The sequence below is a fragment of the Nostoc sp. UCD121 genome, from assembly GCF_014222285.1.
Classification (GTDB): Bacteria; Cyanobacteriota; Cyanobacteriia; order Cyanobacteriales; family Nostocaceae; genus Nostoc.
Map to the genome: position 1 here is coordinate 1 of NZ_JACKZS010000031.1, position 51617 is coordinate 51617.

General features: G+C 40.9%; 38 protein-coding genes and 2 pseudogenes. 19 read left to right on the plus strand and 21 right to left on the minus strand.

All coding sequences use genetic code 11. The features are described 5' to 3' along the window. Positions 1-371: 371 nt before the first annotated feature. Positions 372-773, plus strand: a complete 402-nt coding sequence (locus GNF10_RS09410) for a fasciclin domain-containing protein (RefSeq protein ID WP_012409083.1) — start codon at positions 372-374, stop codon at positions 771-773. A gap of 155 nt (positions 774-928) precedes the next feature. Here GNF10_RS09410 and sfsA read toward each other — a convergent pair whose 3' ends face one another. Then, positions 929-1654: a DNA/RNA nuclease SfsA gene (sfsA, locus tag GNF10_RS09415; protein WP_185582016.1), complete on the minus strand. Its 726-nt coding sequence runs from the start codon at positions 1652-1654 to the stop codon at positions 929-931. A 240-nt stretch (positions 1655-1894) separates the two neighbouring features. Here sfsA and GNF10_RS09420 point away from each other — a divergent pair, with 240 nt between their 5' ends. Next, the gene (locus GNF10_RS09420) at positions 1895-2563 is read left to right on the plus strand and encodes a 2OG-Fe dioxygenase family protein (protein WP_185582015.1); all 669 of its coding nucleotides are present in this window, start codon (positions 1895-1897) and stop codon (positions 2561-2563) included. A 637-nt stretch (positions 2564-3200) separates the two neighbouring features. Beyond that, positions 3201-4469: a tetratricopeptide repeat protein gene (locus tag GNF10_RS09425; protein ID WP_185585580.1), complete on the plus strand. Its 1269-nt coding sequence runs from the start codon at positions 3201-3203 to the stop codon at positions 4467-4469. A gap of 147 nt (positions 4470-4616) precedes the next feature. Here GNF10_RS09425 and GNF10_RS09430 read toward each other — a convergent pair whose 3' ends face one another. The 3 genes from GNF10_RS09430 to hemE form a co-directional block, all read right to left on the minus strand. After that, complete coding sequence (locus GNF10_RS09430; RefSeq protein ID WP_185585581.1) at positions 4617-6215, minus strand: B12-binding domain-containing radical SAM protein; 1599 nt, start codon at positions 6213-6215, stop codon at positions 4617-4619. 328 nt (positions 6216-6543) lie between these two features. Then, a complete protein-coding gene (locus GNF10_RS09435; RefSeq protein ID WP_185585582.1) occupies positions 6544-7500 on the minus strand; it encodes an NAD(P)-dependent oxidoreductase in 957 nt (318 codons plus the stop codon). A gap of 189 nt (positions 7501-7689) precedes the next feature. Next, positions 7690-8751 (minus strand): uroporphyrinogen decarboxylase, encoded by a 1062-nt coding sequence (gene hemE, locus GNF10_RS09440; protein WP_185585583.1) that lies wholly within the window; start codon positions 8749-8751, stop codon positions 7690-7692. A 221-nt stretch (positions 8752-8972) separates the two neighbouring features. Here hemE and GNF10_RS09445 point away from each other — a divergent pair, with 221 nt between their 5' ends. After that, on the plus strand, positions 8973-9692 hold the full coding sequence (locus tag GNF10_RS09445) for a hypothetical protein (RefSeq protein WP_185585584.1): 720 nt from the start codon (positions 8973-8975) through the stop codon (positions 9690-9692). 21 nt (positions 9693-9713) lie between these two features. Here GNF10_RS09445 and GNF10_RS09450 read toward each other — a convergent pair whose 3' ends face one another. The 3 genes from GNF10_RS09450 to GNF10_RS09460 form a co-directional block, all read right to left on the minus strand. Beyond that, on the minus strand, positions 9714-11033 hold the full coding sequence (locus tag GNF10_RS09450) for an ABC transporter substrate-binding protein (protein ID WP_185585585.1): 1320 nt from the start codon (positions 11031-11033) through the stop codon (positions 9714-9716). Between the two features lie 295 nt (positions 11034-11328). Further along, positions 11329-12768: a TylF/MycF/NovP-related O-methyltransferase gene (locus GNF10_RS09455; protein ID WP_185582070.1), complete on the minus strand. Its 1440-nt coding sequence runs from the start codon at positions 12766-12768 to the stop codon at positions 11329-11331. 109 nt (positions 12769-12877) lie between these two features. Next, positions 12878-13846 (minus strand): glycosyltransferase, encoded by a 969-nt coding sequence (locus tag GNF10_RS09460; RefSeq protein ID WP_185592040.1) that lies wholly within the window; start codon positions 13844-13846, stop codon positions 12878-12880. Between the two features lie 400 nt (positions 13847-14246). Here GNF10_RS09460 and GNF10_RS09465 point away from each other — a divergent pair, with 400 nt between their 5' ends. Further along, the gene (locus tag GNF10_RS09465; RefSeq protein ID WP_311774143.1) at positions 14247-15308 is read left to right on the plus strand and encodes a glycosyltransferase family 4 protein; all 1062 of its coding nucleotides are present in this window, start codon (positions 14247-14249) and stop codon (positions 15306-15308) included. A 57-nt stretch (positions 15309-15365) separates the two neighbouring features. Further along, on the plus strand, positions 15366-16076 hold the full coding sequence (locus GNF10_RS09470) for a class I SAM-dependent methyltransferase (RefSeq protein WP_185583303.1): 711 nt from the start codon (positions 15366-15368) through the stop codon (positions 16074-16076). Positions 16077-16122: 46 nt separating this feature from the next. Here the strand turns inward: GNF10_RS09470 and GNF10_RS09475 are convergent, their stop codons facing one another. The 3 genes from GNF10_RS09475 to GNF10_RS09485 form a co-directional block, all read right to left on the minus strand. Then, on the minus strand, positions 16123-17040 hold the full coding sequence (locus tag GNF10_RS09475; RefSeq protein ID WP_185583301.1) for an LD-carboxypeptidase: 918 nt from the start codon (positions 17038-17040) through the stop codon (positions 16123-16125). Positions 17041-17175: 135 nt separating this feature from the next. Beyond that, positions 17176-17718, minus strand: a complete 543-nt coding sequence (gene pgsA, locus GNF10_RS09480) for a CDP-diacylglycerol--glycerol-3-phosphate 3-phosphatidyltransferase (protein ID WP_185583299.1) — start codon at positions 17716-17718, stop codon at positions 17176-17178. A gap of 201 nt (positions 17719-17919) precedes the next feature. Continuing rightward, positions 17920-19050 (minus strand): response regulator transcription factor, encoded by a 1131-nt coding sequence (locus tag GNF10_RS09485; protein WP_185592038.1) that lies wholly within the window; start codon positions 19048-19050, stop codon positions 17920-17922. 316 nt (positions 19051-19366) lie between these two features. On the opposite strand from GNF10_RS09485, the gene GNF10_RS09490 reads away from it, so the two are divergent. Next, complete coding sequence (locus GNF10_RS09490; RefSeq protein ID WP_185583295.1) at positions 19367-21274, plus strand: calcium-binding protein; 1908 nt, start codon at positions 19367-19369, stop codon at positions 21272-21274. Between the two features lie 204 nt (positions 21275-21478). Then, the gene (locus GNF10_RS09495; protein ID WP_185583293.1) at positions 21479-22909 is read left to right on the plus strand and encodes an aspartate ammonia-lyase; all 1431 of its coding nucleotides are present in this window, start codon (positions 21479-21481) and stop codon (positions 22907-22909) included. Between the two features lie 180 nt (positions 22910-23089). On the opposite strand, the pseudogene GNF10_RS09500 reads toward GNF10_RS09495, so the two are convergent. After that, a pseudogene (locus GNF10_RS09500) lies at positions 23090-23296 on the minus strand (cation transporting ATPase C-terminal domain-containing protein); the annotation flags it as partial. 6 nt (positions 23297-23302) lie between these two features. Here GNF10_RS09500 and GNF10_RS09505 point away from each other — a divergent pair. From GNF10_RS09505 to GNF10_RS09530, 6 genes and pseudogenes are all read left to right on the plus strand, one after another. After that, a pseudogene (locus tag GNF10_RS09505) lies at positions 23303-24093 on the plus strand (ATP-binding protein); the annotation flags it as partial. A 166-nt stretch (positions 24094-24259) separates the two neighbouring features. Next, positions 24260-25231: a DUF362 domain-containing protein gene (locus GNF10_RS09510; protein ID WP_185583291.1), complete on the plus strand. Its 972-nt coding sequence runs from the start codon at positions 24260-24262 to the stop codon at positions 25229-25231. Between the two features lie 895 nt (positions 25232-26126). After that, positions 26127-26312 carry a hypothetical protein gene (locus GNF10_RS09515; RefSeq protein ID WP_185583289.1) on the plus strand — a complete coding sequence of 62 codons (186 nt, stop codon included), beginning with the start codon at positions 26127-26129 and terminating at the stop codon, positions 26310-26312. A 361-nt stretch (positions 26313-26673) separates the two neighbouring features. Then, entirely contained in the window at positions 26674-27186 is a 513-nt protein-coding gene (locus tag GNF10_RS09520; RefSeq protein ID WP_114084032.1) for an inorganic diphosphatase, read from the plus strand. Between the two features lie 136 nt (positions 27187-27322). Next, complete coding sequence (gene panD, locus GNF10_RS09525; protein WP_012409102.1) at positions 27323-27706, plus strand: aspartate 1-decarboxylase; 384 nt, start codon at positions 27323-27325, stop codon at positions 27704-27706. 11 nt (positions 27707-27717) lie between these two features. After that, complete coding sequence (locus GNF10_RS09530; RefSeq protein WP_185583287.1) at positions 27718-28620, plus strand: MBL fold metallo-hydrolase; 903 nt, start codon at positions 27718-27720, stop codon at positions 28618-28620. A gap of 173 nt (positions 28621-28793) precedes the next feature. On the opposite strand, the gene GNF10_RS09535 is transcribed toward GNF10_RS09530, so the two are convergent. From GNF10_RS09535 to GNF10_RS09550, 4 genes are all read right to left on the minus strand, one after another. After that, the gene (locus GNF10_RS09535; protein ID WP_179074818.1) at positions 28794-30011 is read right to left on the minus strand and encodes an HhoA/HhoB/HtrA family serine endopeptidase; all 1218 of its coding nucleotides are present in this window, start codon (positions 30009-30011) and stop codon (positions 28794-28796) included. Positions 30012-30326: 315 nt separating this feature from the next. Beyond that, positions 30327-31649 (minus strand): D-alanyl-D-alanine carboxypeptidase, encoded by a 1323-nt coding sequence (locus GNF10_RS09540; protein WP_185583285.1) that lies wholly within the window; start codon positions 31647-31649, stop codon positions 30327-30329. Positions 31650-32198: 549 nt separating this feature from the next. After that, entirely contained in the window at positions 32199-33269 is a 1071-nt protein-coding gene (locus GNF10_RS09545) for an LOG family protein (protein WP_185580076.1), read from the minus strand. Positions 33270-33719: 450 nt separating this feature from the next. Further along, entirely contained in the window at positions 33720-35486 is a 1767-nt protein-coding gene (locus GNF10_RS09550) for a pentapeptide repeat-containing protein (protein WP_185580073.1), read from the minus strand. Between the two features lie 532 nt (positions 35487-36018). Between GNF10_RS09550 and GNF10_RS09555 the strand changes: the two genes are divergently transcribed. Next, a complete protein-coding gene (locus tag GNF10_RS09555) occupies positions 36019-39015 on the plus strand; it encodes a zinc-dependent metalloprotease (RefSeq protein ID WP_185585878.1) in 2997 nt (998 codons plus the stop codon). A gap of 126 nt (positions 39016-39141) precedes the next feature. On the opposite strand, the gene GNF10_RS09560 is transcribed toward GNF10_RS09555, so the two are convergent. From GNF10_RS09560 to GNF10_RS09570, 3 genes are all read right to left on the minus strand, one after another. Further along, positions 39142-39876, minus strand: coding sequence for a DUF1995 family protein (locus GNF10_RS09560; RefSeq protein WP_185585883.1), 735 nt, complete (start codon positions 39874-39876; stop codon positions 39142-39144). A 486-nt stretch (positions 39877-40362) separates the two neighbouring features. Beyond that, positions 40363-40590 (minus strand): antitoxin, encoded by a 228-nt coding sequence (locus GNF10_RS09565; RefSeq protein WP_185585879.1) that lies wholly within the window; start codon positions 40588-40590, stop codon positions 40363-40365. A 278-nt stretch (positions 40591-40868) separates the two neighbouring features. Continuing rightward, positions 40869-42038, minus strand: a complete 1170-nt coding sequence (locus GNF10_RS09570) for a cysteine desulfurase family protein (RefSeq protein WP_185585880.1) — start codon at positions 42036-42038, stop codon at positions 40869-40871. A 217-nt stretch (positions 42039-42255) separates the two neighbouring features. Here GNF10_RS09570 and GNF10_RS09575 point away from each other — a divergent pair, with 217 nt between their 5' ends. Next, complete coding sequence (locus tag GNF10_RS09575; protein WP_185585881.1) at positions 42256-43887, plus strand: DUF655 domain-containing protein; 1632 nt, start codon at positions 42256-42258, stop codon at positions 43885-43887. A gap of 245 nt (positions 43888-44132) precedes the next feature. Here GNF10_RS09575 and GNF10_RS09580 read toward each other — a convergent pair whose 3' ends face one another. Continuing rightward, positions 44133-45218: a glycosyltransferase family 4 protein gene (locus GNF10_RS09580; RefSeq protein WP_185585882.1), complete on the minus strand. Its 1086-nt coding sequence runs from the start codon at positions 45216-45218 to the stop codon at positions 44133-44135. A gap of 860 nt (positions 45219-46078) precedes the next feature. On the opposite strand from GNF10_RS09580, the gene GNF10_RS09585 reads away from it, so the two are divergent. The 3 genes from GNF10_RS09585 (at position 46079) to GNF10_RS09595 (ending at position 49530) form a co-directional block, all read left to right on the plus strand. Continuing rightward, entirely contained in the window at positions 46079-46882 is an 804-nt protein-coding gene (locus GNF10_RS09585) for an ABC transporter permease (protein ID WP_185581990.1), read from the plus strand. A gap of 320 nt (positions 46883-47202) precedes the next feature. Then, a complete protein-coding gene (locus tag GNF10_RS09590) occupies positions 47203-49041 on the plus strand; it encodes a bifunctional serine/threonine-protein kinase/formylglycine-generating enzyme family protein (protein ID WP_185581862.1) in 1839 nt (612 codons plus the stop codon). 27 nt (positions 49042-49068) lie between these two features. Beyond that, a complete protein-coding gene (locus tag GNF10_RS09595; protein ID WP_185581863.1) occupies positions 49069-49530 on the plus strand; it encodes a hypothetical protein in 462 nt (153 codons plus the stop codon). A 265-nt stretch (positions 49531-49795) separates the two neighbouring features. On the opposite strand, the gene GNF10_RS09600 is transcribed toward GNF10_RS09595, so the two are convergent. Both GNF10_RS09600 and GNF10_RS09605 read right to left on the minus strand, forming a co-directional pair. Further along, positions 49796-49933 carry a hypothetical protein gene (locus GNF10_RS09600; protein ID WP_185581864.1) on the minus strand — a complete coding sequence of 46 codons (138 nt, stop codon included), beginning with the start codon at positions 49931-49933 and terminating at the stop codon, positions 49796-49798. Positions 49934-49972: 39 nt separating this feature from the next. Then, positions 49973-51520, minus strand: a complete 1548-nt coding sequence (locus GNF10_RS09605; protein ID WP_185607145.1) for an NAD(P)/FAD-dependent oxidoreductase — start codon at positions 51518-51520, stop codon at positions 49973-49975. Positions 51521-51617 lie beyond the last annotated feature (97 nt).

Consider the following 51617-nt stretch of genomic DNA (forward strand, 5'->3'; position numbering starts at 1 on the left):
ATAGATGAAAACAGAGCTTTAGACCGAACAATGATAATTCAAGGCTTTTGAGGATTTCTTATCCCGAACTCAGGTTAAATTAGTTGGTAAATTAGCTGGTGTACTAGTGCTGTACTAGCACTAGTGAAAAGTGATCGCTCCTGCCTCTGTATAAAAAAGTAGCCATCCCTGTGTTGGTTAACTACACATCCTAAAGTACTTGTAACTCATCCGCTCAGATAATATATACAATTCTCTATTTGTATAAAAGTATAGACAATTATTTATGCTATCAATAAAAATTTTTATTCGGCATACGTCTAATGATAGATAGATTTTATTAAGCTAATAGTTTAGATTTGTAACAAGTTACACAGAACTAGGTAAAGCACATGGCCAACATAATTGACACTGCTACTAATAACGGTTCTTTCAATACTCTAGTTGCAGCAATCCAAGCGGCTGGTCTGGTAGATACACTGAATGGCAATGGCCCATTCACCGTATTTGCACCCACTGATGAAGCGTTTAACAAGCTTCCAGCAGGTACAGTAGACGCACTACTTCAAGATATTCCTAAGCTGAAGAAAATCTTGACCTATCATGTAGTCTCAGGAAAGGTACTGGCTGCTGATGTAGCTAAACTGAAGACAGCTAAAACAGTTGAAGGTTCAGAAGTAAAAATTGACGCTTCTAATGGCGTAAAAATCAATGATGCAACAGTTGCAGCAGCAGATGTTGCTGCTGATAACGGTGTCATCCACGTAATTGACACAGTTTTGATTCCTGCATAAGCAAACTTCAGAATAGCGAATGCTATTTCTGGGGTGGCGACTACCTGTAGTCGTTTCTTTATTAAAATCTGGTTGAATGTTTTTTAGTAAACACCAACTACCAACAAATCCATCTAGATAGTATCTAGATGGATTTATTGTTTAATTAAGTGTAATTAAATTTTTAGTTTTGCTAAACCCAAATAACGGATACCTTCGGGAGAAATATCAAAACGGCAAGGTAGGACTTCTAAACCAAGAGCGATCGCATCACGCAATAATTTACCATAGACAGGATCTGTGCGATCGCCAGGGGAAAACTCTGTACAATCACCGCGATTAATGAAGTAAAGCATCACCGCACGAGTTAGAGGTAGTAACGCCATTAGTTCTCGCAAGTGCTTTTGTCCTCTTGTAGTTTCTGTGTCGGGAAATAAAGCTAGTCTCCCCTCAGACAAAGTTGTATTTTTCACTTCTAAATAAATCGAGCGTTCCTCATCACTCCCCGTCAAGAAGAAATCCACTCGACTTTTTTTATCTAGTCCATAAACTACCTCGCCCTTGATTTGGCTATACTCACCCAATTCTGGGAAAAGATATTTTGCCAAAGCTAGCTTTACCACCCGATTGGGCAAAAAAGTATTTATGCCTACCCAAGTTGGCTCATTGTCATGTACTTGAATTAGTTCTAAAGTGTAAGCCAATTTGCGGTTAAGATTATCACTTTTGGAAAGCTGTACAGCACTTTCGGGAGTTGATACACCAGTCATTGGCCCTGTATTAGGACAGTGTGCTGTCACTATTTCGCCAGAAGTAAGTTGAACGTCAGCAAAAAACCGCTTGTAACGCTTGAGTAAAATACCCGGATACAAAGGTGGGTAACGATAAAGCCAATCCATTATTATAAAACCTTGTTGCTGCTAGTAAATATACGTCGATTCCTTACCCAGCGAACTCTCAACAGCAAATATTTTCAGCAGCGACTTCACTATGCGACAGAAATCAAGCAACTTTACATATCATAGATTGTCAACTTTTGTAGTCAAATTGACAACATAGTAATAAAAAGTAGCATATACTAAGTATTATAAAGCTCCCATCAAAAATCCGGGAGATTTTCAATGTGCAAGGAGGTAAATCCTATGCAAAAATTGGGGACAGCAACGGAATTAGAATATGCTTTTCTGTTTACTCTAAGAAAAGTAAATTCAATCAATTTAGAAGATTTCAAGCAATTTTTTAGTAATATGCCTATTGATCCTTACATCAAAGGCAAATATCGTTCCAGAAGATTATCTCGGTTCACAGCTTCTGGAAATGAGTTAGTCAAATTACCTCATGGCTACTTTTTTCAAAGTAAAGAGCATAATCCATTAGTAGGCGATATAAAAAGAGAGTTTGCAGAATTAGATGATGCACTAATAGAACTTGATACTTTTAAAAATATTGTCTTGGCATTTAGTGATTCTTGTAAACTTCACCCTGAAGCTGAAATTGGAGTTCATCAAATTAGAATTAGTTGTTCACCAGATAATTTTAGTAATCCAGCACCTGAAGGTATCCATCAAGATGGTACTGATTTTATTGGGATCTTTTCAGTGCATAGAGATAATATTCAAGGTGGAGAAACACATTTATATACTGCCAAAAGACAAAAACCTGTGTTTAGTAAAGTTCTAAATCCAGGGGAACTTTTATTAGTCAATGACCACGAATTTTTCCACTTTGCCAATCCCATAAAGCCACAAACTGAAGCTCAAGGAAGTTGGGATGTTTTTGTACTAACTTCTCCTAGCTTACTTTCAGAATAATTCTAGTTAACTGTAAATATTTTACAATCTACAAGATATGGGGAATTGCATTTAGTCAGTTCCCCAGCTTTTTTATTTATGATTATAAATAATCGGGGTGAAATTGATTTCTGGAGCTATCAAACTAGAACTTAAATTTCAATTAATAAAACTGCAAATTTTTGTATTTATACTTATTTTTTAAAGAGAATCTGCAATTACTAGTTAAACTCAGCAGATTGCTTAATTTTGTGTTGCTATTGTAAAAAGATATAGCGATTCCCGACCTAGTGAGGTACGTTTTCAAAGCTACTAAACTTGGTAAACAAGATTTGGGTATATCTCACTAGACTAGGAAACGCCATAAATGAGCTATCTGTTGTGAGAATTATAATTTTCTTTAATATAAATTGTTATTAGACTAATCAAATTCTTAGCCGATATTTTTACTAAACCTAATTCCAAAAGCTGGAGGTTACAATATTTAATTGGTGATCCCGCCAATAAAATTTACCGTGTGTGTTCGTTTTAATTCACTGCAAATCCGAAATGAACCAAAGCCACGCTGAATACTTAGAATATTAAGAGTGAGTGGATAGGTTAGGCTACGAAGCAAGCTTGCTGGAATTCAACTAACTGAATCAACCAAACAAATGCTATGAATGACGAATTTTACAATAGAGGATTGGAAAAGGCTAGGCGAAAAGACTACGCCGGAGCAATCGAGGAATTTAGCCATGCTTTACAACTGACACCTTACTTTACCGAAGCTTACTTGCAAAGGGGTTTAGCATATTATGACTCAGGAGTAATCCTTAAGGCTGTTTCAGATTATACTGAAGCTCTGAAACTTAATCCTGAGAGTGTAGAGGCGTATTATTGTCGTGCATTGGCTAGGGTGGCGCTGAAAAACTTAGCGGGGGCGCTGGAAGATGTTGAACGTGCTATTCGTCTCAATCTCAATTATGCTGCGGCTTATAATCTGCGCGGAATGGTGCGGCGCAAACAGGGTTATATTCAAGATGCGATCGCTAATTTTAAAAAAGCTGCACAATTATATCTAGAACAACAAGATAAAGAAAACTGTCGTCTGTGTCTAGAACGAATTAAACAGCTACAACCCCAAGAATTACCTGTTGTACAACAATCGCATTCCGCAAATGCGCCGATTTTATCCACCAATGATTATTTCACGCAATTATTAGAAAAGGCTGAAAAAGGAGATACTCAAGAGGCACTGGCCGATTTAAACTGGGTATTGAAAGCCGATTCACAAGATGCCCAAGCTTACTGCTGTCGTGGGGTTGTGCGTTGTAAGATGGGAAATTATCGAGAAGCGATCGCAGATTTTAATCAAGCATTGCGACTCAATTTTCAAGATGCCATTGTTTATCGCAACCGAGGCAAAGCCCGTTCTATATTGGGAGATCATCAAGGTGCGATCGCGGATCTTAATCAAGCACTCCAGATGCAACCACAAGATCCTCTAGTTTATATTGCCAGAGGTAATGCCTATCGCACAACGGGCAACTATCTGGGTGCAATTCAAGATTACACCCAAGCGCTGCAAATAAATCCTGATGATGCTCAAGCTTACTACAATCGTGGCATTGCCTTTACTTGTTTAGAAGAAATTCAAAACGCCGTGGAAGATTATCAACGGGCGGCGAGTATTTTTTGTGAACAAGAAGACTGGGGAAATTATCAACAAGTTTTAAGTAGCCTAGAAAAAATCCAAAAATTTAGTCCCCAGTCAAAAAAGCAAAAGTATAACATGCTACATCAGCGACTTTTGGGCATGGTTGGGGGATATTGGGAAATTGCCGAAAGATTGATTCAGCAAAAACAGGATTATCATCCTGGAATGTCAGACGAATGGTATTTGCAAAGAGTGATTGATGATTTAGAACGCGATCGCGGTAGATAAAATATGAAGAAGGCAGGAGGAAAACTGGCCTCTACAATAACTATTTTCATTCATAAATGCCACTAGCTATAAACGTAAATTCACCCGTACAAGTGTACGGGTGAAGATGCGATCAATCACTTGCGATTGGCTTATCTGTTACCGTGTTTAACTAACTACCGCTTCAGCTTTTTCCTCTGCTTTTTCCTTCACTAGTACATAAGGCGTTTCTGCACCTTGTGCGAGATATTCAGCTAGCTGACTTTCAATTTGATCGCGCACAATTTGGCGATATTCTAGAAAATGCTCGTTGTGGGCGCAAGCAGAGATGTAATGCTCAATCACTCCAGGGTTACGCTTGAGAATGCTAAACAAATGGTGCCAGAACTTCCAACGGGTTTCCCGTTTGATTCCTTGTCGCCAAATTACAATCAACAACGCTTTGACAACTATCCACTCTGGCATTTTTGCTGGCGCTTTCCAACTCGGCAAACCCATCATTAAGAAACAGCGATAGGTGCGATCCAAGTAATTTACTGGGTCGTATAAAGTACAAAACGCTTCAACATATTCTCTAGCAAGTTCTTCTAACGGACGGGTGGGCAAGAAGTTCATCAATGTTGTCTGGTTGATGTTGCCATCTTGATTTTCCCGCAGCCGCCCTTCCTTTTTCAGACGATGCCAAAGCGCTGTATTAGGTAACGCTTGCAACATTGCAAAGGTAGTAGAGGGAATAGCTGCTTGTTCAGCAAAGCGGACAATGCGATCGCCTGCGCCTGCTTTTTCGCCATCAAAGCCGATAATAAACCCAGCCATTGGGCGCAATCCCGCTTTGATGATGGTTTCCACTGCCTCAGTTAGAGAACTGCGAGTATTTTGAAACTTCTTGGTCATTTGCAAACTATCCTCATCCGGCGTTTCGATTCCCAAAAACACCGCCGAGAAACCAGACTCAACCATTAACTCCAACATTTCTGCGTCTTGGGCTAAGTCAATTGAAGCTTCAGTGTCAAATCGGAAGGGATATTTGTGTTCTGCCATCCAGACTTTTAACTCTTTCAGCAACAATTTTACATTTCGTTTGTTGCCAATAAAGTTGTCATCCACCATGAACACACCCCGTCGCCAACCCAATTCATAGAGGCAATCTAACTCTGCTAACAATTGTGCCGGAGTTTTGGTACGTGGTTTGCGTCCGTAGAGAACAATAATGTCACAAAATTCGCACTGGAAGGGACACCCGCGCGAAAACTGCACCGACATCATGTCATAAGCATTCAATTCCAATAAATCAAAGCGGGGTATTGGTGTACTTGTGACATCAGGTTTTTCTGTGGCGCGGAAAGTGCCAGATGTATCTCCCCGTTGAACTGCCTCAATAAACATGGGCAGAGTGATTTCCCCTTCATCCAGAATCAGAAAATCTGCGCCAACATTTTCAACTTCGTGAGGTACAGAGGTGGGGTAGGGGCCACCAACTGCGACTAACTTGCCACGTTTTTTGGCTTCCTGGATTTGCTCAAGTAAATCTTGCTTCTGGACAATCATCGCAGAGAGAATTACTATATCTGCCCATGCCCACTCTTCTTCTGTTGCTTTGCGGATGTTGCGATCGACCAGCTTGAATTCCCACTCTTGGGGCAGAATCGCCGCTACTGTGACTAAACCCAGAGGTGGTAATAAAACTTTGCGGTCGACTAACTCTAAGATTTTTTCATAAGACCAAAAAGTTTTAGGAAATATTGGATACACTAACAAGATTCGCATGTAGTATCAATCCTCACACTTTGATTGTTATCCCACTCTAACGAAAATAAAGAGCTATTGACTTTTTATTAAAGTTGTTTTATCTTAGCACCGATATTTTTCCCTTTAATCGGCGGCTAGCGGCTAGAATTCTTGCAGCTAATCGGCAAAAAGAAAAGCATCTTGAAACAGGAATCACGAGATTTCTGGTTTCTCTAACTACGACTAGGCTACAAACTAAATTCATATCAGTCGGACTTAGGCTAATATGGTTCGGTTAAGGTAAGAGACGCGATTTATCGCCGTCTCTACAAATGACCGTTATCATTAGCAAATAATAGATATTTTCTCAATCAGCACGTTCAACGCCACTAATTTTTAAAACATCGCTCATGGTTGCACAATAATTTGGCAAACCAAAACTATTGGGGTTGATGAATTTTTCATAAGTAAAATGCCGATAGTTCATGCAAAATCTATCCCAAGCAGCCATCTGAATGCGGAATAGAACAATAATCAAATTAGCCAATGCTATAGATATAGGAATGCGAAAGTAAATCTTTTTGCCCAGATAAGCACAAACTTCTTCTACTGCTTGATTAGCAGTTAACGGTGCTTGACCCAAAACAAGCCGACGTGGTTGATCGTTTTCGGCAGGATGATCAATTAAATATTGCACTACAGTAGCAATATCTCGTCCGTGGATAAAGTGAAAACTGCCATCTGCTTCTAAAAAGCGAATTATATTAATATATTTTGTCACCTCTGGAATGCCAGATGTGACAGCAGAATAGGGTTTATTGGTATCACCGCCCAATACTACAGTCGGAAAAACTGTGGTAATTTTGGGTGCGATCGCTAATTTTTCTTTTTTATGTAAGCAGTCATATTTGGAACGGATGTAATCTGTCCCAATTTCCCCAGCTTCTTTTAATGGTTGATTGTGGCTATCTAAAACGCTAGCTGTCGAAAAATAAATTACCTGCTGGCAACGTTCTGGATCTAGCAGTTCCAGCAACTCTATAGTCTTGACGACATTAATATCAAATGTATTATCACCACCCCAAGCTGTGGCTGTGAGTACTGCTGTATCAATTGTGGATAGCAAATCGGCAAACTGGCGAATATTTTGCATATCACCTTGCAAAATGTTGATACCCGAACGCGCCTTAATATCAACTTGCAGTTTATTTGGGTTCCTGACTAGCAGATACAGTTCGTGATCTGTTTCCTTAATTAAGGCTTCTGTTAAATAATGACCTACACAACCACTTGCACCAGTCACTAAAATCCGTTTCTGGCTCATACTAAGATTTTAATAAGTTAGGAGTTAGGAGTTAAGAGTTAAGAATTAAGTTAAAAGTTCCGAATCAGGAGTTATTAATAAAGTTAGGAGTGAGGAGTTAAGAATACAAAAATAGCTCTGTACCTCACAACTGATAACTTCATAACTCATAACTCCTAACTCATAACTCATAACTCATAACTCATAACTCTAACTTTTAACTCCTGCAAGATTCAATTCCTTTGCGGTTTCAAAGAAGAAAGCGACATTTTCTTCGGGAGTTTCTGGTAAGACACCATGACCGAGATTGAGAATATGACCCCAATTGCCAGCTTTGCGAACGGTATCAAGAATGCGATCGCGGATAAACTGTTTAGAGCCGAATAGCACGCCTGGGTCAAGATTTCCTTGAACTTTAACTTGCTTGCCCAATCTTGCCCGTGCGTCTGCCATATCCACTGCCCAGTCTACACTGACAATATCAGCGCCAGATTGCCCCATTCTTTCCAACACACCCGCACTACCACTAACTAGCAAAATCAATGGTGTATCGGGGTGGGTTTGCTTGACTTGCTGGAAAACTCGCTGCTGATAAGGGAGAGCAAAGGTGTCATAATCTTGAGGACTCAATTGACCCGCCCAAGAATCAAACATTTGCACAACTTGAGCGCCACAGTCAATTTGGTAACGGGCATAAATGGCGATCGCATCTGCTAACTTAGATAACAGTTGATGCAAGATCGTCGGGTCTGAGAATGCCATGTTTTTGATGATGGAATAGGTTTTAGAACCTTTTCCTTCCACCGCATAAGCTGCTAACGTCCACGGCGCACCCACAAAACCTAACACCGTTGATTTATCTCCGACTTCAGAGCGCAACGATTGTAAGATTGTCTTGATAAATGGTAGAGCTGCTTCTGGTTCTAAGGGATGCAGAGCATCAATTTGCTCTTGAGTGCGGAGGGGTGAGTGAATGATTGGCCCTTTACCTTCGGCGATGTCCATGTCAATACCCAAACCAGGTAATGGGGTGACAATATCAGAAAATAAAATTACTCCATCTGGTTGGAAGGCTTTCCACGGTTGCAAAGAAACTTCAATTGCTACATCTGGAATTTCCGAGCGATCGCGAAACGAAGGATACTTATCTCTTAAGTCTCGATATGCTTTCATATATCGTCCTGCTTGTCGCATCATCCATACAGGGGGACGATCTACTACTTCACCACGAGCAGCGCGTAAGAGATGAGGAGTTGTTGAAGAAACACCCATTTATTACTTCATCCTAAGTCACAATTTTTATGCCACTGTTTAGCTTATCATTCAGGGATTACGCTTTATTAGCAAGTTGTCAGCAAAAGCCCTAGTCCCTTTACACCAAAGGGAAATCGGGTCGGAAATGGGATAAAACAAGAATTAACAAAGAAAGTGGAATATAAAAGAATTTCGTCACTCTTTTGTGTTGTCTCCACTCTCTACTCCCTTAATTTCCTATGCAAACTGACTCTAACAGTCCCGATGGTGTTGCATCTGCTAATAACGAGCCTAATCCAGGAAAGTTTTTGATTCCGCGATTGCAGCGACAGATGTTCTTTATTCAGTTTACCTTAATGACCCTCATCGGATGGGTTGTGGGTGGCGTTGCCAGTATCGCCTTAGAGAAAATTATTCTCCAAAGTTTTTCACCTAATGTTGCTATCCAACCACAAACATTAAGTATTTTGGTCAGAAGCCTCAGTAATGTTGTATTTGCTGTGATTTTTGCTGCTGACCAGAGCCTTGTCCTTTATCGATATTTACCGGGTTTGCAATGGCTATTTGCGACTAGCGTTGGTTGGCTGATTGCTAACGGCGTTTCTACAGCCTGGATTAACTACATTTCAACCCTTGCCTTATCATCGCCTGAAGAAACTTTTATTTTCGGATTTTTATCTGCGATCGCATATATAATTTCTGGTGTTTGGCTGGGGCTTTGCCAATGGCTGGTACTGAGACGATACACAGCAGGTATTTGGTGGTGGAATTTTCTACCCTCAATTTCTTTCTTATTAATTACTATTTTGGTTTGGTTGCTTTTTCTGGTGCAAAATCTGATTCCAGAGGCAAGCCGTAATATTATATTGTATTGGAGTGGACAAGGGCTTACGGCAGTCATACTGGGAGCCATACCAGCAATTGGTTTGTGTACATTAAAAAGAAATCCACATCGCTAAACTAGAGTTTTTTCAGGATTTTCATTTGTCATCCCAAACAAGTTCTAAACGTTCTTGTGCTGCCTTGAGTGCTTTTTCGGCAGACTCACCTAGTAATGTCGCCTCAATCGCTCGACCAAGACTGTCAGAAAGACGACTATATCCAGCAATAATTGGTCGAGGAAGTGATACAGATATCTGCTCCATAAACACTTTTAAGACTGGTTTTTTGCTAATAAATTCCTTAAAAGCTTCACTTTGACCAGTTTTGATATTAACTGGTAAAAAACCCGTTCCGACACTCCATTCTTTTTGAAAGTCTTCACTCAAAACATACTCCAAAAATTTGAGTGCTGCTTTCTCTCTTGCTGGCGTGGTCTTCATTAGATACAATATTCCCGTTGCTGTCACCGTAGCAGGTTCAATACTTCTGGGTATAGGGAACACTTGATAATCAACATTAGACTTCATGATGTAAGTCCAAGGCCCTGTGATTTGCATCGCAACCCGACCCGTGATAAAAGCATCCTCTTCATAACCACGTTCTGGAGGCGAAAGCATTACTGATCCATCTTTCATGAGGTTTTGCCAGAATTGCAAGGCACTAATAGCTGCCTGATTCGTTAAATTGGGACGGTTCTTTGTCACTACCTCGCCGCCAGCACTCAATAAAAAAGGAAACCAACTAAAGACAGTCCATTCTCCCTTTCCTAAAGGCAGCAACATCCCGTACTGTTCAGGTTTATTATCACCATTCCGGTCTATGGTTAATTTCTTGGCGACTTCCCTTAACTCTTCCCAAGTTTTAGGAATTTGCGTAATTCCGGCAGCTTGAAAAAGTTTAGGTCGGTAAAAAATCCCTAGATTGCTCGTGTAAAGTGGAATTGACCAAAGATGACCGTCTAATTTTAATTCCTCCAATAGGTTGGGGCTAATTTCCGACTTCAATGGCAATTTGTCTAGCCATTCTTCTAAAGGTCGAATTGCCCCTAGTTCCATAAACTGACCTGTCAATTGAGGATCGAATGACAAAATATCTGGAGGTGTATTGCCCACAACTGCTGTTAATATTTTTGGCAATTGGGGTTGACCTATGAAGATAGATTTTACTTGGATATCAGTATGAGTTTGATTAAATTTATTTACTAGCTTGTTAAACACATCCCGATTAGCAGGAGGATTTATTGATTGCCATAAGCTCAGATTAATTACTCTATTATTATTCTGTAATGTCCCCTGACAACCATATAAAAACATTAAAAATATACTCAGAATAATTCCTACCAGCGAAAGCCGCCAGGCAGAATTGGTCATCTGGCGGAAGGATTCTTGAATTTTGGATTTAAAAATAGTAAAGTTCATGCCAAGTAGTTAAGCAATTACATTATCTAAAGAGTAAAAAGTAAAATATAAAATCATTAAGCATAAACAATGAGTTAAGACTTAATAGATGAATTCATAAACTGGTAATAATGAGACTAAAAAGTCTGGTTGCAAATATTTATATACTTTAATCTATTTTTTTATGTGTTGAGTATCTATCAATTTGCTCGGATTTATCCAAATTGAATAAAATTAGGGAGATATTTAACAGACCAATACATAACTCAAAAATTAAGTGACATCCTTCTAAGAGTATTGGGCTGTTAAATATTATTTAACCCTTCTTAAACCACACCGCAGTGTAGTCAATTCGATGCAGGTTAAATTTCTCTCCTTTCAAACGCTCAAAGTCGTGTAAGGCTTTTTGGCAACCATCCCAATAGCCATAGTCATCCACCTGAATCATTCCATTAATAACAACGCTATCATAAAGTGTATTGAAGATATCCATTGTTGATTCATACCAGTCTCCATCAGCGTGCATAAAAGCAATATTGCCTATCTCTGATTTATATCGAGGCAATGTATTAGCAAACAAACCCTTAACAGGTACAACAATATCTTGGACTTTTAACAATTTACAAATCGCTTGTATATTTTCTTCAATTGGAGCTTTTAAAGTGCCAACTCCAAACCCAGTTTCATTTGCAGGTATTCCATTAGATATATCTATTTCCGTCGGTTCGGGCATTCCTTCAAAAGTATCACAGGCATAAAGTAGACGTGGGCGCAAACTGTATTGCTTAATTACGGATGCTAAAAGTGCTGCTGCTCCGCCCTTATAACTTCCACATTCAACAAAGTTCCCAGGAATATCTTCTAGACAAATTTTCTTTGCCAGAGAGTAGAGTGAAAATAAACGTGCTTCACCCAATAAAGTGTAGGGACGGATAGCAGTAATAATTTCCAGAAATTCATTTACTGAATCTGTTGATAATTCACTTACATAATAGTTTTTTAAATGCTCTGGTAAACTCCAATTAATATCTGGATCTGGTTGATGTTGCACTGGCTCAATATTTCCGCGCCAAGCAACCCCCATGATTTGCATAGTTTGATAAATCATTGTGTTCCACCCATTTTGCTTTAAGTAATCCAAGCCTTGGGCAACATCAGGAGCATTCAAATCGTGAAATAAAATTAAAGCATCTGCCTCTGCAAATTGTTCGCAGATCATTGCATCATTGAGCGGACATGGAGCTTCATGAGAACCATCAATGAAAAATAACGACCACTTACGCTGTGATTTTTCTGCTAATTCCTCTACTTTTTGAGGACTATAACCGCTCATTAAATTAACTTTGTCAAGAACACCCGCAGACTGCAAAGAATTAGTAACGCTTGCATACATATCTTCTTTTTCTAGCAGGGGATCAATTACATCTAATTCTACTCCTGCTAAAGCTAAGTGACAAGCAGACCAACCATACCAACAGCCAATTTCTAAAGCTTTTTTACCTCTAAATTTTAAGGCGGTATTATAAAGAATATGAGCTTCATCTCGGCAGAGAAATCCTACATACGTTTCTCTTTGATCTACATACCATTTATGAGGAATTTCGCCTCTTAAGTAAGGCCAATCAGAAACACTAGGATCTTCTACAATCATGTTTGTAAAGCATTTATCTGGCTTGATAATTTCAAACCCAACTGAAACATAATCTCCATCTGCTAACAATGTTCTGTCAATAAATTCTATCGTTTCTTTATTCATGATTCATTTTTCCTTAAATATCCTAATTTTTACTGCAAAATTCGCTGTTAACCCACGCCTATTGCTGTGATGTACTATTAAGCATACACAGTTACTTATTGATGGCTTACTAATAATCAAACTTGCTAAAATCGTCAATTATCTGAATATAATTTTTGATAATGTGACTAAAATCAAAGTTATTCCTGACATATTCTACAATTTCTTGGCGAAAAGATTTATTTTTCTCAATCAAATCAATAATTGTGTCACAAACAATTTTTTTATTTTCAACGGTAGCATTAGTTAATATATCATCTGGCAAAACTTTAATAAACTCTTTGGAGTGTAAGTTAGCGCTAGCAGATTCTGAAACAACGACGCATAAACCTGCCGCCATTGCTTCTAATACTACAAGCGGTGCAATTTCTCCATTACTAATTAAAACTAAACAACTATAATCGGTGAGATTATTATAAACTTGTTTTAAACTCCAAATACCTAAATGTTTCGTCGTGGTTCCTTCTTTAAAATTAGGGTCATCTAAAGGCCCAACAAAATCTAATCCTAACTTACCATCAATCATTTCTGCTAGCAATCTCTGCTGCTTTCTCGGTTGAATCCAACCCAAGCAAATAGCTTTATTATTTCCTTGTTCTTTAAAATTCAATTTTTGAGTATCAATACCGTTTATTTGCACTGATATATATCCAGAATAGCCTGCTTGAATAAAAATATTTTTTGTTGGATTAGAAAGGGCAATTATTCCAGGTGAATTTAGGCAATGTTTAAATCCTTCTTTAAAATCTTCTTCCCATTTATCTTGTTTAAGAAAATAGCCATTATGACAACTAAAACAGTATTTTTGTTTCAGGTTTTTATTGAACTTGCTAGCAAATTCATAGGCGTGTAAATGTACAAAATCATAATTTTCATTATTGATTTTATCTATAACTCCATTGACATCTTTATTATTAAAAATCTCTACTTGATGCCCAAGCTTATCTAAAAAATATTTATACTCTTGGATAAGAGTCAAAATAGAACTTGATAAGGGAGGTGCAGGAATATAGCCTCCAGCAACTAAGGCAATCTTCATGAAAATCCCTATTTTTTAGAAACGATTGCTCAAATATACTACATTTTTTATGGATATTTACAAGTATTAATAAGTCAAAACGTTATATATCTATTGTATAATAGAATACGTTGATTTCATTGCGATATAAATTTTATGGTAAACTCTACTGCGCCTTCTTTATTAAGTAGCTTTTTAGAAAATTCATTTGACTTCAAACACCATCTACAAAGTTTGTCAATTTTTAGAGGTTTTTCACCCTTACCTAATTACAACTCGCTGCTATCGTAAGCAGAGTTGAATTTAATTACATATTTTTTGGGTGTAGCCATAGCGAAACCCGCCAAACAAATTATTTAGGTGAAAAAATGATGTTTATGAAAATAGATTAACGATGGAAATGTACCATAAATTATTATTTATGTCTACTCCAATGGGCCCACTAGGTTCAGGATTGGGAGGCGGAGTAGAGTTGACCCTATCTAATATTGCTACAGAAATGCTGCGGCGAGGATATAAATTAGAAATTGTTGCACCACAAGGGTCTATCAGCAATTCATTACCGATTAGAGAAATTCCCGGTGAACTAATACAGATACCAGCGCAAAATCAGAGTCGTAGCGATCCAATTTTGCTGCATAAAAATTCTGTTTTAGCGAATATGTGGGATTATGCTCGTCAAGTCCAAAGTGATTATGATTTGATTGTTAATTTTGCTTATGATTGGTTGCCACTCTATTTAACGCCATTTTTTAATTGTCCGATCGCACATCTGATCAGTATGGGTTCTTTGACGGATGTAATGGATGAGATTATTGAACAAGTAGCAATCAATTTTCCTGCTAGTATTGGTGTTCATAGCCAAACACAGGCAGCTACTTTTACGTTTGCAGAGCGGTGTATTTGTCTGTTAAATGGCATGGATTTATCTATTTATCAATTTTGCCAGGAACCAACTCAGAGCTTGGCATGGGTAGGTAGGATAGCTCCTGAGAAAGGGCTAGAAGATGCGGTAGCAGCAGCAGAAATGACTGGCATTAAATTGAAAATATTCGGGTTAAAACAGGATGTAGCTTATTGGGAAAAAATTTGTCAAGAATACCCTAATGCTGCTATAGAATATGTAGGATTTTTACCAACGCTTGAGCTACAAAAGGAGCTAGGTAAATGTCAAGCACTTTTAGTAACTCCTCGTTGGATAGAAGCATTTGGAAATGTAGCAATAGAAGCGCTTGCTTGTGGAGTACCTTTAATTGCTTATCGTCGCGGTGGTTTAACAGAAATTGTCCAGGAAGGAAAAACTGGTTTTTTAGTAGAACCTGATAGTGTTCAAGGTTTAGTAGAAGCTATTAAGCATTTGGATAATATTGACCGCCAAACTTGTCGCCAGCAAGCAGAAACTCTATACTCTTTAGAAGCTATGGGCGATCGCACTGAAGAGTGGTTTAAAGAAATTCTGAGAAAAAAAATTCTGAAAAGCTGATATAGTACTAATCTTGTTCAATTTAGATATTACCGCTACGACTAACGGGATTTACCAATGCAGCCATCCAACATTGAAATTAATAAAGAATTCTGGAACAATTACGCCAAAACATGGGATAAATCTCAAGTTATTCTAGGTAATCAAAAAATTACAGATGATGAAAGAGATAATTACGTCAATTATTTAGGTGATGAATGGGCGACAGTAGAAGATGCAGTTAATATTGTTAGTGAGTATATTACACCATTTATTTCTCAAGACAGTACAGTTGCAGAAATAGGTGTTGGTGGTGGTAGAATTGCGGCAAAAGTGGTTAAAAACGTCAAAAAATTATACTGTTTCGACATAGCACAAGAAATGCTAGATAATGCTGAAGCAGCGCTTATGGAATATCCTCAAATAGAGTTTCATTTAATAAAAAATTCTCAATTTGAACCTGAATTTAACGAAAAATTTGATTTTGTATATTCATTCGATGTATTTGTACATTTAGATTTGCAAACAATTTGGAAATACTTAAACGGTATTTATAAAACTCTCAAGTCAGGTGGAAAAGCTTTTATTCATACCACTAATATAACTACACCAAATGGTTGGGCAAGGTTTGCTGCATACGATAATGACGAAGTATTGTATCAACCCACTTCACCAGAAGCAATTAAGTGGTTAATAGAAAAGGCGCAATTTAAAGTAATTAAAGAGTCCAGTCCAAATGGAAAGAACTTTTATTTGGATCGAGATTATTTAGTTGTAATACAGAAATAGATTAACCTTTGAGACTAATCTAGATGATGGAATATTTGCAAAAAACTTATGGCGCGTAGCTTGCCGCCGTAGGCATCGCTAATATTCCCGCATCCCCATTTAAAGTTACCTCTACACCCACTGGTAAAGCTGCATTGGGACTATCGTGACCAAAAGGTAAGTCAGAGACAATCGGAATACCTAAATCGCCCAAGCGATCGCGCAATACTTCTTCTACACTAAAGCTAGATATAGTTGGCGGCGCTTCACAGCGAGTAAAACCGCCTAAAGCTATACCGCAGACTTGAGACAAAGCACCGCTCAAACGCCATTGTGTCAGCATTCTATCGATGCGATAAGGTGCTTCTGTGACATCTTCTAACGCCAGTATTACACCATCCAAATGTGGCAGGATTGGTGTAGCTAAAAGGTTAGTAGCCACCGTGAGATTACCTGCTAGCAAAGTACCAGTCACCACGCCGCCACCCCACCCGCAACCTTTTAGAGGTGCGAGAGGACGACCTTCTACCGAATCGAATAATCGCTCAAGTGACCAATCTGGCTCATCTGCCAAAGTTGTCAGCACAGGAGCATGAACGCCGGAAATTCCTGCTATATAAAGGCTCCACAATAAAGCTGTGATATCAGAAAAGCCAATCAACCACTTGGGAAGGGCTGAATTTTGTTGCCAACTCCAATCTTCTAAAATGCGGGTGCTGCCAAAACCACCTCTAGAACAGAGAATACCGCGACAATCAGGATCTTGCCACGCTGCTGCTAATTGCTGACGGCGGGTTTCGTCCGTTCCTGCCAGATAACCCCATTTTTCATCTATCTGAGGACTGGTTTCTACTCGATAACCACGCGATCGCCAAATTTCTAAACCCCGTTCAAATGCCTCAAATTCTCGCAAAGCACCACTAGGGGCAATTACTCGTAGTAAGTCTCCGGGTTTTAGGGGCGGTGGTAAAATTTTGGCTGGCATGAAAATATTTAGGGGTGAGGAGAGACGCGATTCATCGCGTCTGTACAAGGGGTTAAGAATAAAGACTATACCTTAGAACTCCGATCAAATTTTATTGAAATCATTTTTGAAAGCGATCGCCACAGTGGTTTTATTTTATGTTCGCTTTGTATCTAACCGTGGATTTTCCTTCGCTGGATTTTGCGGTATCAGGTAAATACCCCCAGAGATTAAAGTTAGGGCAACAGAAATCCAAAAGGCAAGTAAAGAGGGAGTTCGCCACACTTCACTCAAAGGCGCAATCAAAAGTGCGATCGCAACTATTTGACTAACAGTTTTGAGTTTACCCCAAATATTCGCCCCGGTAATCGTCGTTTGATTCACCCGCCAACCAGCGATCGCTAATTCTCGCGCTAAAATCAAAAACACTCCCCAAGCGGGCACTTTTCCTAATTCAATAAAAACCAACAACGGCGCAAGTACCAGAAGTTTATCCACTAAGGGATCGAGAAATTTGCCCAATTCGCTAATTTGGTTGAGTTTCCGCGCCAAATAGCCGTCTAACCAATCAGTCAATGCAGCAACGAGAAAGATCGCCAAACATATCCACTGAGCTTGAGGTGTGGGATTATATAAACCGTAAAGCAGAAATGGTATCCCCAATAGGCGAGAGAAGGTAATCCAGTTAGGTAAAGTCATGATTTGGGTTGAGGAATTATCTAATAATTTTAACCAAGCAAATAATCACCCTAATGTCAAATGTAAATCACTGACTAAATCGGGTACTGGTAATATATCTTGTTCATTTTTTAAATATGATTGCTTGTTGCTGAGGCGGATACACTAAAATACCATATTTCTCAAATATTACGACACAAAAAACTACACTTGAATCGGCATTTAAAGATTGATAATACCCAATTTCTGTAATGCGTACATGACCCCACCAAGACGGCTTTGAACATCAAATTTTTTGTAAATATTTTCCAAATGTTTCTTAACTGTACGATCGCTCATTCCCAACTGCTTGGAAATCTCATGGGTACTCCGATCTCTCGCTACCCAAAATAGCACCTCAGCTTCCCGTTTGGTTAACCCCAGCATTTCTAAGTATTTAACTGAAAACACATGAGGCTGAATTTCTTCCAATAGCAGGTAAACCCGTTCAAGTGCTGCATGATAATTCAGTCTCACCGTCAGCTGAGTTCCATTGTATTCCAGGTAAAGTGGACTCATAGGAGAAGGAATCTCAGTTGACTGTTTTAGTAAAGATATTTGATGATTTATCCATCTTTGAAGGATTTCAGGTAGCAAGTTTGGCAGCTTTGATAGTGGACAATATTTATGTAGCAATTCTCCAGCTTTTTGGCTTATCCACTCCACTTTGCCGTCAAGAAATAGAGCAATTAAACCTACTTGTTCAGTTGCCTGATTTAGCTGGCTAAGTTGTTCTTGTACTTGAGTAAACGCGGCAATGTTCTGATATGCCTGCTCTAACTGCGGACGAATTAAATTCAGAATCAAGCGATCGCGCTCAGTGAAGTTCCGGCGATCGCGGTTGATTGTTAAAACTAAGTGGTCTTGTCCTTGATGAAACTGATCGGCATTCCCTATGGAAGGAAGCTCAAAGTGAATCGCCATCTGATCCTTCAACCCAAGGGACTGAAAAAAAGCATAAAAAGCTTCTCTGCGTTGGAACTCTGACTCACTAAAAAAATCTGAAATTGCTAGTGCTTGTCCATCCAGTGTTTTGACATAACGTTTTGCAACTGGATGAGTAAAAAATTTTTGACGTTGAGATGTGAATGATTCCGCAGCCATGCCTACTTCAGGATCGGGAAACGCGTAGAACCGAGGTAAGAAGGGTGTACCCCGAATCTTGAAACTGCCTATTGCAAATGTTTCTGCACCTACTAACTCTGGTAAAGCTGTCAGTATTTGTATGGGAAATTTATCAATACTGCAAGGTGCATAAAGCGATCGCACAAAAAGCAGAATCGTCTGCAAATCATTTTGTGACAAACTTTTCACGGCTTTTTATAGGTAGATGGTTACTGCTTCACAATTAACTACGGCGATCGTCGTATTGTTTTCGTAAAAAAGTTTTGTAATTATACTAGCAGTATTTTTACTGGACAAAATACTGCTCAGGGAAATCCCTGAGACAGATAAAACATTTGTAAAACTCGCAATGATGCGAGAAATCGTGAAAAGCCTATTAGTGGTGTCTACAAGACGCTATACATAGGTAACTTTAGTGCGAAAAAACACGAAGCTTTGTAAAGGCTAGCTTGAACGATTTCTCTAATAATTTTCTAACATCCTCTAACTTAAGGAGAAGCTCATTATGGCAGGTACCAATTTTGACGATATACATATTGGAACCGGAGGCAACGATATCCTGGACGGCTTCGGTGGAAACGATATCCTGAGTGGTTTAGGCGGCAACGACACTCTTAGAGGCGGTAGCGGCAACGACACCCTCAGAGGCGGTAATGGCAATGATTTACTCAATGGGGGTACAGGTGCTGACAGCCTTGATGGGGGTGACAACAATGACACCTACATCGTAGACAACGTACTTGATGTAGCAGCCGAACAATTTAGTGATGCTTTGGGTGGTGTAGACACAGTAGAGGCTTCAGTCAGCTATACCCTGAGTGCTAACTTGGAGAACCTGACTTTAACAGGGATAACAGCAATCAACGGCACAGGGAACGCTCGGAATAATGTCATCATCGGCAACAGTGGCAACAATGTACTCTCCGGGTTGGATGGGAATGATACTATTAACGGCGGAGCAGGCAACGATAACCTTTTTGGTGGTAGTGGCAACGACACTCTCAGAGGCGGTAATGGCAATGATGTCCTCAATGGGGGTACAGGAGCCGATAACCTGGATGGTGGCGATGGCAATGACACCTACATCGTAGACAACATACTTGATGTAGCATCCGAAGTATTTGGTGACGCTTTGGGCGGCATAGACACTGTACAGGCTTCAGTCAGCTACACCCTGAGTACTAACTTGGAAAACTTAACTTTGACAGGGGTAGCAGCGATTAACGGCACAGGGAACGCCAAGAACAACGTCATCAACGGCAACAGTGCCAACAATGTACTTTTCGGCTTGGATGGTAATGATCAACTCAATGGAGGCGCTGGCAACGATGAACTCAGAGGCGGTAGCGGCAATGATTTCCTTTTTGGGGGTACAGGTATCGACAACCTAGATGGTGGCGATGGCAATGACACCTACATCGTAGACAACGCACTTGATGTAGCATCCGAAGTATTTGGTGATGCTTTGGGCGGCGTAGATACGGTAGAGGCCTCAGTCAGTTACACCCTGAGTACTAACTTAGAAAACCTGAATTTGACAGGGTTAGCAGCAATTAACGGCACAGGGAACGCAAAGGATAATGTCATCAACGGCAACAGTGGCAATAATATACTCTCTGGGTTGGGTGGTAACGATAAACTTTTCGGGTTGGATGGTAATGATCAACTTAATGGAGGCGTTGGCAACGATGAACTCAGAGGCGGTAGTGGCAGCGACACCCTCAGAGGCGGTAGCGGCAATGATTTCCTTTTTGGGGGTACAGGTATCGACAACCTGGATGGGGGTGATGGTAATGACACCTACATCGTAGACAACGCATTTGATGTAGCATCCGAAGTATTTGGTGATGCTTTGGGCGGCATAGATACGGTAGAGGCCTCAGTCAGTTATACCCTGAGTACTAACTTAGAAAACCTGAATTTGACAGGGTTAGCAGCAATTAACGGCACAGGTAACGCCAAGAACAATGTCATCAACGGCAACAGTGCCAATAATATACTCTCTGGGTTAGGTGGTAACGATACTATCTTTGGTGGGTTGGGCAACGACATTCTCAGAGGTGGTGCCGGAACTGACAGTCTTATCGGCGGATTGGGTAACGATGTATTCGATTTCGACTTGATTTCAGACAGTCAACCTGGTGTACTGCGCGATGTCATCAGTGGTTTCGTTGGCAACGGTTTTGGATTAGGCGATCAAATCGATTTATCTACCATTGACGCTAACCCATTTTTAGCAGGCAACCAAGCCTTCACTTTCGGTGGCGGAGGACTCGGCAATCTCAGTTATAGCGGAGGCATCCTTCGAGGTAATCTCGATTTCGATGCTGCTGCTGAATTTGAAATTCAGATCGCAGGAGCGCCAGCACTATTTGTAGCGCTAGGAAATCCTGGAAGCGACATTATCCTTTAAGTAAAGATACATTGAATACTCAAAGGGAGAGGTGACACGCTGCCTCTCCCTTTTTATGTACCATTCTGAGTATAAGATTAATTAAAAATAGAATAAAAAGCCGTCCTGGAAGTGCGTAGCTCTAGACTCATTTTTCCGATAAAAAGCGCCTGAGTATCATTTGCATGGCATGATCTGTACTTTAAAGATCATCCAAACAATACTATGACTGAAAATATAGATTTTCGCATCGAACGCGATTCGATGGGCGATCGCCAAATTGCTAGTAGCGTTTATTACGGCATTCAAACACTTCGGGCTATCGAAAACTTCCCTATTAGCGGCATCAAGCCTTTAGCTACCTACGTAGATGCTGGATTAATCATTAAAAAAGCTACAGCAATTGTCAATGGAGAATTAAATTGTATTCCCCAAGATATTAGTCAGGCGATTGTGCATGCAACTGATGAAATCCTGGCTGGGAAGTTCCGGGATCAATTTGTCGTGGATGTTTATCAGGCGGGTGCGGGAACATCTCACCACATGAATATCAACGAAGTTCTCGCAAATCGCACCTTAGAAATTCTGGGTGAAGAAAAGGGCAATTATAAACGCGTTAGTCCCAATGATCACGTTAATTATGGGCAGTCTACCAATGATGTGATTCCTACCGCAATTCGCATTGGTGGATTATTGGCATTATCCAAGACATTACACCCAGCAATAGATAGTGCGATCGCATCCTTAGAAAACAAAGCTGTAGAATTTCAAGATATTGTCAAATCTGGCAGAACCCACTTACAAGACGCAGTACCTGTGCGCTTGGGTGAGAATTTTCGGGCTTGGGCGCATATTCTTACAGAACATCAAAACCGGATTTACACCGCCTCTGGTGATTTGATGGTGCTGGGTTTGGGAGGTAGTGCAGCCGGAACGGGTTTAAATACTCATCCTTTATATCGCGCCCGTGTAGTGGAAATTCTTTCAGAATTGATTAATACTCCTTTAGAACCTGCGCCCCATCTCATGGCAGCCATGCAGAGTATGGCCCCATTTGTAAATGTTTCCGGTGCTTTACGCAACTTAGCGCAGGATTTAGTCAAAATATCTCACGATTTGCGGCTGATGGATTCGGGGCCAAAAACTGGTTTGAAAGAAATTCAACTCCCCCCAGTGCAACCCGGTTCTTCGATTATGCCAGGGAAGTATAACCCAGTGATGGCAGAGATGACATCAATGGTGTGTTTTCAGGTGATGGGTTACGACAGTGCGATCGCATTAGCCGCACAAGCGGGACAATTAGAATTAAATGTGATGATGCCGCTTATTGCCTATAACCTAATTCACAGCATCGAAATTCTGGGTAATACCATCGCTGTCCTTACAGAACGTTGCATTGAGGGAATTACTGCCAACCAAGAACGTTGTTTAGCTTATGCCGAAGGCAGTTTAGCTTTAGTAACCGCACTAAATACCCACATCGGTTATTTAAACGCTGCTGCTGTCGCCAAAGAATCTTTAGAAACTGGTAAATCTCTACGCCAGATTGTTCTAGAACGCGGATTGATGAATGAGGCAGAATTAGCCGCAGTGTTAAATCTAGAACAGATGAGTGCTATCTTACCTCTGAGTCGAGAATCAAAGCAGATCAATTAGTGTCAATTTTTTTTAACGTAGACGCATTAGCGAAGCGGTAGCGACGAAGGAGCGTCAGCGGCTTGCCGCAGGCTACCACAGAGGCGCAGAGTACACAGAGAGAAAAATAAGTAACTGAGCCAAAAAACCTCTCATGAGTCTGCGTTCTCTGCGTTCTCTGCGGTTCGTTTTTGGCTGTATTTAATTTGGCGGATCAAAACGATTTACTACTGTAGCCCACAAAATCATTGGTGAACCAACTGCTAAACAAAATAACCACTGTTGCAAGTTTAATGGTGCTGTTTCAAAAACTTCATTAATTAACGGCACATGAGCAAAGATAATTTGCAAAATAATTGCTCCTAAAATCCCAAAGCCAATAGCGGGAATATCAACGTTCTCTTTAATTATGCCGAGTTTTTTGTCTTCCATCCAGAAGGCAAACTTAAGTCATTGCGTTCCCTGAACCAAAAGCAGTTATGGCAAGCATTTTAAATTTTGCTCAATTTGCTCCAAATTATGGCTATTGCTTTAAATAAGCGGGTAGTGCTGATTTTGCAGAGTTTTCCGCACATTCGCTCTTGGGATCATAATGGTTTGTGGGAAGCCACATTCAGACGAGAAATCAATGTACAAAGTCATGTCAGCTACGTTTTAGTAGCAACGATCGCTGAAATCAGCCATCATCCAGATGAGACAAACTACCCTTTAGAAACTATACAGTTAGCTCCTTTAGCTAATGACGTTTTAGCATTGTGGGCGAGATATTGCATAAACAAGGAATGAAATTTGATTCTCGCTCCCAAGCACTGCAATTATTTTTAGATGCTGTCCAAGGACACATTGGCGACGCAATGGCAATAATTCGCCGCCTGCAAACTTTTTCTTTTCCTGATGGGTTAATTAGTGAATCAGCAGTACAGCAGGCAATAGAAGGATTGCTCAAAGACTTGTCTTTAGTTTTTGAATCTTTACTCATGTTATTGCCAGCAAATCAGGTGCATCTTTTAGAATCTTTGGCTTTAGATCCTACAGATAAACCACAAAGTAAAGAATATATTCAAAAACATGGTCTTTCAAGAGGTGGTAGCCTTCAGGGTTCGCTGACTGGATTACAGAACAAAGGTTTAATTTATAATGCTGAACAGGGTTATCAACTAGCGTTACCTTTATTGGCTTTATGGTTGCGGCAGAGGTTAAGCTAGTACCGCAGAGCGGAATTAAAAATTAAAAATTAATACAGCGTAGGCGTTTCGTTGATTTAGAATGTGTGGCTTATTTACGGCGTGCTGTACTAGTACGCGAGATTTTAGAGAATTGGTATAAATAGGAAGATAGAAGAATATCTTCATTACTGGTAATTTATTATCCATGCAGACTCAAAAATCATCTGTCAGTCTCATCCGGGCTACATCTTATGAGCGAGAGGCTTTACGAGAATCTTTAGTCACACTGCTGGAACCTTTTGGAGGAATGGCAGCATTTGTAAAAAAAGGCGATCGCGTTTTACTAAAACCCAATCTACTTACAGGCTCACGTCCTGGTAAAGAGTGTATCACCCGTGCCGAACTAGTTTACGAAGTTGCCCAGATGGTAATTGAGGTTGGCGGTAAGCCATTTTTGGGTGATAGTCCTGCTTTTGGCAGTGCCAAGGGCGTAGCAATAGCCAATGGCTATCTGCCTATTTTAGAAGAACTCAATCTTCCCATCATCGATTTTCAAGGTCAGCGTTACCAAACTATTAGCGACAATTTTAACCATCTACGTCTGTCAAAAGAAGCAATGGAAGCAGATGTAGTGATTAACCTACCTAAAGTAAAATCTCATGCTCAATTGACATTAACACTGGGCGTAAAAAACTTGTTTGGTTGTGTCCCCGGCAAAATGAAAGCTTGGTGGCACATGGAAGCCGGGAAAGATGCGAATAGATTTGGTGAAATGTTAGTAGAAACTGCCAGGGCTATTAACCCTAACTTAACCATATTAGATGGCATCATCGGTCATGAAGGAAATGGCCCTAGTAATGGTGAACCTCGCCAACTGGGTATTTTAGCAGCCGCATCAGATATATTTGCATTAGATCGGGCAATGATAGAAATCCTCAATGTTTCTCCTGAACAAGTGCCTACAGTTGCAGCTTCTCAAAGGCTAGGAGTTTGTCCAGAACTTGCTGACATAGAATTTCCGCATTTAAATCCTGACTTATTAAAAATAGAAGATTGGCGGCTACCAGATAAGTTAATGCCCATTGATTTTGGTATGCCCCGCGTCATTAAGTCTACGTTTAAGCATCTTTACACCCGATTTATCAAAGAACCAATTAGTGTTTACGGAAGGAACTAGGGACTGGGGACTTGGGACTGGGGAGTTGAAACTTGAAAGTTCATGCTCAGAAGCTCAACTTTTAAGTTTTAACTCGCTTTCCCTTCTACCCAATCCCAAACTTAGTGCAAACTTCGTTACAACAATTTCAGTTATTAGCAGAGTAATCTGTAATTACCCTCCGATTGCTTAACCAGACCGCCCTATTATATTTAGTGGCGGTTTTTTTAGCTGATACGCCACCTTCTAAAATATTATTTACTCTACCTATATATAGATTGACAAAAATACCGTGATATCACACAGATTTTAAGATTTAAATTCTAAAATATTTGTTTAGTGTTATCACTGAATCTATGTTGCCCAAACAGTTAATGTATCTGTATTTCTTCGGGAATTATGATTGGTTATAAAAAACATTCCTACCATTTCTTCTTTGGTGTCAAATATTTGTGTGTATAACTACCGGATAACAATCGAAACCATTGATAGATATTCAGTGCTTTCGCGGTTTTGTGTCCTGTATCACAAATAGACAATTCCAGTAAGATGACCTTATCAAAGGCATTTTAGGATGTTATAATCATGAAGTATCAGACAAATATGTTTTGCTAATTAATCTTTAAGCAGCGAAAAAATGTAATTTATGATGCTGTCAAAATTGGCTTTGCGTATGCAAACCATTACACCATACAGGGAAACATCTAAAAATATTAATTACAAAATAAAACATCATTTGTTTAGTTGTAATTTTGTATTAAGAACTCCATGTATAAAAAGGCTATTATGACAGTTGTATAACTGGTTTAGATTGTAAGATGCTACACATTTTACAGTTTAAAAATAGCTAACATAGCATTAAGACTCTCAATCAGAGAGTAGACCTACACAGTGTTACGAATAACTTCAACTTTGTATGAATTCAAATAGCCAGTCTGCCAATACCGACACATATTCCCAACGTTTGGCAGACATTGTGGGAACTGCGATCGCTCTGTTGACTCTTACCCTACCCGTATTTGTCATCGCCCACTATTCTTCAACTAATGTCCAAAATAACCAGCAACCCCTGATTCAAAACCTACAAGGAAGTAAAGATTGATAAAGTTTTCTAGTAGCATTTCATCAGGAATAACCTGAATTTGTATAGTGTGATTCCAGGTTTCGGGTGTCTTGACAAAGTAGGGGCAGAAATCCCTCCAACAGCAATCAAGGGCGGGAGAAAATAATACCCTCTTGGAAAAAGCGTTGCGAAGTAACTTCGCAACGCTTTTTCCATTTTTCAGAGGAGTGGTGAGACAAGGGAGACAAGGGATACAAAGAATTATTGAACAATTCTCTTCCCAATTCCCAATTCCCAATTCCCAATTCCCCATCAGAGATCCATATTGCCCTAAAATTCTACACGGGGAGCGAAGCTGACTGAGTGCCCCCATGATTCACTGTTATCAGAGGACTTTTTTGTGGACTTATCTCGTATTCCTGCCCAACCGAAACCCGGTTTAATCAACGTTCTGATTGAAATTACTGGCGGAAGTAAAAATAAATACGAATACGACAAGGAACTAGAAGCTTTTGCTCTAGACCGAGTACTTTATTCCTCGGTTAAATATCCTTATGACTACGGCTTTGTACCCAATACTTTGGCTGAAGATGGCGATCCCCTGGATGGTATGGTCATAATTGACGAGCCAACTTTCCCAGGCTGTATTATTGCTGCGCGACCAATTGGCTTCTTGGAGATGATTGACGGTGGCGATCGCGATGAAAAAATCCTTTGTGTTCCTGACAAAGATCCCCGCTACACTCAGGTAAAATCCCTGAAAGACGTAGCGCCACACCGCTTAGATGAAATTGCCGAATTTTTCCGTAGTTATAAAAATTTGGAAAAAAAGGTGACTGAAATTCTCGGTTGGCAAGATGTGGATAAGGTTGCAGCTTTAGTAGAAAAATCCGTCAAAGCTTATAGAGGATAATAGAAGAGTTAGGAGTTAGGAGTTAAGAGTTATAAATTTTTATTCCTCAATCCTAACTCCTTTACAGACGCGATTAATCGTGTCTCTACTCATAAATTTCGTTTGTTACGAAACTGCCACTAAATCCTAAACCAGAATGCAGCGTACTCTCCTTTTGGCAAAAATTCATAATTGCACCCTTACGGGGGCGAATATCAACTACGTGGGTAGTATCAGCATCGATGAAATCCTTTTGGAAAAAGCTGGGATCTTACCTTATGAGCAAGTGCAAGTAGTTAATAGTGCCAACGGTCAGCGTTTTATTACTTATGCGATCCCGGCTCCAGCCCATTCAGGAGTAATTGAGCTAAATGGGGGTGCGGCACGTCTAGGCATTATTGGCGATCGCTTGATTATAATGACTTACGGGCAGTTCACTCCAGAAGAGTTAAAAAATTACTCTCCTACGGTAGTCATTGTGGACGAAAAAAACAGGCTGTTGGAAGTTCGGCGCTACGATGACCTGCTCGTTAAGGTCTAATTTGAAGGAAAATGTCAAATTTTGAGTTGTCGGATTCCCAGAGCTACATACCTGAAAAGTCTGCTACTCTGCCAAGTAGCCCAGCAGGTGAGTTTATTGTGCAATTTTGGGGTGTACGGGGTTTAATTCCTACCCCAGACACCAGCACCCACCGCTATGGTGGTAATACTGCTTGTGTAGAAATGGCTGTAGGCGGGAAACGCTTGATTTTTGATGGTGGCACTGGTTTACGCATATTGGGTAAAACTTGGCAAGAACTACAACAGCCAATACAAGCCCATTTATTTTTTACCAACTGCCAATCAAACCGAATTCAAGGGTTTCCCTTTTTTGCTCCTGCATTTATTGGAGAAAATTGCTTTCATATTTATGGCACAGCTGCCTCAAATAGTGCCTCAATCAAACAATGTCTGTACGATCAGATGCTCCAGCCCCACTTTCCTTATCCCTTACAGGTAATGCAGTCGGAGTTGCAGTTTTACAATCTGACTCCAGACAGTGATGTAAAGCTAGATGATGTGATCATTACAACGGCATTAATCAATCAAACTCAGCGCTCAGTTGGCTACCGAGTTAGTTGGCAAGATTATAGTGTTGCCTACGTCACGGATTTGCACCAGAATGCCGAGCAAGTGGAGCAAGAGCGGATTTTAGAGTTTATTAAAGGCGTTGATTTACTGATTGCCAATGCCACTTACACTCCCCCTACGTCTCACAACCATGACTCTGCTGATTTACTCTGGCAAGCTGCGGTAAATGCAGCTTTGAATGCTGGTGTGCAACGGCTAGCCATTTCTCATCATCACCCAGATGACCATGATGATTTTCTCGATCGGGTTCAAGTCGATATTAAATCTGCCTTTCCTGAAGCAGTATTAGCCCATGAAGGTCTAGTTTTAGCTGTTGGTAAGTGATTTGACTCTATTGGCAAAATGGAAATTTACCCCAGATTTAAGAGAGCGGAATTCGTGGCTACACAGGTAAAGTCCGCCTCCGCGGACTAAGAAAAAATTAAGGGTTTGAAACCCACGGAGGTGGGTTTTGTTTGTGTAGACGCGGTTTCTAACCGCCCTTTTAACTATTGCTCCTACGAAGCATTTTGCAACTCGGCTGTACGGATTGAAAGCTGCTGTGTCTGATTACCCCGTTGCACTTTCACCTGTAATACTTGACCAAGACGACTGTCTTCTACAACGTTCTGCAACTGTTCAGCGCTGGTAATAGCTTTACCATCAACTTGCAGAATTACATCCCCGCGCCGGATACCGGCAGATGCAGCTGGAGAATTGGGGACTACTCGCATGACAAAAACACCATTAATTTCTGGTATTTGAATCGGAGAGTTGGGATCGGTGTTATTTTGCTTGGCAAGATCGGGTGTTAAAGTTAGCATTTGCACACCTAAATAGGGGTGAGCAACTTTGCCATCACGTTGCAGTTGCGCTGCGATCGCTTTCGCTTTATCAATAGGAATGGCAAACCCAATACCCATCGCGTCGGGACGAATCGCTGTGTTAATGCCAATCACTTCACCTTGACCATTTAATAGCGGCCCGCCAGAGTTACCTGGGTTAATGGCGGCATCGGTTTGAATAAAGTCTAAGCGTTTGTCGCTAATGCCAACTTGGGCGCTGGAACGTTTGAGAGTACTGACAATTCCCAAAGTAACGGTGTTATCAAATCCTAAAGGATTACCAACTGCGATCGCCCAATCTCCGACTTGGACATTAGTGGAAGAACCCAAGGGCGCGACTGGTAAATCGTTACCAGCGTTAATCTTGACTACTGCCAAATCTGTAACTTCATCAATGCCTTGAACTTTTCCTTCAAAGGTGCGGCCATCTTTGAGTCGGACTGTTACCTTATCAGCCTTATCGACCACATGAGCGTTAGTCATAACTAAGCCGCTCTTGTCAATAATGAAACCTGAGCCTAAACCGCGTAACTGCTCAGAAGGGGGCATTTGTTGCGAGAAACCGTCACCAAAAAACCGACGGAAAAATGGGTCTTCCATAAATGGATCGACGCGACGAGTAATTGTTCGTTCAGTATCAATGCGAACAACTGCTGAACCGACACGATTCACTGCTGCGGTGACAAAGCTACTACTACCGATCGCACCCGTGGCTGGTGATTGTCGTTGGGCAATCAGTTGTGAAGTATCTGCATCTGTTATTGGGGGTGCGGGTTCGGCTTGGGAGGGCAACACCTGCAAGGTGCTAACCGTTAGCACAACTCCGAGCGCGATCGCTAAAACATAACTACTGAGTTGACGTATGGATCTGGGTAATTTGGGAAATCGCATAATCACAACCTAATTTATAAGCTTAATTGTTGCTTAGTCGTGACAAATCTATTTACAGTTATTTTTACTTCAGGTTTCGCTTGCCTTCCCAATCCTGTGGTTAGAGCATTTTACGAGTTACCTATAATCAAGTTAATGGAAAATTTAACCCAAAAGCTATTATGGACATTCACCCTTTACAAGTTCGGTTTTTACCCATCAATAAAACTTTTGGATTGCTAATAAAACTAGAAGTTTCCAAGTAGTGACACCGATACAAAGGAGATGTGGGACACCCATGCTCACTTTTGGTTCAAAACCCGATCAGATGATGAACTAACTTTTGAATAAAATTTCATTTCGACTCGCTGCACCTAGCTGGGGTAAAGAGTTGATGGCTGAGTGGGGAGTGAGGTTAACAGGAACGGTGAGAGGTAGTTGTAATTGTTTAACAACACTTTGCAGTAGTTGGTCTTGTCCAGTCCGTAAACCCCAAACATTTGCGCCACGGTTGATAATAGCAAACCAAACCAAACCGCGATCGCGTGTGGGCATGACTCCGGCTAAAGCGCTCACATCTCTAAGAGTGCCAGTTTTGATTACAGTAGATAGAGGAATGTGTCGAGAGTGTAGCGTTCCTCGGTGATCAAACCCAGACATCGGGAACAAGTCAGCCAGATTTAGCTGATGGGCAGATGCCTCACTTTGAATAGCCATCAACATTGCACAGGCAGCCCTGGGGGAAATGCGATTTTCGGGGCCTAGTCCAGAACCATTGATTAACTGAATTTCCACTTGTGGCACTCTTGCAAGGTTAGCAGCAGTGGATTGGACTACAGCTGCTCCTCCCACTGAATCTGCTAGCATCTCTGCCATCTCGTTGTTACTGTAAACATTCATTTCCTTGATTAGTTGCTTCAAGGGTAACGAGCGATGACGCAGTAACAAAGTTTGTTGGGGGTTTGGTTGTGCCTCAACTTTCACCGTACCCGAAATGACAACTTGAGGCTTGGGCGTTCCCTTAGCCATGATTGAGTGAATGTAAATAGCAGGGCGGCCCCAAGTTGCACGATTTAGTGTTTGCTTGAGCATCATACCTGCCAGCATCGGCTGCCGTTGGAAATTCATGGCAAAAATGCCATTAATGATTAAATTTCCCTTTATCTGCTTGATACCCATTTTATTAAGAGTATTACCAAGAGCGATCGCTTCTTCCCAAACAAACATCGGATCGCCACCGCCTCTAATCACCAAATCGCCTTGCACAACTCCATTTACCACTGGCCCAGTGATACTCACCAAAGTATCAAATTGGTAATCTGGGCCCCAAGTTTTCAAAGCAACTAGTGAAGTGGCAATTTTGGTTAAAGAGGCAGCAGGGAGAGGTGTCGTACCTTGGTGATTTGCCATCAGCATTGGCCCTGACTGCATCCAAATTCCCTGACTCTCAGCCAGATTTTGCCCCACCACTTTTGATGTGATCAGCTTTTTCAGATATTCCTGCACCGTAGTTGCCCCAGCTGGATTGGGATCGGGGGCAAGAACTAAGCCAGGGCTACTTTGCCAAGTTAAAGCATCTAAGGCATCTAGAGGCTTGATTTGTACCCCGGCCATTTCCAGCCAGAGTGACACCAAACCTGAACCCAATAATTCCAGCATATTTCATTCCTCTATATGTGTTTAGGATGTTCTATATTATTTCCTGTGCTAATATACACGCTTTTTTAAGCAGATCAGCATTGAGTCACAATAACTGGTGCATTAAACATCTGAAAGTAAGGTGAATCACATGATTTTCGTTATACTTTTTACAAAAAAGACTGACCCTGAGAGCCACATCTCTTGAAAGTCAGTATAAATGAGGCAAAGCGAATTGACTCTTCATATTTCATCACTTTTTATTAAAAAAATGATAATATTTTAGATACATTGGAAATTTCTCTTCAATACCTCTTTCAAAGTCATCCTAAAGCAGACATATCAGTAAGTTAAATTATGAAGGCATCAAAATCATCCAACATTTTTTTCGTCTATCTAGCCTGAGATAAACTGAAACAAAGACATTGGAGTGGTGAGAAATTTTTTGCGATCGCCTACGTTATTATGTCGCTTTCATAGAGTCAAATCTTTAACGATCTAAAAGATATTAAACTGGCAATAAGCCTGTCAAAAATATTGGGATACGGGTGGAAAATCCACCCCTAAAATCTACTTTCTTTCTGGGTGTGCTGCATCTTCTGATGAAGCATTACCCATTTGGTTAATTGTGGCAATCATTTGATACAAACGCCCCAAGTCGCGTTGATTGAAGTGCAGAATAAGGCGGGGTAGTTCAACCGTTTCATCTTGTGCTTCTTGAGGTAATGCCTGACTTTTTTCAATCCGTCCTTTAACAATAATGTCACTGAAATCAGCATTGAGTTGCTCTACAAGATAGTCTGATATATCTGTCTTCAGGCGGATGACTAATTGCTCGCCTACATATCGGGAGGAATGATAAACCTGGTAAAAACGAGTAATAGCGTCACAAGCCACATCCAGGTTGTCTGTCACCGTGTAAAGGCTGGGGTCTTCAGAACTGACAAGACCATTTTGCACTAATTGCTTATCAATATATTCGCTCCAAGACCGCCAGTAATCACCACCAGGATGGTCAATTAAAACTAGAGGTACTGGGCCAAACTTACCATTCTGGCTTAATGTCATACATTCAAAAGCTTCATCTTGAGTGCCAAAGCCTCCCGGAAATAAGGCTACAGCATCACTTTCTTTGAGGAGAAAAAGCTTGCGAGTAAAGAAATATTTGAAAATAATTAGCTTGGGATCGCCCTCTATAAAAGGGTTTGCTTCTTGTTCAAAAGGTAATTGAATATTTAATCCAAAGGAATTTTCTCGTCCAGCACCTTCGTGACCCGCCTGCATGATTCCACCGCCACCGCCAGTCATCACCATAAACCCTAATTGAGAAACAGCGCGAGCAAACTCAAGGGCCATTTGGTACTCTGGCGTATCTGGCGCTAGACGAGCAGAACCGAAGATGGTGACTTTGCGAACGTGTCGATAATCATAAAAAAGCTGGAAACCGCGTTCCATATCTGCTAACGCAGCCGACAATATTTTCCAATCGAGACGCTCAATTTCGGTATCAGCTAGACGAACAATAGTAGCAAGTGCTTGCTGAATAAATTGCCGATTTTTTAATGTCGGTAAGCGAGTAATCAATTCAGCGATATCCGCCTGTAAAGACTCTAATGTGTCAAACGACGCAGATGAAGTCATGAGAACTGCCGCAACAATGGCATTATATTCTACGTGAATGACTTACACTCTAGCAAGCGGGATATAGCTCTGTGATGTACAGTTAGCAAACTCAGAACTGGTTTTGAGGTGGTATTGCTCATTACCCAAGCTGAGATCCCCATCTTTTAAGATTGGAACTCGGAAGTTGGTGTTCGGAACTCGGAAAGTCGTGTTTAGAACTCGGAAGTTGCACCTTTGAACTTGAAAGTTGCACCTTTGAACTCGGAAGTTGCACCTTTGAACTCGGAAGTTGCACCTTTGAACTCGGAAGTTGGTGTTTAAAGTTTGGGTTTTACCTTTCCCCTCGTGGTATTGCCTAATTGCGGGATGATTTGGCAACTTTCTTTCATTCCCCCCTGCTTCCTTTACCTCAGAAGCTTGCTCCAATTCATCCCACTGTTATGCAACACCCCCCTCATCCCCCTGATTTCAATTCAACCCCAGTTGTTCTTTCAATGCCTCCGGGATATTAACTGCTGTCTCTAATCCCCGCACGCCTTCCCATTGCTGTTTTTTACCCCAGGTCATTTTTTCCATATTGGCATCGCTGAGGTCTGCACCACCGAGAATGGCGTAACTTAGATTACTGTGGCTGAGATTCGCGCCATTGAGGATTGCACCACTCAGGTTACTGCCACTGAGGTTAGCACTGTTAAGGTTGGCATGGCTGAAGTCTGTACCGAAAAGGATTGCGTCGGTGAGGTCAGCTTCGCTGAGGTCGGCTTCGCTGAGAATCACTCCACTGAGGTCAGCTTCGTTGAGACTTACCCGACTCAGGTTTACGCCGCTAAGGTCTGCGCCTAAGAACATTGCACCGTTAAGTCTGGCATTGTTTAGTTTGGCACCATTAAGTTTGGCATAGCTAAGGTCAGCAGCCATGAGGATGGCATCACTAAGGTTGGTGCTGAAAAGAATTGTATCGCTGAGATTAGTACCGTTGAGGATGGCGTGACTCAAATCAGCACCACTGAGGTCGGCGCGGCAGAGGTCAGCATGATTAAGGTTGACGTTGCTGAGGTTGGCTTCACTTAGATTCGCACCAAAAAGGATGGCGTTGCTGAGGTCGGCGCTACTGAGGTCGGCGCTACTGAGGTCGGCGCGGCTGAGGTCGGCGCGATTCAGGTCGGCGCGGCTGAGGTTGGTACTGCTAAGGTCGGCGCGATTCAGGTCAGCGCGGCTAAGGTTGGCACAGCTAAGGTTAGCACCACTAAGGTTAGTGCTGCTGAGGTCAGCCCCACTAAGGTTAGCCCCACTAAGGTTAGCCCCACTAAGGTTAGCATCGCCGAAGTTGGCACAGCTAAGGTTAGCACCAATGAAGTTTACGCCAGTTAAGTTGGCATCGCCGAGATAAGCAAGGCTGAGGTCAGCACCGCTAAAGTCTGCCCCGGTAAGGTTGGCATCTCCCAAGTAAGCACTACGAAAGTTACCACCTTTGAGGAATTGCCCGACTATACTGCTAAAGTTGCCAATGTCTAGGGAATCGCTATAGTTAATGATCCGCAGCAGTTGGGATGTGAAAAAATTGTCTGTATCTGGTTGGGCTGATGGATAGAAGGTAATTTTTTCTTTGAGTTCATCTTGCTCTTGGGCGTAGCGGTGTAACTCTAACAGTAAAATCAGTACGTTCAACCCTGTATAGATGTCTACCTGTCTCAGCCCGATCGCAATATTTTGAGTTGCTAGCTTTAATTTTGTTTTCTGAGGCAGGTTATCATCTGGTGTAGCATCAATAAATTCTCCCTGACACCAGCGACGATAAAAATCTTCTAGTCGCCAGAAAAGCACTTCTGGGTCAATCTTTTGACTAGTCACAACCAATTCCATTATTTGGTTGACTATTTCTAATTTCAGCGCTCCATTGCCTAGTAAATCATAAATCTCTTCATACATCTGGCGGTCGCGCACTTTTAAGCATAACTCTGATGGTAGCGGCCCCGATATGCGATCGCCTATCTTAGAAGTCAAACTGCTCTTTGATATTGTCCATTTTTCTAAGCTTTCTTGCAGTCTTTGAAACCATAAATCTTCCTGTAAATTACCTTGAGAAAATTTAACGCTTTTGTTTACTTTAATACTTTTTCCTAGAGATAAACCGACTTTAGTTTCCACCGATGTAGTCTTTGGCATCTCTTGTAAGCTTATATCCCTCACATAATTTCTCAGCAGTTGCCAAACTTGAGATAAATATGTTGACATTTCTGTGTCCGTTGTTACATTTAAATTACTGTTTTGATAATCTGGAACTAAAATTTTTTCTCTGTTACTTTGTTTATCATTGCCAAAATAAATAGTATCAATAAATACTACACGAAAAATATCATGTGTTGTCGATATTTATGATGGGCTATACTGACGGCGTTTTTGAAGCGTAGCTTCTCGCTAACCCTTAGCCACATCAAGCTTCGTCTCTTGATGTAAATAAGTGCGATCGGAAAAATTCTTCCAAAAATCAAGTATTTTTCCGACTTTGGTTGATTTGTGATACTTTTTTCCAAAGATATTTACTAGTCTGATGTAAAAATAATACTTACTCATCGTAATAGACGCAATTGTTAGGAAAAATCCATCTGTACAACAGCGTGAACATTACGGAAAAATGGCAACTAAAATTGAAGTCTAAACTTTATTGCTTTATATAAAGCAGCTGAAAGAATTAGCAAAAAGCAGGCTACATAACTTTGCAAAAGTTAAAACTTAACTACCGAATCGTTATTGGGGGATTGATGCGATGAACAACAGATTAACTTTTTATATGATTTTGTTACATGGTTTATTTTTAGGAATAACAACAGCTAACGCCAAATCACCATTTGTCAATGGAATTGCTCCAGATTTTTCAGCGAACCATAAGGCTGTGGGGGTTGTAAAAGGCGTAGTTACAGCCAATAATCAGTTAACGACAGAAACTTCTTCAACTAAAATCTCAGCATTATCGCTAAATAGTATCAATATTTCTCAGAAACAGAGGCTACCATCAGGGCAAGTATGGGTGGTTAATCAAAATAAACACGTACAGCCTCAACCGTTTATTTGGGTAGTAAAAGATTCTAAAAAAGCAGGACAGCAACCATTTTTGCAAGTTGCAAAACCCGCAGAAAAGCCTAAGCCTGCCAAAACACCAGCAGCAAAGGATGATTTAGAGGTTTTTGATGAAGTAGTGAAAGACACCCAAAAGTCAGGGGGGCTGTTCACTCTTTATCGCAATAAAGAAAAGAATAAAATTTATTTAGAAATTAAGCCAGAGCAACTCAATAAAAATTACCTCGCTACGGCAACCCTAGAATCGGGCATTGGGGAAAGGGGTATTTACAGTGGTATGCCTCTACAAGATTTTTTGTTCTATTTCCAACGGGTAGATGATAAATTAAACTTTGTCATCCGCAATGTCAATTTTCGCACTCGTGAGGGAGATCCTCAAGTGCGATCGCTAGCTCGGTCTTTTAGTGATTCTGTACTCTACAGCATCTCCATAAAAAGCATTCATCCCCAACGCAAAACTCTTCTCATCGATTTGGGCGATTTATTACTGACAGATTTAGGCGGATTATCTACAAGTTTAGGAGTCCCAGCAACTACAGATCAGTCCTATTTTGGTACTGCTAAAGCTTTTCCTCAAAACTTAGAAATTGAGTCAGTTTTAAATTTCTCTGGTGGCGGTACCCCTGACAGTGAAACCCCAAATTTTGGTTCGTTAGCTGATAACCGTGGCTATACCTTGCGCGTCCACTATAGTCTCTCCCAGCTACCTGATAAAGATTATCGACCGCGCCTTGCTGACGAGCGCATTGGCTATTTCATCACCGCCTACCAAGATTTATCCAAAGACGATAAGGGCGATTCTTTTGTGCGTTACATAAATCGCTGGGATTTGGAAAAACAAGACCCAAAAGCATTAATTTCTCGCCCCAAAAAACCGATTGTCTTCTGGATTGATAATGCTGTGCCCTTGGAGTACCGCGATGCGATGAAAGAAGGTATCCTAATGTGGAACAAAGCCTTTCTCAAAGCGGGATTCAAGGATGCAATTGAAGTCCGCCAAATGCCAGATGATGCAACATGGGACCCAGCAGATATTCGTTACAACACAGTTCGCTGGATTAACACAGTCGATGGTTATTTTGCAATGGGGCCATCCCGCGTTAATCCGTTGACTGGAGAAATTTTGGATGCAGACATTCTCGTAGATGCCAGCTTTGTCCGGGCGCTTAAAAATGAGTATCGCAAAATTGTCCAACCCAGCCAAACACAAAGCCAGACGACCTTATCAGCTTTGATGCAAAATCGTCTACTTTGCGCCAATGGTTTAGATGGCAAAAATAATGGTGTACCCAAGCAGATGCCAGGGCAACAAGAGTTGTTGAACCGTTTATCTAAAATGGCAGGCGAGTACGATTTATGCTACGGAATGGAAGCTGCTAACCAGTTTGCCCTTGGTTCCCTGGCGATGTCACTATTGCCAGATAGCATGGCCACTCCAGATCAGGTGAAAGAATATACCAATCAATATTTACGTTTAATCATCGCTCACGAAGTTGGACATACTCTTGGTTTACGTCATAACTTTCGTGGTAGTACTCTGTTAGCACCAGAGGAGATGAATAATACGGAAATTACCAAAAATAAAGGTCTGACAACTTCCGTAATGGACTACATTCCCCCAAATATTGCCCCTCAAGGCACAAAACAGGGAGATTATTTTCCTAGTATGGTAGGGCCTTATGATGAATGGGCGATTAAGTACGGCTACATTCCAATTAAGACATCAACTCCCATAGCAGAAAAGCCAATTTTGGAGGAAATTGCCAAACAATCATTTAAGCCAGAGTTGAGTTATTCTACAGATGAAGATGTCTATGACCTTGACCCAACTGCTGATGCTTGGGATAACAGTGGTAATGTCCTGCTTTATTCTCAGTGGCAGTTGAATAATTCGCGGGTGATGTGGGAACGTCTCGATAAACGTTACCCATTAGCTGGTGATAGTTACAGCGATGTCAGCGAGCGTTTTAGTACAGTATTGGGTAACTATTTTCAACAAATATATTACACCACTAAATACATCGGCGGACAGTCTTTTTATCGTATTCACCCTAGCGAAATCCCCTCTGGAGTTGGGCAAAAGCGATTACCATTCGAAGCAGTACCAGTTAAAGAACAACGACAAGCTTTAGAAACCTTGCAAAAATATTTGTTTGCAGAAGATGCTCTGAGCTTTTCACCCGAACTACTGAATAAATTAGCACCTTCCCGTTGGCGACATTGGGGTAGTTCTCCCCAGGTTGGTCGTTTGGATTTTCCTATTCATGACTTAGTGCTACTCATGCAGGGTTCTGTATTGCGAGATTTACTCTCCGGCGATCGCCTCTCTCGCCTCAAGGATATTGAACTTAAAACTAAGGCAGAAAATGCACTGACTCTACCGGAACTATTTGACACTTTGCAATCAGGTATCTGGACAGAAGTAATCAAACCAAAAGGTAAACCAATGAAGATTGCCAGTTTACGGCGAGGCTTGCAGCGCCAATACCTGGACATTTTGACTAATATGGTGTTGCGAAAAGAATATGTCCCAGAAGATGCTCGGACTCTAGCTTGGTATAAACTCAAACAACTAGATGAGAAACTCAAAGGAGTTAATTCTGAAGATGAATACACCAAAGCGCATTTATTAGAAACACGCGATCGCATCGAGAAAGTTTTGAATGCACCATTGCAAGCGAATTAAACAAGTTGTAGAGACGCGATTAATCGCGTCTCTTTGGCAAAATACATCAAGTTTCTGTTTTAGAAATAAAAAACTCAATATGAGGCAGCAGATGAGCGAGTTTCCTCCTGCTACCTCTGCATTATCTTAACTACTCAACGCTTTTAGAAAGCGTTGCAAACTCTTAAACACACTGGGCTTTTTCGCAGATGTCGCCTCTGTTGCTGTTTGCGGTTGCCCTTTTAAAAGAATGAGATCCAAATCATCACCCGATGGTTTGGTGGGTAATTCGGCAATTCTCTGATATTCGCCGTTGGTTTCTAGCCAAACTTCCCATTGTCCAGGGTAGCAGCGATATAGGGCACTTTCATCATCTATAGGACGAAGGTAGTAGACGGATTCAATGGTACTGATAAAGCGATCGCGGATTTTTCTCGCTGTATAACCAATACCCACAGTTCCAGCATCTTCTAAGCGGGGATTTAAGAAGACTAAAGGGCGATCGCCTATTTCTTGACATAGCTTTTCCACCTGCGGTACTTCTACGGAAGTGGGGACAATGAATAAGAAAATTTCGTCCTCTGGCTGAATTTTTGTTTGCAAAGAAGCAGTCCTTCCCGTACCAATATCCAAAATTTGAAATGGTGCATCTGTCCAATTGCGACGGGCTAAAGCCGCAGCACCCGCGTCAGCAAAGAAAATCTTCAAACGGGAACCGTATTCTGTAAACAGTGGCAGAAATTGTTCCGCCACCGGCATAAACTTGAGTTCTGGAAACAGTAACTCAACTTGTATGCGATTACAACCATCAGCAAGGGCAGCTTGGACGGCTGTACGAGATTGGGCGATCGCATCTTCAAGGGTATTAGGAAGTTCACTCATAGTTTTTTGTGTCACTTTAGCATTACTTCCATTGTTCCAGTATTGGCTATGATTGAGGGAGTAAACACAAAGCTGTTTTACATCCAAAATTTAGAGTGCGATCCGATCGCACAGAAGACACACTTAAAATTTTATCTGTTAGAAAAAGACTCGTTTAAAACTTTCAGCGACAATGGCATAGAGCGCCGATCAGATAAAACCTAGATATTTTGATACGCGATACGCAAGCAAAATCCCTGCAATACCACCGATAACGCTAAAGAAGATCGAGGCGAACGATAGCAAACTTCCACCCCACAAGACTGGGATGTAGCTGCCAATGGTAGAGCCAATGAACACCCCAATCCCAATGATGAATTTATTCATTCAAGAAAAGCCTCAAAAGTCATAAAAATTAAGTCGTGCTTGAACTCCTTTATCCAGTACTTTTTGGGGTTTTTGCTTTATTAGGTAAATGCAGATGTTTGTATCAAGCAGGTATCGCATTTAAAAGCTCTCTCTGGTGTCGAGGAGTGGCTGATCTCTGCTAGTCATGAAGTCATCAGAAAAATTGTCTAGACTATCAATAAGGGATTCCCAAGGGTTGTCTTTGGCAATGAGGACAATGGGATTACCAATTTTTTTGATATAAACTTCAGTACCAGTGAGTTGAAAGTCTTCGGGTAAAATAACTATTTGGTGAGTGCCATCAGTGGTGAGTTTTGCAGTGTTCATGATGTTTTATCCTTAAATTAGCTAGCATTTCATAACCTAGTCGTGCATGAAGTTACGCTTCCTTTTCTCTTCCAATTTTTCCCGTAATCCCTGAATTAAGTTGCTCTACGTATTGCTTATGTTCCACAAAAGCTACTTTATTGAAAGTGGAAGCAGCGACTCTAAATACTCAACGCGATTCTGATTACAGGAACCCAACTTCCTATACAACTCCAAGAGGTAGCTTCTAGGTGAATTTTTTTAAAGTCATCGAATTTTTGATTATTCTTTATAAGAATTTAACGCTTAACTAAAGATAAATCTGGTGTCAGTCTCTGCAAAACTTGCTTCAATACCATTACCGTCCAATCTATATCAGCTTCAGTTGTATCACGCCCCAATGTGATGCGAATTCCCCCCAAGGCGGCTTTTTCGGAATAGCCCATCGCTAACAATATCGGGCTAGGACTAAGTTTACCACTGTGACAAGCAGCACCAGCACTGATGCCGATGCCAGCAAGGTTTAGCTGTCGTACCAAGGCTTTACCGCTAAGTTTTTTGCCATCAGCGTTTTCTAAGCACATACTGACATGGTGAGGTAAACGATCGCTAATATCCCCTGTAGGAATTAAACCAGGAATCTCAGCTAATTGAGCAAAGGCGCGATCGCGTAACTCAATCAATCGTGGTGTTTCTGTAGCCAATTCTTGCGCTGCCAATTCTGCTGCTACACCAAACCCGGCAATTATCGGTACTGCTTGCGTACCAGAACGCAGCCCCATTTCTTGCCCACCACCACCCAATAAGGGCATCAATTCCACACTAGGACGCACATACAGCGCCCCTACACCTTGTGGCCCATATATTTTATGACTGGAAAGGCTAACTAAGTCTACGTCTAGTTGTTGCACATCTATGGGTAAGCGTCCCGCAGCTTGCACTGCATCGGTGTGGAACAAAGCGCCGTGCGATCGCACAATTTTACCCAATGCTGCGATCGGTTGCACTGTCCCTACTTCACTTTGACCGTAAATTATGGAAACCAAAACTGTGTTATGTCGCAACGCCGCCTTTAAATCTACAGGATTGACTCTACCTTTAATATCTACAGACAAGCGCGTAACTTCCCAACCCCACATTTCTAGTAACTTTACTGTTTCTGAAATTGCGGAATGCTCGACGCTGGAAATAATTAGATGTTGAGGAACAGCATACAACCGAGCCACACCCATAATCGCTAAATTATTTGCCTCAGTGCCACCAGAGGTAAAAACGATTGATTCAGGATTGGCGGCGTTAATTAAACCAGCAACTTGAACTCTGGCTTGTTCAACAACCGTTGCAGCCCGTTGTCCCCACTCATGTAAGCTGGAGGGATTGCCCCACTGTTGAGTCAGGACTGTTTGTATAACTGCGATCGCTTCTTTTCGAGTGGGGGTAGTAGCGCTGTAATCTAGATAAATTTGCATATAGCCGATAATGGTGAGAACACACTTGGTAATAGGCTGGCGATCTTTTCAGAAGATGCAGTTTACCTGGATAAATCCTGAAAAAAATCTTGGCAATTCTGCATCTAGGAGTAGATTTTTCCCTTTGTTTGGAAAGTTATTTTTCTAATTAATTTAGAATACAAAATTTTGGGAATGATAAATCTGTCCACTCCCAATCCACTTTTAACAGATTACAGTGCAACTTATCTCTAGACAAAGATATTTTTCATATATCTTTTTACTGATATTCTCCCTCGCTGGTTGTCAACGAGTCCAGTCTTTCAATCAGCGTCCAGCACCTTTACCACAAGACCCTTTAGTTCAAGTTTACTTTAACCATTCTGAGTCTTCAGAATACAAAGAAGCTTACCGTCAGCAAACTCGCTTCGGGGATGATTTAGAAAAAGAAATTGTCAATGCTATTATGCACGCTAAATCTACGATCGATGTGGCGGTGCAAGAGTTACGTTTACCCAAAGTTGCCCAAGCATTGGTTGAGAGGCAAAAAGCTGGGGTAAAAGTCAGGATAATTTTAGAAAATATCTACAGCAGACCTTGGAGTAGTTTGACATCTGCCGAAGTAAGTAAGTTAGATAAAAGGGAACAAGAACGCTACAACGAATTCCGCAAATTTATCGATATTAACCAAGATAATCAACTCAGCCCAGCAGAAATCAATCAAAGAGATGCTTTAATAATTTTGCAGAATGCTAAAATTCCCTGGATAGACGATCGAGCAGATGGTTCAGCAGGTAGCAGCTTGATGCACCATAAATTTGTGATTGTAGATAATCGCATTGTAATTATCACTTCAGCGAATTTTACGTTAAGTGATACATCTGGTGATTTTACAAATTTCAATACTTTAGGCAATGCCAATAACTTATTGCAGATTGACAGCCCAGAATTAGCATCTTTATTTACAGAAGAGTTTAATATTATGTGGGGAGATGGGCCAGGAGGTAAGCCAGATAGTCGATTTGGGTTACAAAAACCGATGCGATTGCCTAAAAAAATTACATTAAATCAAACCACAATTACTGTGCAATTTTCGCCAACTTCTCCGACTGAACCCTGGAGTAACAGTAGTAATGGCTTAATTGGTAAAACTTTAGATTCAGCAACCAAATCTGTTGAGATGGCCTTATTTGTCTTTTCCGATCAGCGACTTGCCAATATCTTAGAAAATCGCCATCAACAAAATGTACAAATTCGCGCTTTAATTGAACCACAATTTGCATATCGTCCCTACAGTGAAGCCTTAGATATGATGGGAGTTGCTCTCAGTAATAAATGTAAATATGAAGTTGATAACCATCCTTGGCAAAATCCAATTACTACTGTAGGTGTACCTGTGTTACCTAAAGGCGATTTATTGCATCACAAATTTAGTGTAATAGATAGCCAAACAGTAATTACAGGTTCTCATAATTGGTCAGATGCTGCCAATAATGGTAACGATGAGACACTTGTAGTAATTGAAAATCCCATAGTTGCGGCTCACTATGTGCGAGAATTTGCTCGTCTTTATACCAAAGTTAAACCCGGCTTACCACCAGCAATTCAAGAAAAAGTTAAATTAGAACAAACACGCTGTCCCCAGATAAAAAGTTCTTCATCAAGTGAAGTACAAGCAATTAAACAAATAAATATTAACACTGCAAGTTTGGAAGAATTAGAAACTCTCCCTGGCGTGGGTAAGAAGTTAGCACAACGGATAATTTTTAGCCGTCAACAGCAAAAATTTACATCTTTACAAAACTTAGAAAGAGTCCCAGGGGTTAAAGCCAAGACATTGGAAAAATGGCGCAATCGCGTGATTTGGTAGCAATCTTTGTTTAAGGACTGCCAAATTAAAAAACATTCAAAAATCTTATACAACAATCATCTCTCTTCTTCATCTCTCTGTGCCCTCTGCGCCTCTGTGGTTCGTTTTCTTGGATAATTTGTTTCTTGAAAATCCCTTACTAAAAAATAAGATCCCCCTAAATCCCCCTTAAAAAGGGGGACTTTGGCTCAGGTTCCCCCTTTTTTTAAGGGGGGTTAGGGGGGATCGCTTTTTAGGCACACAAATTAAATGCGATCGCTACTTAAAGCAATCAAACTGCGTGAATGCCCATTCCGAGAAAATCGTTCTGCTATTATTTGTTGATAAACCGCTTCATAGCCATCAGTCATTTGCTCAACGCTGAAAAGGTCTTCGACATATTGGCGACAAGTGTGACGGTCTAACTCTATTACCCGATCGATAGCACTGATGCACTCTTGAATATTATTGCAGAGGAAACCCGTCTTACCGTGGGAAATTACCTCTTCAGTAGACCCCAAATTCATCGCAATCACTGGCGTACCCGAAGCCATTGACTCAACCATGACTAATCCAAAGGGTTCCCGCCAAGTAATGGGGAACAAAGTTGCAAATGCGCCTCCCATGAGAGCATTTTTTTGAGCATGATTAGCTTCACCCAAGTACTGAATTTGCTCTCCGTCAACGTGCGGTTTGATTTCCTTCTCAAAGTATTCCACATCAACGACATCTACCTTACCTGCCATTTTCAAGCACCAACCGGCTTGTTTTGCAATTTCTATTGCTAAATGCGCTCCCTTTTCAGGAGACATCCGACCCAAAAACGCTAGGTAGGGAGGATCTTCTGGTTGGGCGTGAAAATTATAACTGCTGACATCAATTCCGTTGTAGACCGTTGCTAGATAATTCAACCCTAACTTTTGTTCTCGTTGTGCATCAGAAATACTGACGTAGGGTTGTTTTTTACCAAAACTAAACATCTTTTCGTTGTCAGAGGTGAAAATACCGTGCAAAGTATGAACCGTAGGGGTTGTGACGAGATTTGCATAAGCCAGCGCCCCACATCCTATATGGGAGTGAATAATATCAAACTCTTCTGCGCGTTCATACACCGAAGCGAGATTCAGCATTTCATAAACGCTGTAATCTTTGATAGTGCGATCGAGTCTGAGGGCATGGGGATGAACTGACACTAGTTTTGCCAGACTGATAGAATCTCCCGATGCAAATAAAGTTACTTCGTGTCCGCGTCGGACTAATTCATCGGTTAGTAACCCCACTACTAACTCTATACCCCCATAAGCTGGAGGTGGAACTCTTTCCCATAATGGAGCTACTTGAGCAATTCTCATCACAAACCTCCTAAAAAATAAAACTAGAATTAGAAGTTTTTTATTTCTGTTGTCGTAGTGCTTGTAATTGATTGACTTGGCATCAGAAACTAACTTCAGATTCTAAACTTATTAACAATTGTCTTCAAATCTTATGATCTTTTTTTTATATTATTCGTCTATCCTAGTACGGAAATTACCCACTCCTAAAGAGGTAAATTTATTCCGATATATTAATCTTTGGTTGTTTAGTGTAATTTTAAATATATATTTTGTGATTGATAATAATTTCATAAAATAGCCAAAATTAACTTTAGATAGTGATATTGGGTGATAAATATCCAATTCCGCTGATCAACTATCGGATTTACAAATATTAATTAAATAATAAAACCTACAAGCACTCTTTAGGCGGCTTTCCCTACTCTAAAAGATAAGCTGTAGCTGTCCAAAAGGCAGATTTTGGTAAATTAGGTAGTTTGAAATCAAAAACAGCAATTTTGCTAGAAGTTCTATCCAAGTTTTTCAAGGTAAACCTCGTTTATCTTGAGAACCGTAGTTTTGTAGGTTGGGTGGAGCGATCGCGTAACCCAACATAAAATTTGGTGGTAATGTTGGGTTGCGTTTCACTCCACCCAACCTACATAAATTAATATATCTTTTAAAAAACTCTTGGTTTCAACATAGATGAGGTTTAACAATCAATTCTGTTCCTGTTAACCTTATTTAAAGGCAATAAGAAGTCACGAGAATTTAATTTTTCTACCTCCATGAGTTGGATTCCCTAGTAGTCCAGAGGGAGAAAACAGAGTTAAATTATTGACTTATTACATTAAATATGATATTTTGTATTTCCATCAATAAAAATCATATATATAAACGTGAATATCTTTCCATCTCGCAAAAAACCGCGTGTCTCATGGCAGGCGGTTTTCTCACTAGTAATATTTGTGTTCATGTACCTGCCTATACTGGTACTTAGTTTTTATAGCTTCAATCAGTCGCCCTATAGCGCAACTTGGCAAGGATTTACTCTCGATTGGTATCGCAAGTTGTTCAGCGACGATCGCATTTTATCAGCTTTGCAAAACAGTATGATCGTTGCTGGTTGTGCAGTTGGGGTTTCAGCCGTGCTGGGAACTTTGATGGCGGTTGGGTTAGCGCGTTACGAATTTCCTGGCAAGAAATTGTATCGGGGTGTTGCTTACCTACCATTGATTATTCCTGATATTGCGATCGCAGTGGCAACCCTAGTTTGTTTAGCCGCCTTTGCCATACCCCTAAGTTTGTGGACGATAGTTGCAGCGCATATCGTGTTTTGTCTCGCCTACGTTGGACTTGTGGTTGCTTCACGACTTACCAATTTAGATCCCCACTTAGAAGAAGCAGCACTAGATTTAGGTGCTACACCAATCCAAGCTTTCATGCAAGTATTGTTACCTCAACTGATGCCTGGTATTTTGGCTGGTTGTCTTTTGGCCTTTGTCCTCAGCCTAGACGACTTTCTGATTTCTAGTTTTACTGCTGGTAGCGGTTCTAACACCCTACCAATGGAAATTTTTAGTCGGATTAGAACAGGAGTCAAGCCTGATATTAACGCTTTGAGTGTCATGTTGATTTCAGTATCTGCGATGGTTGCATTTATAGCTGAATTAATTCGCGCTTCTGGAGAAAATAAAAGCTAAAAATAAAACTTGTAATTAATAATCAAAATTATGGATAACTTGGTTCTCCATGAACTTTTTGGGATGGCAAAAAAAGCTATATTCAAAGAGACGTTGCAATGTAAACTCCTCTACATTCTTCATCCTTATGTATTTGTATTTACCAATAGTTAGAAACGTCCCAACATAAATAAATATATAAAATTTATTCATCTTCTTGTTTTCATGTTGAAAGGAGTTTAAGCACATGAATAAACTTCCGTGTTCGCTTCTCTACATAACTGTTTTCAATTAGATAATATTGGGGCTAACTTTGGAGAAGATGCTATTTCCCCCTCATTATGCAAATCTGCCAAAATCCCAATTGCTCAAATCCATTCAACTCTGCTAGCAATAGATTTTGCGTGAGTTGCGGACAAAGCAACTTTGGCAAACTTCTAAGAAGCCGTTACCGCGTATTAAGACTCTTAGGTGAAGGTGGATTTAGTAGAACCTATGCTACAGAAGATGTAGACAGACTAAACGCGCCTTGCGTCATCAAGCAATTTTTCCCCCAATTTCAGGGAACTGGACAACGCACCAAAGCAGCAGAATTTTTTAAAGAAGAGGCTTTTCGGTTGTATGAACTGGGAGAGAATCATACCCAAATTCCTAGATTACTAGCTTATTTTGAGCAAGGTGCTAGTTTGTATCTTGTCCAAGAATTCATTCAAGGAAAAACTCTCTTACAAGAAGTTCAGCAACAAATCTATGGTGAAAAACAGATTTGGGAACTTTTAGCTGACTTATTGCCAGTTCTAGAATTTATTCATACCCATAACGTTATTCATCGGGATATCAAACCAGAAAATATTATCCGCCGTGCAAGTGATCAAAAACCCGTATTAATTGATTTTGGCGGTGCTAAACAGGTAACACAAACCAGTTTAGGAAGACAAGCGACAGTAATTTATACCCTTGGTTATGCCCCAACCGAACAAATGGCTGGATTTGCTTGTCACGGTAGTGATTTGTATGCTTTGGGTGTAACTTGTGTGCGTCTTTTAACTCGATGTTTACCTTTGCAGGATGCTTCTGGACAGGTTAATGACCCTATTTATGATGCCATGAATGCTAAATGGTTGTGGCGCGAACGATTACAAGAAAAAGGCATTACTATTAGCGACGATTTAGGAAGAATTTTAGAGAAATTACTAAAACATCTACCGAGTGAAAGATATCAAACAGCAGTAGAAGTTATCAACGATTTGAATTTTGCAACATCGAATATTGAACCTGTTGCCCTGAAAATTGTTTCGATGTCTCAACCTATATTACCGCCGCTACCACAAAAAATAATCGTACCATTACCTCCCTTAGAAACTTTTGAATTTGACGTAGTGACAGTAGACACAGGTGGTAGAGAAGTAAACCGCATGAGTGGTAATGCCAACTTCTTTGCGGAAGAATTGGGTAAATCTGTCACCTTAGAAATGGTATCGATTCCTGGCGGTACTTACATGATGGGTTCACCAGAGTTTGAAGGAGATGCTGATGAACGTCCTCGGCATAAAGTTACCGTCGAACCATTTTTTATGGGAAAATTTCCCGTAACTCAAGCACAGTGGAGAGTAGTAGCAGCTTTACCCAAAATCAAACAAGCTTTAAATCCCAATCCGTCGAAATTTAAAGGTTTAGATAGACCAGTAGAAAATGTATCTTGGTATGAGGCTGTAGAATTCTGTCTCAGACTATCAGAAAAAACTGGACGCGACTATCGTTTACCTAGTGAGGCTGAATGGGAATATGCTTGTCGGGCTGGAACTACAACATCCTTCCACTTTGGCGAAACCATTACCTCTGAGTTAGTCAGTTGCACTATCGAAACAAAAAGCAAATTTCGTAGAGAAACAACAAATGTCGGCAGTTTTGAAGTTGCCAACGCCTTTGGATTGTACGATATGCACGGGCTAGTTTGGGAATGGTGCGCTGACTCGTGGCACAACAATTACAGCGATGCACCCTCAGATGGAACAGCCTGGGAAGTTGGCGGTGATATTAATCGTCGGGTGCTACGTGGTGGTTCTTGGAGTTTCAATGCCGAACTGTGTCGCAGCGCCAGTCGTAGCTGGAATGAGTCAGATGGTGGGTTAAGAGTTTGTGGCTTTAGAGTAGTATTTTCTGTAGAGGAGATTATTTAGCAATTTAATTTATAGGCTGTAGTAATTATGAAAAACAAAATTGAGAAAGGTGACATAGTAATTATTAATAAAAATGGAAAATATCATGATCAAGTAGGTGAAGTTAGTGGGGTTGATTACGATATTTTCTTTGTCAAAATAGTAAAAGTAAAGTTAGAGAGTCAAGAAGAAACTTTCCAAGAAAAAGATTTAACGTTAAAAATTAAAAAACCGACCATTGAAGAAGTCGTTACTGCAATAGATAAAGTTTTAGGACAAGTTGAGCAAATTCTTAACTTGCCAACAAAAGAGAAAGTAGAGTTACCCAATCGTCTAAAATATCTTAAATTAGATATTCCTAAATTAGATCAGCAGGTAATTCAAAAAAACTTTGACAATATAGATAAAACACTTGCAGCAGCAAGAGAAGCAGACTCTTCAGCAAGCTTTTGGCAAGAGATAGATCCTAATTTAGAGAAAATAAGCTGGTGGGTTAGAACAAATCTGTAAACCGACAAGAAAGTCAGCGAGAATAAATCACTTGTTCCCAGACTCTGCCTAGAAATGCCTAGTACATTCTTCGTAGAGAGGGCGATTTATCGCGTCTCTCTAAGAGGTTGTTTGAAAAGTGGTTGACTGTGATTTTAGGCACTAACTGATCCCCCCTAGCCCCCCTTAAAAAGGGGGGAACCGGAATCAAAGTCCCCCTTTTTAAGGGGGATTTAGGGGGATCTAGAATGTTTTGTTACCAAGAAGAAAACTTTTCAAACATCCTCTAACGTATCAGTCTTTTAGACGCGATAAATCGCGTCTCTACATGAGGGCTTTCTGGCTTATCCCAAGTTTTGTAGGTTGGGTGGAGCGATCGCGTAACCCAACATAAATAAGCTGGTAATGTTGGGTTGCGTTTCACTCCACCCAACGTACATTAATAAATTTTATACTCAATAAATTAAATGTACTTGATATCCTGAAGCATAGCTAAATGTTTATTAACTGGTGCAAGGGTATTGGCAGCAATCAGCCCACTAGCGGCGACTGCTGGTAAACCAATACCGGGAAATGTTGAGTCGCCACAGCACATCAATCCTGGTAGGGGTGTGCTGGGGCCAGGAAACATACCACTTCCAGGCTGAATTGCCGGGCCGTAAGAACCTTGGTGACGGCGGAGATAACGCTCGTGAGTTAAAGGTGTACCAACAAGTGTGACTTCGCAGCGAGAGCGAATATCTGGAATTATCCGCTCTAAAGCTTGCCACATTACTTCTGCACGCGATCGCTTTTGTTCGACATATTCTTGGCTCCTCCTATCCATTCCCTGCCAGATAGAGTATGGTTCATTACCAGGTGTATACACATGAATCACGTGTTTACCTGCTGGCGCTAAAGATGGATCGAGAACTGAAGGGATAGAGATCACCACCACATTTTGAGGTGCTGTTACGCCCAATTCCCAGTTATTGACTACGATGTAATGACACCGCAAATTTGGCTGCAATCCTTGAGCATCGATGCCTAAATGCAGGTGCATAAAGCTATCACACTCAGGGGTAGCCTGTCTTTTGCTGCGGTACTGTTTAGGTATTGCCTTTTCTGGTAGTAACTTCAGTGTGTCCCAAACCGAAGCATTAGAAATCACTGCTCGTTTTGCACGAATTTCGGAGCGATCGCGCAGACGCACACCCACCGCACGATTACCTTCTACAAGCACTTCTTCTACATGAGCGCCCATAATCAGCTTCCCACCGTGACGCTCTAACCCTTGTACAAGGCTGTCAACTAAAGCACCACTACCACCAATGGGATATTCCAGGATTGCATCTGGGCGATACCAGTCCGCAAACATAAATGCTACCTCTGCGGCGCTAGTGCCATCTGCGGGCAATCCAGAAAGTAGAAAGCACAGCAAATTCAGCCAGTTTCGGGTAAAGGAGTCTTTAACAACCCCATCCATAATCCGGCTGAAGGGACCCGTCAGCTTAATTATATTCGCCACATTTTTTGTCAGAGATGGGACAAACGGGCCCACAGTTCTAGCTGCACCAAAATCAAAGCGTAATGCGGCTGGTGGTATAGAAGTTGCAGCCCTAGCAAATGGTTCCATAACGCGCTGGAGTTCTCGCCATTCAGCAACAGCATCATCACCACAGAATTTCATCAGCACTTCACAAAATTGCTCTGCACCAACCGCCGTGTCAAAATCACCTTCTGGTAGACAACAACCCCAAGTATCGTAGGTGACGCATGGCAATTCAGAACCAATTGCATCTAACACTTGTCGCAAAGGGTTAGCAGAGGGGCTGTAAGATATTCCAGAATAGAGAGACGGGCCAGAGTCGAACTTGAAACCATTGCGCTCAAAACCATGAGCAGCGCCTCCAGCAATGGAGTGGCTTTCGCAGACTATCACATCAAAGCCATATCGTGCCAAAAGCGCAGCACAACTCAAACCGCCAATACCGCTACCAATAACAACTATATCTGTATCTGTGTTTTGCATATCCCTGATGTTTGCAACAATAAATCAAAACAGGTGTGGAAACTTGGATAATATCATTCGCTCCCCCATCCAGAAACTGCTCTAATAAGGCAGGGGG

Coding starts and splice junctions, on each gene's coding strand:
- GNF10_RS09425 (WP_185585580.1), top strand. CDS start 3,201: ATGAATGACGAATTTTACAATAGAGGATTGGAAAAGGCTAGGCGAAAA.
- GNF10_RS09510 (WP_185583291.1), top strand. CDS start 24,260: ATGCAGACTCAAAAATCATCTGTCAGTCTCATCCGGGCTACATCTTAT.
- GNF10_RS09580 (WP_185585882.1), bottom strand. CDS start 45,218: ATGAGAATTGCTCAAGTAGCTCCATTATGGGAAAGAGTTCCACCTCCA.
- GNF10_RS09475 (WP_185583301.1), bottom strand. CDS start 17,040: ATGCCAGCCAAAATTTTACCACCGCCCCTAAAACCCGGAGACTTACTA.
- GNF10_RS09430 (WP_185585581.1), bottom strand. CDS start 6,215: ATGCGAATCTTGTTAGTGTATCCAATATTTCCTAAAACTTTTTGGTCT.
- GNF10_RS09450 (WP_185585585.1), bottom strand. CDS start 11,033: ATGAACTTTACTATTTTTAAATCCAAAATTCAAGAATCCTTCCGCCAG.
- GNF10_RS09570 (WP_185585880.1), bottom strand. CDS start 42,038: ATGCAAATTTATCTAGATTACAGCGCTACTACCCCCACTCGAAAAGAA.
- pgsA (WP_185583299.1), bottom strand. CDS start 17,718: ATGACTTTACCTAACTGGATTACCTTCTCTCGCCTATTGGGGATACCA.
- GNF10_RS09410 (WP_012409083.1), top strand. CDS start 372: ATGGCCAACATAATTGACACTGCTACTAATAACGGTTCTTTCAATACT.
- GNF10_RS09445 (WP_185585584.1), top strand. CDS start 8,973: ATGCAAACTGACTCTAACAGTCCCGATGGTGTTGCATCTGCTAATAAC.
- GNF10_RS09595 (WP_185581863.1), top strand. CDS start 49,069: ATGAAAAACAAAATTGAGAAAGGTGACATAGTAATTATTAATAAAAAT.
- GNF10_RS09465 (WP_311774143.1), top strand. CDS start 14,247: ATGTCTACTCCAATGGGCCCACTAGGTTCAGGATTGGGAGGCGGAGTA.
- GNF10_RS09560 (WP_185585883.1), bottom strand. CDS start 39,876: ATGAGTGAACTTCCTAATACCCTTGAAGATGCGATCGCCCAATCTCGT.
- GNF10_RS09540 (WP_185583285.1), bottom strand. CDS start 31,649: ATGCTGGAATTATTGGGTTCAGGTTTGGTGTCACTCTGGCTGGAAATG.
- GNF10_RS09455 (WP_185582070.1), bottom strand. CDS start 12,768: ATGAATAAAGAAACGATAGAATTTATTGACAGAACATTGTTAGCAGAT.
- GNF10_RS09535 (WP_179074818.1), bottom strand. CDS start 30,011: ATGCGATTTCCCAAATTACCCAGATCCATACGTCAACTCAGTAGTTAT.
- GNF10_RS09555 (WP_185585878.1), top strand. CDS start 36,019: ATGAACAACAGATTAACTTTTTATATGATTTTGTTACATGGTTTATTT.
- GNF10_RS09530 (WP_185583287.1), top strand. CDS start 27,718: ATGTCAAATTTTGAGTTGTCGGATTCCCAGAGCTACATACCTGAAAAG.
- GNF10_RS09605 (WP_185607145.1), bottom strand. CDS start 51,520: ATGCAAAACACAGATACAGATATAGTTGTTATTGGTAGCGGTATTGGC.
- GNF10_RS09420 (WP_185582015.1), top strand. CDS start 1,895: ATGCAAAAATTGGGGACAGCAACGGAATTAGAATATGCTTTTCTGTTT.
- panD (WP_012409102.1), top strand. CDS start 27,323: ATGCAGCGTACTCTCCTTTTGGCAAAAATTCATAATTGCACCCTTACG.
- GNF10_RS09515 (WP_185583289.1), top strand. CDS start 26,127: ATGAATTCAAATAGCCAGTCTGCCAATACCGACACATATTCCCAACGT.
- GNF10_RS09550 (WP_185580073.1), bottom strand. CDS start 35,486: ATGTCAACATATTTATCTCAAGTTTGGCAACTGCTGAGAAATTATGTG.
- GNF10_RS09495 (WP_185583293.1), top strand. CDS start 21,479: ATGACTGAAAATATAGATTTTCGCATCGAACGCGATTCGATGGGCGAT.
- GNF10_RS09470 (WP_185583303.1), top strand. CDS start 15,366: ATGCAGCCATCCAACATTGAAATTAATAAAGAATTCTGGAACAATTAC.
- GNF10_RS09590 (WP_185581862.1), top strand. CDS start 47,203: ATGCAAATCTGCCAAAATCCCAATTGCTCAAATCCATTCAACTCTGCT.
- GNF10_RS09435 (WP_185585582.1), bottom strand. CDS start 7,500: ATGAGCCAGAAACGGATTTTAGTGACTGGTGCAAGTGGTTGTGTAGGT.
- GNF10_RS09545 (WP_185580076.1), bottom strand. CDS start 33,269: ATGACTTCATCTGCGTCGTTTGACACATTAGAGTCTTTACAGGCGGAT.
- hemE (WP_185585583.1), bottom strand. CDS start 8,751: ATGGGTGTTTCTTCAACAACTCCTCATCTCTTACGCGCTGCTCGTGGT.
- GNF10_RS09490 (WP_185583295.1), top strand. CDS start 19,367: ATGGCAGGTACCAATTTTGACGATATACATATTGGAACCGGAGGCAAC.
- GNF10_RS09460 (WP_185592040.1), bottom strand. CDS start 13,846: ATGAAGATTGCCTTAGTTGCTGGAGGCTATATTCCTGCACCTCCCTTA.
- GNF10_RS09565 (WP_185585879.1), bottom strand. CDS start 40,590: ATGAACACTGCAAAACTCACCACTGATGGCACTCACCAAATAGTTATT.